Consider the following 57,671-nt stretch of genomic DNA (forward strand, 5'->3'; position numbering starts at 1 on the left):
TCCGATATCGGATTGTTGCATGGTGACAAGGGCCGTAACTGCACCCATTCTTACAGCAGCAGCAGCTGCCTCAAGCCCTGCGTGCCCCCCGCCGATGACGATCACATCATATTGTTTCACGTGAAACACCCCTATTTCCCGATGCAAAATGAGGAAAAGATCACATCCAAGTAATCTTCTGCGCCGATTTTGCCAACAAGCCTGTCAAGAGATACGGCAGCTTGGCGTATGGATTCGGCGATAAGTTCGGCGGGCATGTCTGCTGAAACGTTCACCGCGGATTTTGCCTCTGTCAGAGCATTAACTTGCCGGTCATGACTTATCACGGCTGCGTTTGCGGATCGAACAGAAAAAACGCTGTATATCGTTTCCAGAAGTTCTTCCAGCCCTTCACCGGTCAAGGAGGATACTCCCAAACCTGGTCTGAATGGTCCCTGATCCGTCTTGCTTTGAACTGCCAAATCATCCGGTTGCCACAAAGAGGTGTCGATGACGCCGGTGGGCGACAAATGAATCCGAAGATCGGCCCCAGACGCGCGTTGCCGGGCTCGTTCGATCCCGATTTCTTCAAGACTGTCCCCTGCGGTGCGCAGGCCGGCCGTATCCAAAAAGGAAACGGCCAGCCCTTTCAGATCAATGCGAAGTTCGATGATGTCGCGTGTCGTGCCAGCGATATCTGAAACAATTGCCACATCCCGCCGCGCGATCCTGTTTAAAAGGCTGGATTTTCCGGCATTCGGCGGGCCTATGATGGCGACTTCGAAGCCATTCCTGATGCGTTCGGCTGCGGCGTATCCAGAAATCTGCTTTTGAAGTTCGGTGTGGAATTGATCGAGCAAATCGAACACTTCCGCAGGCACTTCGTCTGGAACGTCCTCGTCAGCGAAATCGACGCTGCTTTCCACAAGCGCGCCAGCCCGGATCAGCAGGGATCGCCATTTTTCAGCCATGCGAGAAAGCTCGCCGCTGCTGGTTCGCAACGCCAGACGACGCTGCGATTCCGTTTCAGCGGCCAGCAAGTCGCCAAGTCCTTCGATCTCGGACAGGTCCATCCGGCCATTGATAAAGGCCCGACGTGTGAACTCTCCCGCTTCGGCAAGCCGCACTCCCTGTTCTGCGAGCATATGCCCCACTCGACGGACAATGACTGGGGCGCCATGCAGGTGCAGTTCCACGGTTTCATCGCCCGTAAAACTCTGTTCGTTTGCAAACCACAGGACTAAGGCTTGATCGACCAAACCCGAATCGTCCTGGATCATCCGTAGATAAGCGTGGCGTGCCTCTGGCATCGGACCCACAAGCCGCTCGGCAACTGCGCGGGAGCCGTTCCCGCTGATCCGAATAATGGAAACGCCACCCCGCCCGGGCGGAGTGGCTTCGGCATAGATGAGATCCATGACGTCCTCGTCAGGCGTTCATCGAATCGAAGAATTCCGCATTCGATTTGGTTTGCTTCAACTTCGAGATCAGGAATTCAATCGCATCCGTAGTGCCCATCGGGTTGAGAATGCGACGCAGCAGATAGGTCTTTTGCAGATCCTTGGCATCAACCAGCAACTCTTCCTTTCGGGTTCCGGATTTCAAGATATCCATCGCCGGGAACACGCGCTTGTCAGCCACCTTGCGATCCAGAACGATCTCGCTGTTGCCGGTGCCCTTGAATTCCTCGAAAATGACCTCGTCCATGCGCGATCCTGTATCGATCAGCGCCGTCGCGATGATGGTCAGCGAACCGCCTTCTTCGATATTGCGGGCTGCCCCAAAGAATCGTTTGGGCCGTTGCAGCGCATTCGCATCGACACCCCCGGTCAGAACCTTCCCAGAACTTGGAACGACCGTATTGAAAGCCCTACCAAGTCTTGTGATCGAGTCCAGTAGGATAACTACATCTCGTTTATGTTCGACCAGACGCTTGGCTTTTTCAATCACCATTTCAGACACGGCGACATGTCGGCTGGCCGGTTCGTCAAAGGTCGAGGATACGACCTCTCCCTTGACCGACCGCTGCATGTCGGTGACTTCCTCGGGGCGCTCGTCGATCAGCAGGACGATCAGATAGCATTCGGGATGATTGCGCGCGATCGAATGGGCGATGTTCTGCAACAGCACCGTTTTGCCGGTTCGCGGTGGTGCCACGATCAGCGATCGCTGGCCCTTGCCGATCGGGGACACCAGGTCGATGATCCTGGCCGAACGATCCTTGAGCGTCGGATCCTCGATCTCCATCTTCAACCGCTCGTCCGGATAAAGCGGGGTCAGGTTGTCGAAAGCGACCTTGTGGCGGGCTTTTTCCGGATCTTCGAAGTTGATCCTTTCCACCTTGGTCAAGGCAAAATAACGCTCGTTTTCTCCGGGCGCGCGGATTACGCCTTCAACCGTGTCACCGGTCCGCAGGCTGTGCTGGCGGATCATGTCGGGGCTGACATAGATGTCGTCCGGACCGGGCAGATAATTCGCCGCCGTGGACCGCAGAAAGCCGAAACCGTCCTGAACGACCTCCAAGACGCCGTCCCCGCCGATGTCGAAACCTTCCTCGGCATGTTCTTTCAGGATCGAGAACATCATCTCGCCCTTACGCATGGTCGAGGCGTTCTCGATTTCCCACTCCTCGGCCAGGGACAGCAGCTCGGCTGGGCTTTTCGCCTTGAGTTCGGCGAGATTGAGACGTTCTTCGGTCATGAGATCACCATGCACGCAATCTTTGCGCGGCTGGATGGAATATGGACTGGAAATTCCCATGCCGGACGGCCGGGATTTTGGGCGGCATATGCGGCGCAACGCTCGAAGTCAATCTTTTCGTCAGAATTTGACGATCACCGATACCACGATGCCGACCATCAGCAGGGTCGGAACCTCGTTCATGATGCGATAGCGCCGTCCGGAATGGCCTTGTCGGGCCTGCAACAGCCGCCGTTGGCGCGCGCACCACATGTGAAACCAGGTCATTCCCAGAACGCAGGCAGCCTTGGTCCATGGCCAGGCCATCGACCAGTCGACGATCCCTGGTGTCAGCACCAGAAACAAGCCGCTGACCCAGGTGGCGATCATGGCGGGGTTCATGATCAGGCGGAGCAACTTGTCTTCCATGACGACAAAGCTGCCGGCCGGTTCCGGGGTCTGGCCACGCTCGGCATGATAGACGAACAGACGGGGCAGATAGAACAGCCCGGCCATCCAGGAAATCACCGCCATAACGTGGAACGCCTTGGCATAGGGATAGATCAGGGCCAGCCAGTCGGTCATCAGCCATCACTTAAAATAAAGAGAAAAGAAAAGGATGTTGTCGATGTAGGGCCTGTGGACAAAAGGATAAAGGGAAAATCCCCCGCATCGTCCCCATGTTCCTTTCTTGTGGAAAGAATCGGGAAGATCCGCCAAGAAGCAAGAATTTTCTTTTAATAACAATATTCTGTAATGTGGATAACTGTGGGGATCGCCCCTTTGGGGGCGACCTGTCCACAGATCACGAATTTCAGCTTGTCCGACTTGCTCACATGTGGGTCGAACACCGTCGTTCGCTGGAGGTTCCAGGCCACTTTCAGGCGGTTGCGACAGGGTCGCCTGCTGCCCCCATGATTCGACCCGATTCCCCCCGGATCTTGTCCACAGACAGCGCGCCGATTGATCCGATCTGACGCAAAAGGCGGCTTTTTTCTTGCCGGCCGGTATGCGTAATGTGACCCAGACGCCAAGGACCGTTCGATGACAGAAGACCAGCCAGACCGCCTGTTGCATGTTCCGCTTGCCGGCCTGATCGGAATGCCTGTCGCGCATTCACGCTCTCCGCGTCTGCATGGGCACTGGCTGCGCCGCCATGCAATCGCCGGTCATTACGTCCCGATGCCCGTGATGCCAGAACATCTGGCCGAGGTGCTGCGAGTCCTGCCCCGGCTGGGATTCGTGGGCGTCAACGTCACCATCCCGCACAAAGAGGCCGTGCTGACGCTGGCCGATGCCGTGACCGATCGCGCCGCCCTGATCGGGGCGGCCAATACGCTTATCTTCCGCCCTGATGGCAAGATTCATGCAGACAATACCGACGGCTATGGTTTTATTGCCAATCTGCGTCAGAATGCCCCCGACTGGCAGCCCGATGCCGGCCCCGCGGCGGTGATCGGCGCCGGCGGGGCAGCGCGGGCCGTGGTGGCTTCGCTGCTGGACAGCGGAGTGCGCGAGTTGCGCATAAGCAACCGCACCCGCATCCGGTCCGAACAGATCAAGGCCGAATTCGGCGCCCGGTTGACGGTTTATGACTGGGCGCAGGCCGGCAACATGCTGGACGGGGCGGCCACGGTGGTGAATGCAACCTCATTGGGAATGACGGGCAAGCAGCCGTTGCGCGTTCCGCTGGACGCGCTCTCGCCCGGTGCCCTTGTGACCGATCTGGTCTATACGCCGCTCATGACGCCCTTTCTGCTGGAATCCCAGGCGCGTGGGTGCCGGGTGGTCGATGGGTTGGGAATGCTGTTGCATCAGGCCGCACCCGGATTCGAGCGTTGGTTCGGCCCCCGTCCCGAGGTTGACGAGGATCTGCGCCGGGCCGTTCTGGAATGACCTTTCGCCTGGGCCTGACCGGCGGCATCGGCATGGGCAAGTCAACGACAGCACAGATGTTTCGTGACCTTGGCCATCCGGTCTGGGATGCGGACGAAGCCGTGCACCGGCTTTACGCCCCCGGGGGGGCCGCCGTAGGTCCGGTTTCGGGGGCCTTTCCCTCCGCCCTTCGGGATGGCGCCATCGACCGGGATGCGCTGAAGGCTGTTATGGCACGCGATCCGGCCGCGCTGGACCGCCTGGGGGCCATCGTGCATCCGCTGGTGGCCGAAGACCGTGCAGCCTTTATGACATCTCATGCTTGCGCCCCCTTGGTGGTTCTGGACATTCCCCTGCTTTACGAAAATGGCTATCAGACCCAGGTGGACGGGGTGGCGGTGGTTTCGGCCCCCATGCATGTGCAGCGGCAGCGGGTGCTGGAACGGCCGGGCATGACGGAGGATCTGCTTTCCCTCATCCTGTCGCGTCAGATGCCCGATGCGGATAAGCGGGCCCGTGCAGACTGGATCATCCCCACCGACAGTCTCGAAGGTGCCCGCCAGACCGTCGACCGCATCGTGAAGGAGATCGTAGCGCGTGCGTGAAATCGTCATGGATACCGAAACCACCGGCTTCGACGCCGACAAGGATGACCGCATCGTCGAGATCGGCGGCATCGAGCTGGTAAATCACCTGCCCACGGGGCGGACCTTTCACGTCTACATCAATCCCGAACGGCCGATGCCCAAGGATGCGTTCGAGGTGCATGGCCTGGGCGACGATTTCCTGCGCGACAAGCCGAAATTCGCAGAGATCGTGCAGCAGTTCGTCGATTTCATCGGCGACGACGCCCGGCTGGTGATCCACAATGCCAGCTTCGACATGAAATTTCTCAACGCCGAATTGCGCCGTCTCGGCCGACCCGCCCTGCCCTGGTCGCGTGCTTTGGATACCTTGGCCCTTGCTCGGGAAAAGTTTCCCGGCGCGCCCGCCTCGCTTGATGCGTTGTGCCGCAGGTTCGGCGTGGACAACTCCAACCGCCAGCGGCATGGCGCGCTTCTGGACAGCGAACTGTTGGCCGAGGTGTATTTGGAACTGATCGGCGGCCGCCAGCCCGATCTGGTGCTGGACGGACCCGCCGCAGGCGGTCCTTCTTCGGGTCCACAGGCAGGTGCGACACGGCATCACGCCCGGCGCCCGGTGCCTCTGCCCCCGCGCCTGACCGAGGCCGAGGCGGCGGCTCATGCCGAATTTGTCGCACGACTGGGCGAAAGTGCGGTCTGGTCGCGTTACACCGGTTGACAGACCTAGCGGGGCGATGGCGCGATGACCGATGAACACCCCAGGAAACGGATGGACCGATGCTGACCATGCTGCGCGAGATCTGGGCCTTTTGGGGCGCGATCTTCGAACGCATGGACAAGATCCACATGGGTCTGATCGCGGCGGGTGTCGCCTTCTATGCCATGTTCGCGGTTTTTCCCGGGCTGGCCGCCATCATCGCGTTGTGGAGTCTGTGGTTCGATCCCGGGGTCATCACCACCTATCTGGATGTAGCGCATGAATTCCTGCCCAACGACGCGGCCGATCTGATCGATGGGCAGATCCTGTCGCTGACCTCTCCGGAACGCAATTCGGTTGGCTGGGCCTCATTCGTGTCCTTCATGGTCGCCACCATCGCGGCCCGCGCCGGTGTGGATGCCCTGGTGCGGGGCCTGAACGCGGCCTATGGGGTGCGTGCCCATTCGACGATCTTCGGCTTCATGCTGGCCTATGCGCTGACGCTGGCCATTGTCGGCATTTCGCTGGCAGGACTGGCAACCATCGTGCTTGTCCCGGTCCTGCTCAACTACTCGGTCTTTGCCGAAGTACGGGCCTGGGTGGTTGCCGGTCTGCCGTGGGGGGCCATGTTCCTGCTGGTGATCCTGGCCATCGGCATCCTGTACCGCTATGGCCCGAACGTGAAGACGCCCCGCACCCCCGTCTTTACCTGGGGCGCCTTTTTCGCTGCCGCGCTGTGGGCCGTGGCCTCGGTCGCGTTCTCGGCCTATCTCAGCAGTTTCAACAGCTACAACCGCATCTATGGGTCTATCGGCACCGTCGTGGCGCTGCTGATGTGGTTCTATCTGGCGGGATTTTCCGTGCTGCTGGGCGCGCTCATTAATGTCGAACTGGCCCGCCGCCGCCGCGTCCGCGCCGCGCGCGAGGCGCGGGCATCGGTGGTGGCCGACATTCGAAAGGCGGCGGAATGACCCGCCGCCCGCCGGCCCGGATCAGGCCGCGTCAAGCCCCTCGGTCGAGGCGAAGAACATTGCCTGGCTGACGGCAGAACGGACCTGTTCCTCGTTATAGGGCTTCGAGATCAGAAAGGCCGGTTCGGGCCTTTCGCCGGTCAGCAGCCGTTCGGGGAAAGCGGTGATGAAGATCACCGGAATGTCGCCCAGTTCGCGCAAAAGTTCGTTCACAGCGTCGATGCCCGACGATCCGTCCGCCAACTGGATATCGGCCAGGATCAGGTCCGGGCGGCTCTGACCCGCCAGTTCGATCGCGGCGGCATGGGTGCGCGCCACGCCTGTCACCTCGTGGCCCATGGTCTGCACGATGCCCTTCAGATCCATGGCGATGATCATTTCGTCCTCGATCACCATCACCTTGCCGCGCAACGAGGCGCTCATCTCGGACAGGGCGATGCCCACCAGCTCCTCGGCTTCGGCGGCGTCGATCTGCATGACCCGGCCGATCTGGTCAAAGTGCAGTTCCTCGATGGTGCGCAGCAGCAGCGCCTCGCGCGAATTGGCGGTCAGGCCGCGCAGGTGATCCTGGGCACGCCGTTCCCGGGCGGTGCGGTCGGTTTCGTCGATTGGCTGGCCCGAACTTTGCCAGATCGCGTGAAAGGTGCGGAACAGCCCGATGCGGGTGTCCTCTTTGTCTTGAAGGATCGACCGGTCCGACAGGATCGCTTCAAGGGTTGCGGCGGCATAGTTGTCACCGGCGCGCTGACTGCCCGTCAGGGCACGCGCGTAGCGCCGCAGATAGGGCAGCTCTCGTGCGACGGCCTGGGCAAGATCGGCTGACGACATATCTTCACATCCTTAATTCGCATGTTGCGCGGAACCTGTGGTAACCCCTACAGGTTGGTGGATGTGCGCACAAGATTTCCGGGACTACCAAAATAATGACTTCGAAGCGAGATGATCGTCGCAAGGCGGCAGTCGAAAAGCAGATCGACGAGAATCTGCGGCGTGCCTATGAACAGGACGCGACCGAACAGATTCCCGATCGTTTTCTTGCCCTTCTCGAACAACTGCGTGAGCAGAAGTGAGTGCCTTTGCAAACGCGATCTCGCACGACGTCGGACGGTGACAGAATGAAGAATACCGCAGCAACCGATCCCCGCGATCAGCTGGTGGATCACCTTCCGGCCCTGCGTGCCTTTGCTCTGTCGCTGACGCGCGAAGGTGCTTCTGCCGACGATCTGGTTCAGGACACGATCGTCAAGGCATGGACCAACATGGACAAGTTCCAGGCGGGCACGAACCTGCGCGCCTGGCTGTTCACCATTCTGCGAAACACCTTCTATTCCGCCCGCCGCAAGACCAAGCGCGAGGTCAGCGACAGCGACGGCATCCATGCCGCCCGTCAGGCGACACGGCCCGACCATGATGGCCGCCTGGCGCTCAAGGATTTCCGGGTTGCCTTCGCCCAACTGCCCGACGAACAGCGCGAGGCCCTGATCCTGGTAGGCGCCTCGGGGTTTTCCTACGAAGAGGCGGCGGACATGACGGGGGTGGCCATCGGAACGGTCAAGTCGCGGGCCAATCGCGGACGCCGCAAGCTGGCCGAGCTGCTGCATCTGGAAAAAGGTGAGGAAATGGACATGACCGATCAGGCCACGCTGGCCGTCATGGCCTCCAGCCACACCATCGCCCGCTAGGTCCGCCGGTGTTCCGGCGGCTGGGCGACCGTCTCGACTTCACCCGACGGCTGGGATTCCGGCTGGGTGCGCTCTTGTCGGTGGCGATCCTGCCCCTGGGACTGATCTCACTGATCCAGAACTTCAACATGGTCAAAGAGGCCGAACAGGGCGTGCGCATCGCCCTGCTGGGCCGCACCGCCTCGACGGCGGCAGGGGAACGCGCGCTTTTGCAAAGCGCCTTGGGATCGGCCGATGCGCTTGGGCCTGCGGTTCTGGAATCCATGGACCGCCCCACCGTCTGTTCGGATCTGATGCGCAACTTCATCGAACGCAGCGCCACCTATGTCTTTGCCGGCTTTATCCCGGTTGACGGCATCAGTTCGTGCAATTCCTCGGGCTCGGATCAACCGGTGGATTTTCGGGGCGCCGAGGGATACGAGACATTCATGGAACGGCCCGGAACGATCGTGACCTCGGTTGCGATGGGTACCGTTACCCGCCAGCCGGTGGTCATGGTGATTCAGCCCCTGTACCGCGACAGGGACATGCTGGGCTTTGTCAGTCTGTCGCTGACCAGCGAACTGCTGCGGTCCACGCACAACATCGGCCTTGGCAGGGACGGCGCCCGGATCGTCACCTTCAACCAGTGGGGCGAAGTCCTGACATTCGATGCCGATGTCCAGACAAGCGTCAGGGATATCCTGCCCCGCAATGTCGATCTGGTCAGCCTGATCGGACAGCCTGAAACCACTTTCCGCGCCCGCGCCGGCAATGGCGAGACGCGCCTGTTCACCGTTGTGCCTGCGGTGCCCGGGCTGGTCTATGCCATCGGCAGTTGGTCGCCGCGCAGCGCGGGGGTAGGGCTGTTCCAGATTTCGCGGCTGGGGGCGATCACGATCCCCCTGGCCCTGTGGCTGGTATCGCTGGCGGTGGCCTATTTCGCCGTGTTCCGCATGGTGCTGCGCCACATCACCGTTCTGCGCGGACAGATGCGCCGCTTTGCCATCGGCAACCGATCCGAACCGCCCCCGGTCCTGTCCGATGCCCCGACCGAGATCGCCGATGTCAGCCAGACATTCCACAACATGGCCCGCATCCTGATCCGCGACGAAGAGGCGATGGAGGCTGCCGTTGCCGAAAAAACCGTGCTTCTGAAAGAGGTTCATCACCGCGTCAAGAACAATCTGCAACTGATCGCCTCGATCATCAACATGCAGAGCCGGATGATCGACGATCCCGACGCCCGCCGCGTGCTGCGCTCGGTCCAGGACCGGGTGGCGGCGCTGGCCACGATCTATCGCAATCTGTACCAGGCCGAACATCTGGACGCGGTCGAGGCGGGACGTCTGATCCGCGACATCATCAGGCAGATGGTCAGCGCCTCGACCCTGCCGGACAATTCCCTGCGGATCGAGATGCAGATCGACAGCCTGATCCTGCTGCCCGATCAGGCGGTGCCCTTGTCGCTTCTGGCGACCGAGGCTTTCACCAACGCCCTGAAATACGCAGGCACGCTGTCTCGAAACGAATCACCCTGGATACGCGTCACGCTGACCACCGATGCCGAAGGCCAGGCCATTCTGGAGATCGCCAATTCCATCGGCGAGGATGGCGGGCAAGAGGGGGCCACCGGGCTTGGCAGCCAGTTGATCGAAGCCTTTACCACCCAGCTTGACGGCCATGCGGCCATGGGGGTCGAAAACGGCAGCTTCGTGCTGCGGCTGCATTTTTCGATCGACCATGCCACGGCTCAGGCCGAACAGCGGGCCGTCGTGCTGACCTCGGCCGCGCGGCCCGGTGCCCGGCATTGATGCGTGACGGCGCTTGCGCGGGTCCGCAGGCGGATTATCTTGCAGGGATGGACACACCCGAACCCTATGATCTGACGACCGGCCGGGGGCTGATGGCCTGCCCCCGCTGCGACGCCCTGCATGTCGAGGAGGAACTGGAAACGGGCGAAACCGCGCGGTGCATCCGCTGCGGGGGCGTTCTGGCAAAGCCGCGCGGGGGCGCCTTTACCCAGTTGATCGCCCTGTCCTTCACGACGGTCGTGCTGATGATGGGGGCGATCTTCTTTCCCTTCCTGGAAATCTCGCGCATGGGGTTCGGCAATGCCACGTCGCTGTTCGGGGTGGGCATGGCCTTTGCCGACGGGGTTTTGCTGCCCCTGGTGCTGGCGGTCATGGCGATGATCGTGGGCCTGCCGCTGCTGCGGGCCTTTCTGCTGGTCTATACGCTGGCGCCGCTGGCACAAGGACAGGCGCCCTACCGCCATGCCGCGCGCGCCTTTCGCTGGTCGGAACTGATGCGCCCCTGGTCCATGGCCGAGATTTTCGTGATCGGCACCGCTGTTGCCCTGGTCAAGGTCGCGGGCCTTGCGACGGTTCATCTGGGTCCGGCATTCTGGGCGTTCTGCGCGCTGATCCTGGTCAACCTCGCCTCGCGCGGGTTCATGTGCCAGACCACCATCTGGGACGCGATCGAGGATGCGGGCCTGCATACCGACGGGCGCGAGATGGCCCGACGCCCCGCGCCATGACCCCAGGCGTGCCCGATGCCCCCGTGCTGACCGCCCATCGCGCGGGACTGGTCGGATGCCGGTCCTGCGGCCGGGTCTGGCCCGAGGATCAGGCCGACTGCAAACGATGCGGCGCGGCTCTGGTGCCGCCCGACCGTCGGGGCCTGCAAAAGGTCTGGGCCTGGTGGTTCGCGGGCCTCATCATGTATGTGCCCGCCAATCTCTTCCCGATGATGCGGACCCAGACCTTTGCCGGTCTGCAGGGCAGCTCCGAGGCGACCATCCTGGAAGGCGTGGTCGAGCTGATGCATTACGGCAACTACGACATCGCCATCATCGTCTTTGTGGCTTCGATCATCGTGCCGATGGCCAAGTTCGTGTCGATCGCCTGGCTGGCGATGGTGGCGGGCAAGCCCGCGACCATCGAACAGGCCCATACGCGGCTGAAGATTTACGAAGTCGTGGAGTTCATCGGCCGCTGGTCGATGATCGACGTGTTCGTGGTGGCGATCCTGTCGGCTCTGGTGCAACTGGGGTTCGTGGCCTCGATCCATCCCGGTCCTGCGGCGGTGTCGTTCGCGCTCTCTGTTGCCTTTACCATGCTTTCCGCGCAAAGCTTTGATCCAAGACTGATCTGGCGCGGGCTGCCGCTGCGAAGCCGGACGGACGACATGGGGCAGGACTGACCGCAGGATGACCGATACGCCGCCGCCGAAACCGGCAAGTCCCGTGCGCAAGTCCGCCGCGCGTGCGGCACAGGCGGGTCTCAATGTCATCTGGCTGGTCCCGATCCTGGCTTTGCTTGTGACGCTGGCGATCGCCTGGAACGCCTATTCCACACGGGGCGACATCATCGAGGTCGAGTTCATGGACGCGACCGGCGTGACCCCGGGCGAAACCGCCCTGCGCTTCCGCGAGATCACCGTGGGCCAGGTCGAATCCGTCCGCTTCACGTCTGATCTGTCGCGGGTGCTGGTGTCCATCCGCGTGGACAAGGACGTGGCCCCCTATATCGACAGCGACGCTGCATTCTGGATCGTCCGCCCCCAGGTTACGGCCCAGGGGGTTTCGCGGCTGGACACGGTGCTGACCGGATCCTTCATCGAAGGATATTGGGACGCCGAAATCTCGGGCGAGCGAAGCCGTTTCGATGGCCAGGACCGCCCGCCCCTGGTGCGTACCGACACGCCCGGCACCTGGGTCACGCTGACGATGGAGAATGCCGATGGCATCACCGACGGCGCGCCGGTGCTGTATCGCGGCGTTCAGGTCGGGAGGATGGAAAACCTGCGCCTGTCCGAAGCCGAGGATCAGGTGATCGCCGATGCCTTTATCGAATCGCCTCATGACCAACGGCTGACCAGTTCCACCGTGTTCTGGGACACGTCGGGCTTTTCGCTGTCGCTGGGTGCCTCGGGCGTGTCGTTCAACGTCAATTCCCTGTCCTCGCTGTTGCAGGGGGGCGTGTCCTTCGACACCCTCATCAGCGGCGGCCAGCCGATCCAGCCGGGCCACACCTTCGTGTTGCAGCCCGACGAGGATACGGCCCGCAACGACATCCTGGCCAGCGACAACGCCGCACCCCTGCGCATCAGCATGTTGATCGACGATTCGCTGCGCGGCCTGTCCAAGGGGGCCGAGGTGCAGTTCCAGGGCCTGCGCGTGGGGCAGGTCACCGATCTGGCGGTGACAGTCGACAACGGCACCGACCGCGCCCGGCAGATCGTGACCCTGGCCATATCCCCCTTCCGTCTGGGTCTTGCCGACGACGCCACGCCCGAGGAGGGCCTGGCCTTCCTGCAAGAGGCCGTGGCCCAGGGCCTGCGCGCCCGCGTGGCCAGTGCGGGGTTCCTGGGCACGTCGCTGATGGTGGAACTCGTGGATATCCCGAACGCGGCGCCCGCGCAGATCAACATGGATGCCGATCCCCATCCGATCATTCCCTCGGTCCCCGGCGATCTGGACGATTTCTCGGCCAGCGCCCAGGATTTCCTGACCCGCATCGGAGACCTGCCCTTCGAGGCGGTTCTTGATTCGGCCACCAACATGATGAACAGCATCACCACCCTTGCCAGTTCCGAGGATACCCGCGCGATTCCCGAAAGCCTGCGCCAGACGCTGGATCAGGCGCGGGGGGCGGCCACCGACATCGGCGGCATGGCCCGCGATTTGCGCGATGCCGGAACCTCGGAAAACCTCGCCCGTCTGATCGACGAGGCTGCCGCCGCGGCCGAAGCGGTCCGTCTGGCCGCCGCTGCAGCACCCGCAATGGTGGAACAGATCGATGCGGCCGCCGCGGCAGTAGGGGAATTCGACTTTGCCGCTGTCAGTACCCAGGTCGAAACCCTCCTTGCCGACCTGCGCACCATCCTGGGCAGCGAAGAGGCCGCACAACTGCCCCGCACCCTGTCCGAGACGCTTCAGGCCGCCCTGGCGCTGTTGAACGGCCTGCGCGAGGGTGGGGCCGCCGAAAACCTCGCCCGTCTGATCGACGAGGCCGCCGCCGCCGCCCAGGCGGTCCGCCTGGCCGCCGTCGATGCCCCGGCGATGGTCGATCAGATCGACGCCGCCGCAGCGGCGGTCGAGCAATTCAACTTTGCGGACATCAGCGCCCAGGCCGAGGGCATTCTGGCCGATCTGCGCGCCATGCTGGGCAGCGAGGATGCCGAACAACTGCCCCGCAACCTGTCCGACACGCTCGAGGCCGCCTCGGGTCTGCTGAACGATCTGCGCGAGGGTGGCGCGGCGGGCAATCTGAACGACGCGCTGGACAGCGCCAGCACCGCCGCCGACCAGGTGGCTGCCTCGGTCGAACGCCTGCCGCAACTGATCGCACGGCTGGAAGCCACGGCGGCGCGGGCCGATTCGGTGCTGGCCTCCTATGGCGACCGTTCGGCCTTCAACACCGAAGCCGTAAACATGCTGCGCGAATTGCGCCGGGCGACCGAGGCATTCGGTTCGCTGGCCCGGATGATCGAACGCAACCCCCGTGCCTTTATCCTGGGACGATGACATGAAGCCTGTTCTGCGCCCTGCCCTTGTCTGCCTTGGCCTTTTGGGGCTGGCTGGTTGCTCCAATCCGGAAAAGACCGCGCGCTATCCGATCGACCCGCCGGTCATGGGCGAACAGGTGCCCGACCGGCTGGGCAGCGCCGAATTGAAGGACGTGTCCCTGCCCGAATACGCATCAAGCCAGGAGGTCGCCTTCCAGACCGGGGACGGCGCCATCCGGTCCACCCCCGACAACCTGTGGGCCGACAACCCGCAGCGCGCCTTTACCCTGACCTTGGCGCGGGCGATCTCGGATGCTTCGGGCGCGACCGTTATCGGCGAGCCCTGGCCCCTGGCCGAGCCTCCCCGCCGCGCCCTCGAGGTGCGGGTGGAACGCGCACTGGCCCAAGCCGACGGGGTCTATCGCCTGTCAGGCCGCTATTTCGTGTCCGATGAAGGCAGCGGGGGCGCAAATCACGCCCGCAGCTTTGACATCGCCGTGCCCATGGGCGGAACCGGGCCTGCCGTGTCTGCTGCTGCGGCCTCGCAGGCGATCGCCCAGCTTGCGCGGCAGATCGCCACCCTGTCCGGGCCGGGCCGCACCATCGCCACGACCGCCCCCGCCGATCCCTTCGATGTCGATCCCTTGTTCTGAAAAAGAAATTCTGGCGGATGGGGAAAACCATCCGCCAGATACCCGCAAACACTGAAAACCGGTTACATCTCACCGCGCGGGTCGCTTCCATCGCGGTCTGGAAAGGTATCGCCGCAGGGATCGGTCCGGCCCATCACGCGAACGATGACGGGCAGAACGAACCGGTCGAAACAGCGACGATCCGGGGCAAAGGCGCCGGGACGTCCGACGCCTCCGCAGTCTTCGCAGTCCTCGATGCCGCCCCAGCAATTTGAACAGGCACCCAGGGCGCAGGCCAGCATCTCGAGCTGATCGACAAGAAGCTGGTTCTCCTGCTCGAGCCGCTGGAACGCGGTCCAGCTTGGACGGGCGGGTTCGGCGAGAGGAGCACCGCCCCCTGCCCGTCCGGTTATTGCCGCCATCAGATCCCGCTGCATTTCGCGGTCCGGCGCATTCCGCGCACCCCCCGGCCCGCTGCCCAGAAACTGAAGCGCGGCAATCACGTTGTTGAAATTCGGAATGGTGTCGCCCGGCATGTCCGTTTCCCCCTTTGCTGCCTGTCTGTGGGTCGTCATCCCAGGCGACCGATGATCGCGTTCAATGGAATCACCCTGCGCCCCTGCCGTGAAACCGGCGTGAATCGGCACGGCCCATGCCTGTGAAAAAGACAGGAACGGGGAATCAATCGGTCAGTATTCGGGAAATCGCGTGTCCCGCCCTGCGACAGGGCCGTCCTGCCCGGGTCCAAAGACTGTGTTCGCTCTGGTGACGATGGCCGCGCGGTCCAGGGGGCTTGCATTGCCCGCAAGCACTTCGGCCAGCCACCGCGCCAGTTGCGGGCCGGCAAGCGAAGTGCCGGAGGCCAGGCCGAAACTGCCGCTGTCGCGGCCCCGCACAATCATGCCACCGTCGGTCGGGCTGCGATCCACCGCGGCCAGGCAGTCGCCCGGCAAACCGGTCTTCAGCAACCCGACATAGGGCGTTGTCCGCCCGGACCGGCCATAAGCCGCCCCCGCCCGCAGCGGCCTTTCGCCCGTCGCATAGGCGTTGACCGTATCGGTGCGGATCACCTTGGGACGGCCGCCATTCTCGGCATCGGTCAGGATCGGCCACCCGGCCGGATCATGGCTGCGATAGGCGGGATCATAAAACCAGCTCTGCCGCGCGCCGCCGCGATAGCCCCGGATCACCTCGTCGCGCTGGGCGGACAGGTCATAGATGCCCGCCGGGGCATTGCGGGGGATGGCGATCTTCCATTCGCCGGGCGGGGCGAACGGCTCGCCCAGCCGCTCGGGACAGGTGGGCAGGGCGATCACGACGATGCCGTCGCGCCACTGTCCGTCGCGCGTCAGGTGCGGCTGGTAATAGGCGCGGGCTACTGCCTTGCCGCCGGGATCCGACAGGATCGAATATTGCCAGGGCACGGTGAAGGCCGTGGTTGCCGGCGCCATGCCGGGGGGCTTCAGCGTGACCTGAAGGACGGGCCCCGGGCCCGAGGCACCGGGCGTGCGGGGCGGGCCCCAGATCTCGACGGCATTGATGGTCGGATCGTCGGGCGGCAGGCGCCAGGCGATCGTCTCGCCAGGTCGCAGCCTGGCCCGCAGCCGCGCCTGGCGGTGGTTTCCGACCGGAAACACGAAATGCACCGGCCCGAGGCCCGGCACCCCGTGTTCGGACACGGCATCCATGAACCGTTCCAGCGGCGTCGATCCGTCGCGCGGCCCGGCAGTCAGGCCCAGGCTGATGTTGATGACCACCGGCAGCCGAACCACCGCCGCGTTGGGCTTTCGCCTTGTTTCGATAAACCGGCACAGGCGCCGCGCGCGGTTGAGAATGAACAGGATGCCTTCCAGGATCGGGACGGTTGCGACCACCCCCGTGGAATCGGCGATGATCCGGGGCGGCAGGCTGACGGCGATCAGCGGATGGTTCCGGGCTGCCGGATCGTCGGGCGGAAATCCCGCCGCCAGCGTCGTCACGCTGGCACCATGGCCATGCTGGAACGCACCCGAGGGGATGCCGGGGCGCGTCATGTCCACGGCCCCGGTCCGGCGATAGATCGCATCGTCGTCCAGCCCGCTGTTCAACAAGCCCGACAGCTCTACCCCGCGCCATTCCGCACCGGTCGGCAGGTCGATCCCCACATCCTTCCGGAATTTCGCGTCCTGCATCCAGACGGCCGCCACGCGGGACAGCTTGCCCGTCACCGTCAGGGACTGGTGGACAAAGGGAATCGCATCGTCGATCACGCCGATGATGCAGCCGCTTTCCGGGCTGGGCAGGGCGTCCTCTGGCAGATACGCGAGCCTGGCGTCGTCGGGGTCGTCGGTCAAATCACGCTGCCGGGGATTGGGGGCGTCTTGCGACAGGATGCCCGCCGGATCCTCCAGAAACTCGGAAAACGCCGTCACGATGGCATGGGCCAGCGCCATCAGCCCAGACTTTCCTCGATCATTTTCCGCAGCGCCTTTTCCAGTTGCCAAGGCAGTTCGGCGCCCGCTTCGGAGTCAAGATCGGGCCGTTGCAGCTTGTCGTCGCGGCTGGTCCGCAGGTCATAGAAATAATGCAGATAGGCCGACTGGCCGGGCCGGTATTCGGCAAAGGCTGCCTCCGGGTCGGACCAGCGCGGAGCGGGAGGGGATGTCATGGCGATCTCAGCTCCATCGGCTGTCCCATTCTTCGGCCCCGCGCTTGCACAGAGACTGCCACAGCGGCGCGGGCCGGACGTTGGATTCGCCCTGGGGAATCTTCGTTGCTTCGTCGTCGTCCTTCATCATCTTGTCCAGGACGGCGTAATGGAAATCGCGGGGTTTTCCGTCAGTGCGAAACTTCGTCCCGTCGAATCCGGCCGATCCCACCTTTCCGTCCGCCTTCCCCCGCGCCATCAGATAGCGGCCCAACTGGATGCCCAGGATCGCGCCGGCGGCGCTGTCCACGGGATAATGCATTCCCGCCACCGTCCGGTTGATCGCGATCCGGCAGGCCAGCCGATATACCTGGCTGTCGCTGACCACTGCCGTGCCCGGTTTGTCCAGCAGCGACAGCATGGTCGCCAGCGTAAAGACCTGCGTCGCATGGCCGCTGGGAAAGCTCGGATGCGGCGGCTCGGCGATCATCGGCTGGATGCGGTCGCTGAACTGGCTGGGGCGGGGACAGCCCAGCGCGATCTTGACGCGCATCACAACGGGCGCGACGATATCCAGCGCGCATTCCAGCATCTCGGTCACGGCGGGGCAGCGGACCGGGGTCACCGGCAGGATGCTGACAAAGAAGGGGATCAGATCCCTGACCTGCACCAGAATCTCGGCGGCGCGGTCGGCCCGCAACTCGGCATAGGTCGCGACCATCGGCGCGGCATCGTGGAAATCGCCGATGCCGGGCCGGACCAGTTCGGCCAGGGGGGTGTAGTCTACGCTTGTCGCGCTGCCCCCCGCCTTGCGGCGCAGAACCGTGAAGGCCTTTGCGGTCGGCTTGACCGGATCGTATTCGGCGCAGTCAAAGCCGATATCCTCCATCAGTTCGGCGATCAGCGCCTGGTGGCGATATTGCCGGCCCATCCGTTCCAGCCGCTTGTCTTGACCAAGCGTGACATCCTGGCTCGTCCCTGGGCGCACGATCTCGGTTCCGACGATGGCGTCGCGACACTGCATGAGGGCGGCGGCCATCAGGCTTTCCGCCGATCCGCCCGATCCCCCATAGCCCTGGCCTTGTTGTCCTTGCTGACCCTGCTGACCTTGTAACAAGGACATGGTCCGACCTCATTAACCAGGATGAATCGAAAACATGGTATCTTTGCCGTAAGGGAAAGGTTAACAAGGACTCGGAAAATCGCCTAGACATTTCTGTGCATGCAGCCGCTGACGCTTCGACTGATGGGGCCGGTCGAATTGATCGGGCCAGGCAGCCTGTGCCTGACGCCGCGCGGGATGCGAGCGCGTGGCGCGCTGGCGGTGATGGGCAGCGCGGCCTCCATGCGGGTCTTGCGCGCCAGGTTGCAGGATCTGCTGTTCAGCACGCGCGACCCCGATCATGCCAATGCCAGCCTGCGCCAGGTGCTGCGTGAAATCAGGATCAGCCTGGGGGATGCGCGCGACGCGCTGATCAGCGGGCCGGGATGGGTGGGCCTCGATCCGGCCATGGTGCGTGTGGACATGACCGCGCGACCCGGACCCGATGGGCATATGCCGGACTTTGCCGCCGACCTCGACATCGACGACCCGGAATTCGAGGACTGGCTGCGCGACGCCCGGATGCACGCCGAACAGGTCGTGACCCCCGCCGAGCCCCAGGCCTTGCTGCTGCCGGTTCTGCTGACGACCGAGCCGGTGGCGAGCGACCTGGACAGCGGCGTGATCGCGGCAATGGTGATGGGCGAGGCCGCGGGCCGGGTCTGCGATCTGGTGCCGATGGTCCTGGTCGCTGAAATGGCCGATCCGGGGCAGGCGGCGATCGTGCTTTCCGCGGTGGCCAACCGCCATGCCGACGGCACCCACCTGCTGATCAGGCTGAGTTATCGCCCCGGTTTCCGGACGCTCTGGTCGCATAAATTCGTGCTGCGCACCGACGACCTGACCAACGCCATGAGCGATTGCACCGGCCAGATCTGCACCGGCATCCTGCGCGTACTGGAAGCCCTGCGCACCGTCGATGCCGCGCTGGCCGTCTCTATCGCGGATGTGTTCAGCTACAACGCGGCGCGGCTGCAGCGGGCCGAACAGGCGCTGGCACGGATGAACGACGGGGCAAACGCATCGCTGACCATGGCCCTGCGATCCTGGGTGATGACCACGCAGGTCTTTGAACGCCTGGTTCCCGATCCGCAGGGCAGCATCGAGGAGGCACGCGATCTTGCCATAAGGGCGCGCGAGGCCGATCCCTACAGCGCGACCGCCCTGGCGGTCGGTTCGCTGGTCGAGGGTTATCTGAAGCGTGGACCCGTCAGCTTCTGGCTCGCGCAGCAGGCTGTCCAGATGAACGCGCGCAATTTCGTGGCGCGCTATGCCTATTCCCAGGCCCTGACCGATCTCGGGCGCCACCGGGAGGCCCATCGCGAAGCCAAGGCAAGCCTGGCCGAGGCGCTGCCGGTGCTGAATCCGGCCACCTTGCAGATGCGCATGGGCATTGCCCTTACCCGGCTTGGCCGCCTGGACGAGGCCGAGGCGCGGTTCGAAGCCGTCCAGCACTTCGCCCCCGACAACCGCCCCTCGCTGCGGTTCCTGGCGGCGCTTCGGTATCGGCGCCACGACGAGGCAGGGGCCTTGCAGGCCCTGAGGGCCCTGAAGACCATCGAGCCGGGATTTTCGCTCGATCAGATGCGCAGCGACGGCTATCCGGTCGCCACCCTGCGCGAAGGCGGGCTTCTGGGGGTGACGCGGTCGGGCCTGATCTAGGCGGACGGCCCTTCCTCCTCGAGGATCCGTTCGGCCTCCTCGACCATCGGGTTCCAGTCAAAGCGGGCCACGATGATGCCATGGTCGTTATAGCCCAGTCGCTTGCGCTGGGCCTCGGAGGCGGTCAGGTGGTCGTTCAGCACGCGCATCTCGCGAAAGGACCATTTGCGGATCGACGAATGGTCGTAAAACGAATCCGACACCATGATGTGGTCCAGCGACTCCATCTGGTTCTTGTGGATATAGGTGTAATAGACATGCCGGAAAGACCGCAGTTGTTGCAGCTTTTCGACCGTGTACAGCCCCAGGTCCGATTTCCGCCCCGCCGTGCTTTTGGCAAAGAAGCGATAGCCGGGATTGCCGGTCAGCAGTTCGGTCGAAACCGCGGTCGTTGCATCGTTGAGATCCCCCAGCACCACGACCGGACGGTCGTTTCCGTCCATCTCGTCGTTCAGGATGGCGCGAAAGGCCCCGGCCTCGACCATCCGGCGCACATGGGACACCACGCTGCGCGCGATGAAGCTGTGGCGCTGCAAGACCGGGTTGTCGCCGTCGCGGCGCAGGGATGTCGGCCCCTTGGACTTCAGATGCGCCACATAGACCAGGACGTCGGGGGCGCCGCGCGCGTTGTTCACCAGCACCCGCAGCAACGGGCGGGAAAAGCGGCTGATGGACACGCTGACCGTTTCACGGGCATCGCGCGATTCCTTGAGGTCGACGAACCGCGCGTCAGGGGGCAGATCCTCGATCCATTCCGGTTCGGATTGCAGCATCCCCTTGCGCAGCGCCAGGGCCACTTGGATCGAGGGCGGATCGGTGGTCCGCGCCACAAGGTCATAGCGGTCCTTCAGTGCGGGCCGGTCCAGCACCTCGGCCAGGGCATCGGCATTCCAGCATTCCTGAAAGCCAATGATGTCGGCGTCGATGGCATCCAGCATGCGTTCCGAAAAGGCGATCTTGGCGTCGTATTCCGCCTGGGACCAGCCGTCGCGATCATAGATCGGCCGGTCCGGCAGGTTCAGGTTCAAAAGGTTGAAATTGGCAAAGCTGATGTCCCGGCGTGCCATTGCCTTGGCCCCGATATCCTGTGATCGCCCAAGAATAGCACCAAACCGCGCAGAAACACCGGGCAAATGACGGGTGTCACCGGGGCGTCATCCCGATGTCACGGCGGGGTCGGCCGCTCCATCGCCGCCAGCATGTCGCCGTGCAGGGCCGGGCCTGCGACGATCATGCCGTCCACCGTGGCGCGCGGGCTGTTGAACCGCATGGGCCGTCCATGCCGATCCGTGGCAACGGCGCCGGCCCGTTCGGCGATCAGGCTGCCGGCGGCGATGTCCCATTCCCAGACATGGCGCACCGACAGAGCCGCGTCGAACCGCCCTTCGGCCACCAGACACAGCCGCCAGGCCAGCGAGGGACGGAATTCGCGGCGGAATGGCGGGGTTCGGCCACCTTTCCAGTGTTCGGGATCGGTGGCGGACTTGTAGGTCAGCACTCGTGCGCCTGCCATCCTTGCCCCGCTGGGCCGGATCGGCTGGCCGTTCAGCAGCGCCGGGCCGTCTGCAAAGGCCGAAAAGGTCAGTTCCATGGCGGGCAGATGCACGGCGGCGGCGATGATCCGGTCGCCTTCGGCCACTGCCAGCGAATGGGCAAAGCCCTCTTGGCCGGCGATAAAGGCGCGGGTGCCGTCGATGGGGTCGATGATGAAGCAGCGCCGCGCGTCCAGCCGGGCCGCATCCGCCTCGCTTTCCTCGGACAGCCAGCCATAGTCGGGCCGCGCAGAGGTCAGCATGTCCTGCAGGGCCTCGTTGACGGCCAGGTCCGCCTCGGTCACGGGGCCGGCATCGCCGGGCTTGTCCCAGGCTTTGGGATCGGCGCGCCAGAATGACATCGCGATCGGTCCCGCCGTCCGCGCGGCGCGCAGCAGCAGATCCAGATCCGCCTCAGGCGCCGGCAACGGTCATTCCCCGGACCAGAAGGCTGGGCACCTCGGTCCCCCGCCATGGCAGGGCGTCGCCGGCCGCCACCAGGGTCAACAGCATGTCGCGCAGGTTGCCGGCGATGGTGCATTCGTTGACCGGGTGGGCGATCTGTCCGTTTTCGACCCAGAATCCCGCCGCGCCGCGTGAATAATCGCCCGTGGTGCCGTTGATGGACGCCCCCAGCATCGAGGTCACGATCAGCCCCCGGCCCATGTCGGCGATCAGGTCATCCTGCGTGGCCGTGCCCGGCGTCAGGATCACGTTGCTGGTCATGGGCGAGGGGGCCGAGGCCATGCCGCGTGCCGCCGATGCGGTGCTGTCCATCCCCAGCTTGCGCGCGGTCGCCAGATCCAGCGTCCAGCCTTGCAGGACACCGTTTTCCACGATCCGGCGGCTGCGGGTGGGCAGACCTTCGGCATCGAAAGGCCGAGAGGAGGGATAGCGCGGGCGCAGCGGGTCTTCGACCAGGTCGAACCCTTCGGGCAGGACCGGCTGGCCCAGATCCTTGCGCAGCCAGCTTGCGCCGCGAGCAACCGCGCTGCCGTTCACCGCCGACAGCAGATGCCCGATCAGAGACCCGGCAACGCGGCGGTCATACAGGATCGGAAAGGCCCCGGTGGGCGGCTTTCGCGATCCGGCGCGGGCCAGCGCGCGTTCGGCGGCCAGCCGCCCGATCTCCTCGGGTTCGGGCAGATCCTCGGCCCAGGCCCGCGACTCTCCTGCATAGTCCCGTTCCATGCCCAAGCCTTCGCCGGTGATGGCCACGGCCGAGACGGCATGGGTCGTGCGTTCATAGCCGCCCGAAAACCCGTTCGAGGCCGCGAGCCAGAAAAACTGACGGCTGAATCCCGCATTGGCCGTTTCGACCTGCGATATGCCGGGGGTGTCGCGCGCCGCCGCCTCGGCCCGCAAGGCCGTGTCCTGCAACCGGTCGGGCAGGGGGTCGGCGCCCTGATCGGCGATCTGCAAGCCCGCCGCGTCGCGCCCGCGGGCAAGCTGATCGGGATGGGCCAGTCCCACCGTATCGTCCTCGGGCGCCTCGCGGGCCATGGCGACGGCGCGTTCGGCCATGGCCCTGATCGCGTCAGGGCTGTGATCCGTGGACGACACGCTGGCCTGCCGCCCGCCGATCAGCACGCGCAGGCCGATCTGGCGCCCCTCGTCCCGGTCGGCCTGTTCCAGAACCCCGCTGCGCACGTCGATGCTGACCGAATGTCCGGACTGGGCCAGAACATCGGCCTCCTGCGCGCCCGCGCGCCGCGCCGCATCCACCACCGCTTCTGCCAGCGACTGCAAATCCACGGGTGCCATCGCCTCTCCTGTCATGCGTCTGTCTGCCTTTGCCATGCAAAAGGCCGGGACCGTCGCCCCGGCCCCGATCCTGATTGTCCGTGCCTAGCGAACCTGTTGGCCATTGGCAAAGACCGCCCCGCCTTCGCGGAACTCGATTTCCGAGGTCAGGCGGTCGGGATCGTCCTCGGCTGGCCGCGCGAACATGGTCAGGGCCATGCGAATTCCCATGATCTGTTCCTGCGGCACAAGGCCCATGGTCACCAGCGTGTCCAGAAGGCCGTTCACCCCTTCGAAGGTGCCGTTCAGGCGGCCGACAGGTTGGGCCGGATTGTCGCCAAAATCCAGAGACCCGGTGATTTCGGCGCTGGCACCCGCCGCGTCAAGGGCGACGCGGTTCACCGTCACGTCCTGCGGTGCAAAGGGTGGGGCCGGGGGAACGGCCGCGCCGGCACTGTCGGTTTCGGGCTGGCCCGCCGCGGGATCGAACAGATTGTCCGTCAGGGTCACATTGCCGTCCACGTCCACGACCAGGCTGGCCGGATCGCGCGGCAACTGGCCCGTCGGGTCGAACAGGGCCCAGATGCCGTCGGCAAAGGTCACGGCTTCCAGCGCATAGGCCAGACGGAAGGGCTGCGCGCTGTCCGCCCCCATGACCGGAATCATCATGTCTGCGGATGTGCGGTCGGCAGCAAGGCTGAGGGGGAACGGCAATTCGCTCAGCGTCATCTCGATCCGGGTGTCGGCGGTGTTCCCGGCATAGTTCAAGCCGTTTGCCGAAAGCTGCATTCGTAAATCCGAAAGCCCGGTTGCGAAGGTGCCGTTGCCGGTCTGGTCCGCGCCCTCCTCGTTCTGGCCTGTCATGGCAAAGCTGCCTTCCAGCGCCTGATAGGCCACGGCGGCATCGACGGTCATTCCGGCCGCCAGGGCCTCGGTCAACTGGGCCCCGTTCTCAAGGGGCTGGTTGGGCATGGCGTTGCTGCCCTTGACCGTCAGATCGGTCAAACGCGCCCGAAAGTCGATGCTGCCGCCTCCGGTGGCTTCTGCCGTGCCGCTGCCTTCGGTGGCGCTGCCGGCAGGATCGCGGGCAGGATCGCGGGCAGGGGCGGGGGGCACGGTTCCCGCGATCTGCATGGCGGCCTCGGCGACCGCCATGTCAAAGGTCGCTTCCACATCCTCGCCCGTTCCGTTGCGCTGCGATCCGGCCAGATCGGTCAGGCTCGCCGTGAAGGGCAGGGTGGCGTCGCCCTCTGGCCCGACCGGAATATCCAGGCTGACCGACACCGTCGGATAGGCATATTCGTAGAGCATGTCCTCGGGCGTGCCGGATACCAGAATTTCGTTTCCCGGGGCGCTGATGGTGCCGTTCACCGCAAGATCGGCCGGCTCTGCGTCAGTGCTGGTGCCGGCTCCTTCGGCTGTGCCCGTATCCTGCGGGGCAGGGGCCGGAAAGGTGCTGTTGATGGCCACGTCCCCGTCGATGACCAGACGCACCCGCGCATCGCCCGTCTGCGAGAGTGTCATCTGCGGAACGGTCAGGCGGGTGCTGCCGTCGCTGTTGGTCGTCGCAAAAACGGCATCGCGCACGGTCAGGGTGTTTCCGGCATCCTCGACGCTGGCCGTCACCTCGTAGCCGCGATCGGCGCCATAGCGCTGCACGTTTTCCCAGACCTGCGCGGGGGTCACCTGGGCCAGGACCGGTGCGGCACCCAGCCCGAGCGCCAGAACGGAGGTTGCAGTCAAGCGGAACATGCCGGAAACCTTTCGGGGACATATGAACCCGGATTTTGTCGCACAGTGTTCCGCAAAGGCCAAGGACGCAATCGCGTGACCGGCCCAGCCGCCCGAGGTGTCCCCTTCAAGACATCGCCTGCCGGGATGCGGATGATCGACGCACCCGTGCATCAGGGGCCAGCGGGTCTTTCACCGGGCTTCGCCCTCTGCATCCGGGGCTTTGATCCTTTCCAGCAGGTCGATGACATGCCGGGGGCCTGCGGGCACGATGCCGGCGGGGTTCAGCGCCTTGATCGAATAATATCCGGCCTTGATGTGATCGAGGTTTACGGTATCGGCCACGCCCGGCAGGCGCAGGATGCGATCCTGATAGGCCGAAAGGCGCGGGTAATCGGCAAGGCGACGGATATTGGTCTTGAAAAGGCCGTGATAGGCCGCGTCGAATCGGATGAGGGTCACGAACAGGCGGATGTCGGCCTCGGTCAGGCGGCCGCCAAACAGGAAATCGCCGGTCAGCCTTTGTTCCAGCCGGTCGAGCATCGCAAAGACCCCGGTCACCGCCTCGTCATAGGCCGCCTGCGTCGAGGCGAAACCGGCCTTGTAGACGCCGTTGTTCAGGCTGTCATAGATCTCTGCATTCAGGGCGTCGATCGCGGCTGTCAGGTCGGCGGGACAGAGGTCGGGCCTGCCGGGCGCCAGATCGGCAAAGGCGGTGTCGAACATCCGCAGGATTTCGGCGCTCTCGTTGCTGACGGCCGTGTCGGTCCGCTCGTCCCACAGCAGGGGCACCGTCGCCCGCCCGCTATAGCTGGCGTCGGCTCGGGTATAAAGTTCATGCAGATGCGCGGCGCCATGCAGCGGGTCGGCATCGGCGCCCGGATAGCCCCCGAAGCCCCAGCCCTGTTCGGTCAGCACCGGGTTCACGACCGTCACCGCCACCAGGTCCTCCAGCCCCTTCAGCTTGCGCGCGATCAGCGTGCGCGAGGCCCAGGGACAGATCAGCGCCACATACAGGCGATAGCGCCCGGCCTCGGCGCGAAAGCCGCCGGTGCCGGTGGGGCCGGGGCTGCCGTCGGGGGTGATCCAGTTGCGAAAGGACGACACCTGCCGCACGAAACGGCCCTGATCGTCCTTGGCCTGCACCGGGTGCCAGTCCGTCGTCCATCTGCCGTTCACAAGCATGGCTTGCTCCTTTCCGGGGGGTGGGGCCGCGCCGGGGCGCGGCAGATGCCGTCAGGCGGTCAGGCGTTTCGTGGGCGCCAGCGCATAGGGACCGTCGCCCAGGGCCGCCAGGGCCGCCTGTACGATGGCCCACATCACCGGATATTCCCAGCCGCCGCCGGCGTTCGACCAGTTGAAGCCTGCGCTGCCATGGCCAAAGACCGCCGCGCCCAGAAGAACGGGAACAAAGGCCAGGGAAACGAGCCGCACCTTGATCCCCAGGATTAGCGCGAGTCCGCCGCCGATCTCGAACAGCATGGTCAGCCAGCCCAGCGCACCGGGCAGTCCGATGGATTCGAAAAAGCCCGCCGTCCCCGCCGGTGTAAAGACGAACAGCTTGATAAGGCCATGAACCAGAAACAGGGCGCCGGTCGTCACGCGCAGCGCCAGGATGCCCAAGGGGGCGGTTTTGGGGTCGATCATGTCGGTTCTCCTGATAAAGGGCCAGCGGGCCATATGCCCAGTTTCCGGCCCGTTGCTTCATGGCCTGAATATGCCCATCAGGTCACATGGCGGAAATGGCGGTATTGTGGTATCATTACCTTCGGGACGTTCTGAATGGAGGGGGCATGGATCTGGTCGACGGGATGCGGGTCTTTGTGGCGGCCGTCGAGACCGGATCGTTCGCCGGGGCGGCCGGTCGGGTGGGCATTTCGCCCAAGCTGGCATCCAAATACATGGCCGAGCTGGAAGCCCGGATGGGCACGCCGCTGTTGTATCGCACCACCCGGCGCCTTGGCCTGACCACGGCGGGACAGCGGCTGATGGCCCAAGCCCCCGACTGGCTGGATCAGCTTGACGAGATGGCCAGCGGCCTGCGCGACGAACAGCGCGGCCTGTCGGGCACCATCCGCATCTCGGCTGCGGTCACGCATGGCGAAATGGTGATCGCCCCCCTGCTGCGCCGGTTCAGGACGGCCCATCCCGACCTGGTGATCGACCTGCGTCTGTCGGACCGTTTCGTCGATCTGGTGGCCGATGGAATCGACCTTGCCGTTCGCATCGGAAAGCTGGACGATTCAGCCCTGATGGCGCGGCGGCTGGGCCGCATGAGCCTCGTTCTGGTCGCCTCGCCCGGCTATCTGCGCAATCGCGGGCATCCTGCCACCCCCGACGATCTGCCGGGCCATTCCTGCATCCGCGACACAAACATGCGGGGCGACGGCAGTTGGCCCCTGATCGACGGGGGGCAGGAACGGCGCGTCAGGGTCACGGGGCATTTTCTGGTGAACAGTGCCCGATCCGCCCGGGATCTCGCGCTTGCGGACGAAGGCATCGCCTTTTGCCCCGATCATGTCGTCCGCGACGATCTTGAGCGGAACCGGCTGGTGCAGGTGCTGCCGCATATCCGTGGCCCGCGACTGGACATCCATGCCGTCTATCTGCGCCAGCGCCGCATGACGCGCCGCAGCCGGGATCTGCTGGCATTCCTGGTCGAGGCCCTTGGCGGGAATACGGCGCAGGATCAAGGCGGGCCGGACGCGGGCTGACCGCAGCCTCGTCCCGCTGACCGCAACCGGGCCGGTGCCTGCCATAGCCACTTTGCACAGCTTTCTGCTGGCCGGGCGGCTGGGTCCGGTCTGGCTTGACGGACCATCCGAGTGGGGACGGCCCGATGCAGGGGCGGAACCGGCCCAGGCCGGTCAGCGCAGTCCCGCTGTGTGGAAATACACCTCTACATCTCTTCCCGCGTCATAGCCGATGCCCGAGGCGATGATGCAACTGGTGCCGTCGGCGCGCGGCGCCACCAGCGTCCAGGTGCCCATCTGATCGGACGCCCACAATTCGGTCGCGTCCTGCCCGATCGCGGCAGGACCGGTCCCGGCCACGGGGGCTTCGGCAAAGTCATGTTCCAGGGTCTGGTGAATCTCGGCGTCCGCGGCACAATAGGGCTGATCGCCTGCGGCCATCTCGGATAGGGGCAGGGTCTGCGCCCGTTCAAGCAGAACCTCGACGGGAACGCCCGCCATGGCGGGCCATGCCTGCACGGGCTGGTCGGGGCGGGTTGCCGAAACGGCGGGCATGGCCATCGACAGCATGACGCTGCCGGCCAGTCCAAGGCGGGCGATGCGGGATGCGATGCGGGTCATGGGTCGGCCTTTCGTCCTTTGTCTGTGCCTTGAAAACGATCCCTGACGGCAAGGGGTTCCGAAATCCGCCGCGGTGCGGCGTTGCGCCGCCTGCCGAAACCGGGCAAGTCTGGAACGGGCGAAGGACCGGGACGACAGAAAGGGACCAGACGGCGATGGCAATACTTCTGGCCGATGTGGGGGGCACCAATGCCCGTTTGGCAATGGCGCGCAACGGCGGCATCGACCGGGACACAGTGACCCGCTTTCGCGGCGACGATTACGCGACCTTTGACGACGTGGTGCGCCAGTTCCTGCAGGAACAGGACCAGCCGCGCATCAGCGCCGTTTGCGTCGCCGTGGCCGGGCCGGTCAGCGGCGGCAGGGCCCGGCTGACCAATCGCGACTGGGATTTCGACGAAGACCGGCTGGCGCGGCTGGCCGATGCCGATCGGGTGCGTCTCATCAACGATCTGACGGCGCTGGGCTATGCCACGCCCGTTCTGGGGGGCGACGGTTTGGCCACCCTGCGCCCCGCGCCCGCCGGCCGGGCGCGCAACGGGCAGGGCCTTGTGGTGAACCTGGGCACCGGCTTCAACGTCTGCGCCGTTCGAAGCCTGCCCGGCGGCGGCGTCGCCGCGCTCGAGGCCGAGGAAGGCCATACCCGGCTGCCCGTACACATCCACCAGCGCCTGCTGGAGGCCGTGGGGCAGGGGGCCATCACGGGCTTTTCCTCGACCGAGGAGCTTTTCGCGGGCCGCGGGCTGTCGCGCCTGCACGCGGCTTTGACGGGCACCCCCCCCATGCGCAGCGAAGGGATAGACGCCGCCGCAGCCGCGGGCGAGGCGGCGGCAGGCGCGACCTATGACCTGTTCGTCGAACTGGTGGGTCTTTTGTGCCGGGAACTGGCGCTGCGGTTCATGCCGCTGGACGGGATGTTCCTGGCGGGCAGCGTCGCGCGCAGCATCGCCGTCCGGATGGAGCGGTTCGAGGCCGCCTTTCTGTCCGAGCCCTACATGCGCCACATCCCTGAAAACACGCCGGTCTTTCTGATCCGCGACGACATGGCGGCGCTGCACGGCTGTCTGGCCGCCCTGTCCTGAGGATCACAGCTTTCGGAAAGCTGAGCGCCCGCCGCGTTTTTGCCGATGAATCGCTGGATTCGGCGGCGCGATCCTGTTCAAATGGCCACAAAGCAAGAACGGGCAGGGCGGAAACGATGCGGGCATATCTGCGGGCAGTGCTGATAGCCGCGGCCACGGCGGGCCTGGCCAATGCCGTCTGGGCGCAATCCTCCAATCCTTTTTCTGGCCTGTTCGGCGGCACGCGGGACGAAGGCCCCGTATCGTTGCGGTTCCAGGTCCAGGGCGGCGACGACCTGGATCAAAGGCTGCGCAATGCCTCGCTGATCGCCGGGGCGCTGGCCGAAGGGCGCGTCACGGGCCAGGACGTTCTGGCAGCGGCCCGCGCCGATTATGCCCGCATCCTGGGCAACCTGTATGACCTGGGCTATTACTCTGCGATCATCAACATCACCCTGGACGGGATCGAGGCGGCCGAGATTGCGCCCCTGGACGCGCCCGAGGCCGTGCGGTCGGTGGTTGTCGGCGTCCAGACCGGCCCTCGCTTCCGGTTCTCGCGCGCGGCCATCGCGCCGGTTGCGCCGGGAACCGATCTGCCGGACGAATACCGCCAGGGCGAGGTGGCGGGCAGCGGCACGATCCGGGGGGCCGCCCGCGCCGGAATCGAGGGATGGCGTAATGTGGGCCATGCCAAGGCCGAAGTCGCGGGCCAGGACATCACGGCCGATCACGTCAACGCCGCCGTGGACAGCCGGATCGGCCTTGCCCCCGGCCCCGCCGTCCGGTTCGGGCGGCTGAACATGCGCGGCTATGACCGCATGAATCCGCGCCGCCTGGCCAAGATCGCGGGGCTGCCCGAGGGCGAACGCTTCGATCCCGAGGCGGTCGAGGACGTCCGCAAGCGCCTGCGCCGGTCGGGCGTCTTTTCGGCGATCACGCTGGAGGAAGCCGAAACCCTGAACCCAGACGGCAGCATGGACATCGACCTGACGGTGGTCGAACAGAAACCCCGCCGCATCGGCGCGGGGTTCGAGATCTCGTCCACCGATGGGGCCATGGTGTCGGCCTACTGGATGCACCGCAACCTGCTGGGGGGTGGTGAACGCCTGCGCATCGACGGCCAGGTCAAGGACATCGGGTCAGACACCAGCGGCAAGGACGAGGAGATCACCCTGCGCATCGATCGTCCGGCCACGCTTACGCCCGACACCACGGCCTATGTGCTGACCGGCCTCGCCCGGATGCGCGAGGAGGATTACGACGAGGATACCGGCACGATCGGCCTGGGCTTCAACCATATCTTCAGCGACCGGTTCACCTTCGATACGGCCATCCAGTACCAGTTCTCGCGCGTGTACGACGACCTGGGCGAAACCGACTTCAAGGTTCTGGCCCTGCCCACGGCGGTGATGTGGGATGCCCGGGACGACGAGAACAACGCCAGGCGCGGCTATTACCTGCAAGGCGAGGCCACGCCCTTCAAGGGCTTCGACGGCACCGATTCGGGGGTCCGCCTGCTGGGCGAGGGCCGCGCCTTCTATTCGCCGGGCGCCGAGGATCGCTTCACGCTGGCGGGCCGTGCCCGCATCGGCAGCGTGCTGGGCAGCGAAATCGGCAACACCCCGCGCAGCTATCTGTTCTTCTCGGGCGGCGGCGGCACCGTGCGCGGCCAGCCCTATCAGTCGCTGGGGGTCGAGGAAATCCAAGGACCGAACGGGCCGATCAAGACCGGCGGCGCCAGCCTGGCCACCCTGTCGGCCGAGATCCGCTGGCAGGTCCGCGAACGGATCGGCGTCGTGGCCTTTGCCGACTATGGCGAGGTCTGGGCAGAGGATGGCTGGACCGGGGGCAGCGACGCCCATTCGGGCGCCGGGATCGGCGTGCGCTACAACACGCCCATCGGGCCCTTGCGCTTTGATGTGGCGGGGCCGACCGGGGGCGACACCGGCGAGGGCGTGCAACTCTATCTGGGACTGGGGCAGGCATTCTGATGCAGATCCGGCTGATGCGCAAACTCTGGCTGGTCCTGTTCGCGATCCTGTTGCCGTTTTCGGCAATGTCGCAGAGCGCGGCCGAAATCTCGCAGCAGGAAAGCGACGACAGGGGCTTTCTGACCCGGCTTCTGGAACGCAACCTGTCCAGTGCGGGCCGCGAGGTCGTGATCGACGGCTTTCAGGGCGCGCTGTCCTCGCGCGCGACCTTTCGCCGGATCACCATTGCCGATGGCGAGGGCGTCTGGCTGACGCTGAACGACGGCGCGATCCAGTGGAACCGGTCGGCCCTGCTGCGCGGCCGGATCGAGATCGCGGAACTGGCGGCCCGTGAAGTCCTGCTGCCACGCTTGCCGCTGGGCGAGAAGCAGGCCCCCACCGCCGAGGCGCGCGAGTTCGAATTTGCCCTGCCTGAATTGCCGGTGGCGATCAATATCGACCAGATCCGGACCGACCGGGTCGACCTGGGCGAGCCCGTGATCGGCCTGGCGGCCGCGATCTCTCTGACCGGCGGCATGAGCCTTGAGGGCGGCGAAGGCCAGGCCCGCCTGGCCATTCAGCGGCTGGACGGCCCGCGCGGCAACTTCGATCTGGACACGGCCTATTCGAACACCTCGCAGATCCTGCGCGTGAACCTGACCCTGGACGAGGCCGCCGACGGCCTGCTGGTCAACCTGATCGACCTTTATGACAAGCCGTCGGTCGTCGCAGAAATCAGCGGCGAAGGCCAGATCAAGGATTTCGGGGTCGATATCCGGCTGGCGACCGACGGGCTGCCGCGCGTGACGGGCCGGGTGTCCGGGGCGGGCGGGCCGGATGCGGCGGGCAATCCCGGCACCGATTTCCGCCTGCAACTGGGCGGCGATGTGGCCTCGCTGCTGCCGCCCCAGGACCGGACCTTCTTTGGCGATCAGGTGCAGCTTCGGGCCGAAGGCTGGCGCGGCGACGACGGGCGCCTGCAAATTCCCACCCTGAACCTTGTGACCGAGGCCCTGTCCCTGGACGGGTCGTTGGCTGTGAATGCTCAGGGCGCGCCGCAGAATGCGGAATTGCGGATTGCCCTGGGATCGGACGCCGGCGCGGTGCAGGTGCCCGTCCCGCTGCCCTTTGCCGGAGAGAACGCAACCGTCGAATCCGGCCGTCTGGACCTGAACTATGATGCGGCCCAGGGCCAGGGCTGGACGCTGCAGGGCCGCGTCGGCGACCTGGATCTGGGCGATGTGTCGCTGGGCGACCTGCGGCTGGAGGGGTCGGGCGCGGTTGTGCTGGACGCCGGGCGCCTGTCATCGGTCAATGGAGGGGTCCGCTTCGGATCGCGGCAGATGACCTTTGCCGATGCCGGGTTGGCCCAGGCCGTCGGGCCGGACATCGACGGCAGCACGACCTTTGATTTCACCCCCGGCAATGCCGTGGAATTCAGCGACCTGTCCGTCACGGGCACGGATTACGGCCTTGATGGTCTGCTGCTGCTGTCGGGGTTGGGCAGCGGCTTTGTCCTGTCCCTGGATGCCGATACCCGCTACGAGGATCTGGCCCGCCTGTCGGGTCTGGCCGGACGGGACATGCGGGGTCGCGCCGATGCCAGCCTCAGCGGTTATTACAGCTTTCTAAGCCGCGGTTTTGACATCGACGCCACCGTTTCGGGTTCCGGCATCGCCGTGGATCAGCCGCAACTGGATCGGTTGCTGGAAGGGCGGTCCACCATCAGACTGGACGCCCGTCGCGACGAGACCGGCATCGAGATCGAGAATCTGGCCGTCAATGCCCAGGGCCTGACCGCCCAGGCCCAGGGTTACGTGAACAGCCTCTCCAGCGACGTGACGGCCACCATTTCCCTGCCGTCGCTTCAGGATGCGGACCCGAATTTCTTGGGCGCGTTGCAGGCGGATGCGAAACTGTCCGGGCCGTCCGGCGCGCGCCAACTGACCCTCAGCGGCGAGGCCGAGGATCTGCGCATCGGCATCGAGGCGCTGGACAACGCCCTGGGCGGCACCACGACCCTGACCGTCCTGGCCGGAGAACGGGACAGCGGCTACGAGGTCGAGGTGTTCCGGCTGGCCAACCCGCAATTGCGTGCCGAAGGGCGGGGCCGCTTTGTGCAGGGGGGGCTGGACGGAACCGTGGATCTGGCCGTGCCCGACCTGTCGGCCATCCGCGCGGGCTGGGCGGGCGGACTTGATGTGATGGCGCGGCTGACCGAACGGGACGGCACCCGCCTGGTCGATGTGACGGGATCGGGACAAAACCTGTCCCTGGGTGTCCAGAATGCGGATGCCGCGCTGACGGGCACCACCCGGCTGCGCCTCTCGGCCGAGGAGCGGGACGGGATCGTCACCGTGCGCGACATGCGCCTGACCAACGATCAGATCGACGCCACGGTGCAGGGAACCTATGGTCCGGGCGTCACCGATATCGCGGCCGAGGTGGGCGTCAGGTCGCTGGCTCCCTTTGGTCCCGGCTGGCGCGGGGCGCTGGATCTGACCGGCAGTTTCCGCGAGGCGGGCGACGGGGCGCGGCGGCTGGAAATCGAGGGCACCGGGCAGGATCTGGCCTTTGGCCAGGCCCAGGTCGATGGCGCTCTTGCCGGCGAAACGCGGCTGGCCGTCACTGGCACCGAACGGGACGGCGTGTTCACCATCGAACAGGCTCGGATCGACAACCCCCGCCTGACGGTGGATGCCGCCGGAACCCTGGGCGGCGATCAGACCGATCTGGCGGCACAGGCCAGTGCCCAGGATCTGCGGTTTCTGGGCAATGGCATCGGCGGCGCCCTGACTGCCGACGCCCGGCTGGTCCAGCAGAACGGCAACCGCCAGGTGACGGCCAGCGGAACCGCTGACGGACTGTCGATCGGCCAGCCACGGATCGACCCGCTGCTGGGCGGCCAGACCCGTTTCGACATCGCCGCCACGCAGGGTCCGGACGGGCTGTCGTTCCAGCGTCTGGACGTGGAGAATCCCCAGATCCGGGTCGAGGCCAGTGGCGACACGGCCAGCGGCATGGCCGTGTCGGCCCGGCTGGCTGACCTGGGCCTGATCCAGCCGGAATTTCCCGGCCCCGTTCAGGCCAGCGGCACGATCCGCGAGCAGGGGGCGGATTTTGCCCTGGACGTGAACGCGACCGCGCCGGGCAGCACCACCCTGCGGATCGCCGGCACGGCGGCGCGGGACTTTTCGTCCCTGAACCTGTCGGTTGCGGGGGGCGCCGACGCCTCGATCGTCAACAGCATTCTCCGCACCCGCAGCATCGAGGGACCGCTGTCCTTCGACCTGACGGTCAATGGCCCACCCGCGCTGCAATCGGTGTCGGGCCAGGTGCGGTTGACGGATGGCCGGATCGCCGATCCCGGCGCGGGCATCCGGCTGGAAGGGGTGACCGCCACCGTCGATCTGTCGGGGGGCCGGATCGCCCTGGATGCTGCCGCGGCCGTTGCGGCCGGGGGGCGGATCCAGGTCAGCGGGCCGGTGGACGTGCAGAACGGCACCTTGGACCTGACGATTGTCCTGGACGGGGTGGTCGCCCGCGATCCGAACCTGTACGAAACCGTCGTCAATGGCCGGTTGCGCATGTCTGGCCGCAACGCCGAAGGGCCGCTGATTTCGGGGGTGATCGATCTGGGTCCGACGGAAATCCGCATCCCCTCGACCGGGCTCGGGGGGGCGCGGGCGATTCTCCAGATCGAGCATGTGGGCGACACCCGGCCGGTTCGGGCCACCCGCGCCAAGGCTGGGCTGGAAGGCTATCCCAGCGACGCCGCGCGCGATGCGGGAATGGCGGGGCCGCCATCGACTCCGCCATCCGCCCCACCACGGCTGGATCTGCGTATCAACGCCCCCAATCAGGTCTTTGTTCGCGGCCGGGGGGTGGACGCCGAACTGGGCGGGTCGCTTCAGGTTCAGGGCACGACGCGAAACGCCATTCCCATCGGGTTTCTGGAACTGATCCGTGGCCGCGTCGATCTGTTGGGACGGCGATTCACCCTGACCGAGGGGCTGGTCGAACTGCAAGGCAGCCTGATCCCGGTGATCCGCCTGGTGGCCGAAACCGAACAGAACGGAATCACCACCCGCATCATCTTCGACGGCGAGGTGCGCGACCCCGAGATTACCTTCGAATCCTCGCCCGACCTGCCCGAGGAGGAGGTTCTGTCCCAACTGCTGTTCGGGCGTGGCCTGGACAGTATCAGCCCGCTTCAGGCAGCCCAGCTTGCCAATGCCATTGCGGTTCTGGCGGGGCGCGGCGGCGCGGGAATCATCGGCAACCTGCGCGATCAGGTGGGCCTGGACGATCTGGATCTTGCAACCGACGACCAAGGGAATGTGCAGGTCCGGGCCGGCAAGTATCTGTCCGAAAACCTGTACACCGACGTTGCGGTCGGCGCGGACGGTCGCAGCACCCTGAACCTGAACCTTGACGTGACCGATTCGCTGACCGCGCGGGGCTCGGTCGGGACCGACGGCGACAGTACGCTGGGGATCTATTTCGAACGGGATTATTGAACAGGGCAGTGCCGGCCCGCGGCCGGTTCTCTTGGTCGCAGGGCAGACCGCAAGCCCGCAAAATGGATGAGAGACTGACGGTGAAGGGGTGGCCTGTAGGGCATCTGAAGACCTCGCCTTGCTGCCGCAACGTCAAGGCGGTTTTGGGCAAAAATTCCCGTTCCGGCCGGAACCCAGCGTTCCTGAAATCGTTAAAAGCGCGTAGTGAAATTGCCCCACCGCAATACCTTAACGAGTAGACCCGCCATTTCTGGCGGGTTTTTCTTTTCCGACAATCAGATGGTCAAAATCCGAAGATGTCGTCGGCCAGCCCCAGGACGGTCAGCCCGGACCCCGTCACCGTCAGGCGATCCCCCGCACCAAAGTCGATGGCGACGCCCATGGCCGTTCTTGACATGTGATCGCGCACAAAGGCGGCGGGATCGCTATCCAGAAGGCCGGCACCGACGGTCAGCCGGTCGATGCCAAGCTGATAGTCGCGGATGATGTCGGCCCCGCCCCCTTTCACAAAGACAAAGCTGTCGGCGCCTGCGCCCCCGATCAGAAGATCGTTGCCCGCGCCGCCGTTCAGCGTATCGGCGCCCTCCGCCCCTGCCAGCGTGTCGCGGCCCGCTTCGCCCGCCAGCCAGTCGTTTCCTGCCTGACCGGACAGAACATCGTCGCCCAGGCCCCCCGGCAGGCGGTCCGCGCCGGTGCCGCCCCACAGGCTGTCATGGCCGGCATTGCCCCACAGCAGGTCGTTTCCATCCCCGCCGGCCAGGCGGTCACGGCCGTTACCCCCCTGCAAGCTGTCCTGACCACCGTCGCCGTGCAGCAGATCGTCATCGTCCCCGCCGATCAGGCGGTCGTCGCCGGCATTGCCGCGCAGGGTGTCATTGCCGCGTCCGCCCGCGATCCAGTCATGGCCGTTTCCAGCCTGGACGAGGTCGTTTCGCGCGCCCAGGCGGTAATCGTCGTTGCGCGCGGTTCCGGGGGCCGCCGTGGTAAAGATGCGGCCATCGAGCCCTTGCAGCCAGTCGGGGCGTGCAGGCATGGACAGGTTCGTCCCCGGCGGCGCAGCCTTGGAAAAGGTGCCGCCGTCAAGGCGCACCGGCGCATCGGTATCGGCAAAGTTCTGGGTGGCCATCAGCACCTTGTAGTCTCGGCCCGCGACCCTGAAATGGCCCACCTGCAACCCGATGCCGACAAGGGATGCACCCCCCATGATGTTGGCATAATGGCCGGGACTGTTCATCAGGTTGGCATGAAGCTGCGCGATCTCGTCACGCAGGCTGCCTGCGCCCTGGATGCTGACATAGGCGATGTTTTCCGCCGTCAGCCAGGACCCCGACAGGTCGAACCCCTCTGCCTCGATCCGCTGGCGCGACGTCGATGCATTCCGCCCGACATGGGCAAAGACATCGGCGTCCAGCATCCAGCGGCTATGCGCGTCGGCTGCATCGTTCAGCCGCTTTTCCAATGCCAGCGGCGCCAACCCCTCGGCCCGCCGGGCCTGGTTCACGAGCGAGGCGAAATAGCGTTCGTCGGCGGTTGCAAAGGACATCGGTCCGGCCCTGGCTGTCGGATGCGGAACAGCCTAGGGGAACGGCCCGCAGGGCGCGCGCCGAAAATCGGTAAAACTGACGGCACCGGCGATCTTGTGCCGAGAGGATCGCCGTGACTGTCCGCTCAGCCCTGCGACAGGATCGCCGCGATCACCCGGTCGGCGGCCTCCTCGGCGGACAGGGCGACGGTGTTGACCACCAGGTCTGCCCGTTCGGGAACCTCGTAGGGGCTGTCGATTCCCGTGAAGTTCCTGAGCTGGCCCGACCGCGCCTTCTTGTACAGCCCTTTCACATCGCGCTGTTCGGCGACCTCCAGGGGCGTGTCCACATACACCTCGATGAATTCGCCCGGCGCCATCATGTCGCGAACCATCCGCCGTTCCGACCGGAACGGAGAGATGAAGGCGGTCAGCACGATCAGCCCGGCATCGGTCATCAGTTTCGCCACCTCGCCCACGCGGCGGACGTTTTCCACCCGGTCGGCGTCGGTAAAGCCCAGGTCGCGGTTCAGCCCGTGGCGCACGTTGTCGCCGTCCAGCAGAAAGGTGTGCTTGCCCATCGCGTGCAGCTTGCGTTCGACGATATTGGCGATGGTCGATTTGCCCGATCCCGACAGGCCCGTGAACCACACCACCCGCGCCCGCTGGTTCTTTTGCGCGGCATGGGCCTCGCGGTTCACATCGGTCGCCTGCCAGTGGATGTTCTGCGACCGGCGCAGCGCGAAATGCAGCATCCCGGCGGCGATGGTGGCATTGGTCATCCGGTCGATCAGGATAAAGCCGCCCAGGTCGGGGTTGTCGCCATAAGCCTCGAACGGGACGGGCCGGTCGGTCGAGATGTTGACCACGCCGATGGCGTTCAGGCCCAGCGTCCTGCTGGCCAGATGTTCCATCGTGTTGACGTTCACCTCGTATTTGGGCTCGGTGATGGTGGCGCTGACGGTCTGGGTGCCCAGTTTCAGCAGATAGGGACGGCCGGGCAGCATCTCGGCCTCGTCCATCCAGACCAGGGTGGCCTCGAACTGGTCGGCCACCTCGCAGGGGGCATCGGCCTGCACGATCACGTCGCCGCGCGAACAGTCGATCTCGTCGGCAAAGGTCAGGGTCACCGACTGACCCGCAACCGCCCGATCCAGATCGCCGTCGAATGTGGTGACGGACTTGACGGTGGTGGTCTTGCCCGAGGGCAGGACGCGGATGGGATCGCCCGGATGAATGGCCCCGGCGCTGATCTGGCCCGCGAATCCGCGGAAATCCAGATGCGGGCGGTTCACCCATTGCACCGCCATGCGGAACGGACGATCCGCCATCCGCATGTCGCTGATCGGCGCGTCCTCCAGATGGCCCAGCAGGGTCGGACCCTGATACCAGGGCGTCTCGGGGCTTTTGGAGACGATGTTGTCGCCCTTCAGGCCCGAGATCGGGATCGGCAGAAAGCTGTCCATGCCGATCTGCTTGGCGAAATGCGAATAGTCGCTGACGATCTCGTAGAACCGTTCGGCCGAATAATCGACCAGATCCATCTTGTTGACGGCCAGCACGATGTTTCTGATGCCCAGCAGGTTCACCAGATAGCTGTGGCGCCGGGTCTGGGTCAGCACGCCCTGGCGCGCGTCGATCAGGATCACCGCCAGATCGGCGGTCGAGGCGCCGGTGACCATGTTGCGGGTGTATTGTTCGTGCCCCGGCGTGTCGGCCACGATGAACTTGCGCTTATCGGTCGCAAAAAAGCGATAGGCCACGTCGATGGTGATGCCCTGTTCGCGTTCCGCCGCCAGACCGTCCACCAGCAGGGCAAAGTCGATCTCGCCCCCCTGGGTTCCCGACACCTTGCTGTCGTATTCCAGCGAGGCCAACTGATCCTCGAAGATCATCTTGCTGTCATACAGCAGCCGTCCGATCAGCGTCGATTTCCCGTCATCGACCGATCCGCAGGTGATGAAGCGCAGCATGGTCTTGTGCTGGTGCTTAAGCAGATAGGCGTCGATGTCCTGGGCGATCAGGGCGTCGGTCAGATAGACGGGATCTTGCGCGGTCATCAGAAATACCCTTCCTGCTTCTTCTTCTCCATCGACGCGGCCTGATCCTTGTCGATGGCGCGTCCCTGGCGCTCGGACGTAGTGGTCAGCAGCATTTCCTGGATCACCTCGGGCAGGGTCCGGGCGTTGGATTCAACGGCGCCGGTCAGCGGATAGCAGCCCAGCGTGCGGAACCGGACCGACCGCATCTGCGCCCGTTCTCCGTCGCGCAGCGGAAAGCGGTCGTCATCGACCATGATCAGCAGCCCGTCGCGTTCCACCACCGGGCGCGGTTCGGAAAAATACAGCGGCACGATTTCGATGTTTTCCAGGTGGATGTACTGCCAGATGTCCAGCTCCGTCCAGTTCGACAGCGGAAAGACCCGGATCGATTCGCCCTTGGCCTTGCGGGTGTTATAAAGCTTCCACAGCTCGGGGCGCTGGTTCTTGGGATCCCAGCGGTGGTTGGCGGACCGAAAGGAAAAGATGCGCTCCTTGGCGCGGGACTTTTCCTCGTCACGGCGCGCACCGCCGAAGGCCACATCGAAATTATAGTGGGTCAGCGCCTGTTTCAGCCCTTCGGTCTTCCACATGTCCGTGTGCAGGCTGCCGTGGTCAAAGGGGTTGATGCCGCGGGCCTTGGCCTCGGGGTTCTGGTGAACGATCAGGTCCATGCCCGCCGCCCTGGCCGCCCGGTCGCGCAGGTCGTACATCGCCCGGAACTTCCAGGTAGTGTCCACATGCAGCAGCGGAAAGGGCGGGGGGGCCGGATAGAACGCCTTGCGCGCCAGATGCAGCATGCAGGCCGAATCTTTGCCCACCGAATACAGCATCACCGGGTTTTCGGCATTCGCCACCACCTCGCGCATGATGTGGATGCTTTCCGATTCCAGCCGCTGCAAATGCGTCAGCGTCTGGGACGGGATGGCGGTCTGGGCAAGGCTGTTCATGGGCAGGGCTTTCGCTCGTCTGGCATCCGGCGGTTCGGGACACCCTGCTATCCTTCAGCACGCCCCGGGATTCAAGCCGGTTCATCACGGAAAGGCCCAGCTTTCCGCCGATGCGGGGCGGGCCGGAACGCTGTTCCGCGGCTGTGGCGAAAGCCGGATCGTTGACCGCAGGGCTGCACGATCCCAGCGGGCGGGGCCGTTTTCGGGCCGGGAATCGGGCGGCCTTCGCCGTTGGCGCGCGCGCGACGCGCCGCGGGCTTTCCGAAAGACGGGTTGACGCGGCGATCCACCGTGCAACAGTCGTGCGACACAGGCGGCATACCACAAGGGCAAGCAGACCGGCATGATCGACCCCCCCCACGCGACGCCGCGGCGCGACCCCCCCGACCCCGACGACCCGGCGCAACCCTTTCCGCTGATCAGCGACATCTCGGCCGCGCGCTGGCTTTTGGTGTTCATCATCGCCGCGGCGGCCTACTTCTTTCATGGCTTTCTGGTGCCGGTCCTGGCCGCCACGATCATCGCCTTTGCCAGTTGGCCCCTGTCGCGGCGGGTGCAGCGCGGCCTGGGTCTGGACCGGACGCTGACGGCGGCGCTGTTTGTCCTGGTGATCGTGCTGTTTCTGGTGGTGCCGATCGCCATGGCCCTGCTTTATGCGTTCCGCGAGCTGCAAAGCTGGATTTCCTGGGTGTTCGAGGTGAATGCCCTGGGCGCCCCCACGCCCGTCTGGATGACGGAACTGCCCCGGATCGGGGAATGGGTGGACGAACTCTGGCTTCGTCATATCGGCAGGCCCGGCGCCATTGCCGAATGGGTGCAACTGACCAGCGGCAACACCATCGCCTCGATCTATCGCAGCGTGCTTGCGGCGGGGAACATCGCCTTTCATCTGGCGCTGAACCTGCTGTTCATGCTGATCGCGCTGTTCGTGTTCTATCGCGACGGCGACAGGATCGCGGCGCAGATCGACGTGGTGGGCGCGCGCATCCTGCCGGTCCGCTGGGAACGTCTGTCGCGGGTGGTGCCGCTGACCATCAGCGCCACCGTCACCGGCATGACCCTGATCGCCATCGGCGAAGGGGTGATTCTGGGCCTTGCCTACTGGATCGCGGGGGTGCCCTCGCCGGTGACGCTGGGCGTCATCACCGGCGTCATGGCGCTGATCCCCGGAGGCGCGCCACTGTCCTTTACCCTGGTGTCGATCTATCTGGTGGCCAGCGGATCGCCCCTGAACGGGATCTTGCTGTTCGTCTGGGGTTCGGTCGAACTGTTCGTCGTGGACAAGACCATCCGGCCCGTTCTGATCGGCGGCCCGGTCAAGATGCCCTTTCTGCCGACGTTCTTCGGCCTGGTGGGCGGGGTCAAGACCATGGGCATCGTGGGCCTGTTCGTTGGCCCGGTCCTGATGGCCCTGCTGGTCGCCATCTGGCGCGAATGGCTGCGCGAGATCCGCGCCCACCCCAGGAAACCCGCGCCCAAGCCGAGGCAAAGGTCTTGAACGCCCCCGGTCGTTGAATAATATGGCCGGAACGGCGTGTGCTGCGTGCGCCCAGGGACCATCCCTGATTACGGAGACTGGGTAAGAAACCGTTTCTGGCAAAGGGGGGCTTCATGGCGGGGCGCATACAGAACACCATCCGCAAGTTTCTGGACAACGGCTCGGCGGGGGGGCTGCTGCTGATCCTGGCCGCGGTCCTGGCGCTGATCGTCGCCAATTCGCCGCTGTCCGAGGCCTATTTCGCCGCGCTTCACGCCTATATCGGACCGATGTCGCTGAGCCACTGGATCAACGACGCGCTGATGGCGGCGTTCTTTCTGATGGTGGGGCTCGAGATCAAGCGCGAACTGGTGGACGGCCACCTGTCGTCCTGGCCCCGCCGCATCCTGCCGGGTGTCGCGGCAGCAGCCGGGATGACCGTTCCGGCGCTGTTCTATCTGGCCTTCACCTCTGGCACCGGGGCCGAACACGGCTGGGCCATCCCGGCGGCCACCGACATCGCCTTCGCGCTGGGCGTACTGTCGCTGCTGGGCCCGCGGGTGCCGACCTCGCTCAAGGTCTTTCTGGCGGCGCTGGCGATTCTTGACGACATGGGCGCGGTGATCGTGATCGGGTTGTTCTATACGGCGGATGTGTCCACCGTCGATCTTGCGGTCGCCGCCGCGATCGTGGCCGCGCTGTTTGGCCTGAACAAGGGCGGCGTGCGCCAGCTTTGGCCCTACATCGCTCTGGGCATCGTGCTGTGGTTCTTTGTCTGGCGGTCGGGCATCCATGCCACCATCGCGGGTGTGCTGCTGGCGCTGACCGTTCCGCTCAAGCGCACCCCCGCCACCCCCGAGGCGCGAGGCGCGGAAAGCCCGCTGCACCGGCTGGAACACATGCTGATCGCGCCGGTGTCGTTCGTCATCATCCCCATCTTCGGCTTTGCCAATGCCGGGGTGAGCTTTCTGGGCCTGGGCTCCGAGGCGTTCTTTGCCCCGGTCACCATGGGGGTGGCGGCGGGCCTGTTCCTGGGCAAGCTGATCGGAATCTTTGGCGCGGTGGTGGTCCTGGTGCGGCTGAATCTGGCCGACCTGCCGCCGGGCGCAAGCTGGCTGCAGATGCTGGGAACCGCGCTTCTGTGCGGCATCGGTTTTACCATGAGCCTGTTCATCTCGATCCTGGCCTTCACCGAGCCGCTGCTTCAGGACGAGGCCAAGATCGGCATCCTGATGGGGTCGCTGACGGCGGGCACGGCCGGCTATGTCGTCCTGCGCTTTGCCAAGCGCGAGGCGCGGCGACCGCTGGAACAGCCCGTTCGCTGATCAGACCGGCCACACCGCCAGGATAAGGGGCACCCCTGTCGTCACCACCAGGATCGACAGGGGCAGACCCAGCCGGGGATAGTCGCTGAACCTGTATCCGCCCGGTCCCATGACCAGCGTGTTGCACTGATGCCCGATGGGGGTCAAGAAATCGCATCCCGCGCCCACCGCGACCGCCATCAGGAACGCCTCGGGCGCATATCCCAGGCTGTCGGCAAAGGTCGCGGCGATGGGTGCCATCACCAGAACGGTCGCGGCGTTGTTCAGAAACGGCGTGACCGCCATCGCCGCCACCATGATCAGCGCCACCGCCCCCCAGACCGGCAATCCGGTCGCGATATCTGACAGCCAGACGCTGATCAGGTCGGTGCCTCCGGTCTTTTGCAATGCCTCGCTGACCGGGATCAGGGCGCCCAGCATGACCAGCAGCGGCCATTCGATCGCCTCATAGGCGCGTTCCGGGCTGATCGCCCCGGTCAGGATCATCAGCACCGCCGCGCCGAAAAAGGCGATGGCAACCGGCACGATGCCCATGGCCGTCAGCGCCATGGCCGCTCCTAGGATCAGGATCGGCATCAGTTCCTTGCGCACGCTGCCGATCTGCAGGCTGCGTTCGGCCAGGGGCAGCAGGCCCAGCCCGCGGATCCGTTCGGGCAGCATATCCACCGGACCCTGCAACAGCAGCACATCGCCCGCCTGAAGCGCGGTCTTGCTCAGCCGTTCGGTCATGCGGTGGCCCGACCGCGACACGGCCAGCAGGCTGACCCCCTGCTGGTCGAAAAGCTGCATTCCCCCCGCGCTTTGCCCGATCAGGGTCGAATTGGCGGTCGTCACCGCCTCGATCACGCCCACCTTGCTTTGCGGCAGTTCCAGCTTTTCGGCGGTGTCGTGCCCGGCCAGCACCAGGCCGCCGCTTGTCACCGCCCGTTCCAGCGCATCGGGTTCGCCCCGCAGCAGCAGAATGTCGTTTTCCTTGATCGTCGTGTCGAACAGCACAACCTTGCGCCGTTCGCCGTCGCGGATCATGCCCGTCACGGTGATTTCACCGTCGGTCAGACCGATCAGCCCGCCGATGGTCATGCCTGCGGCCTTGGCCCCTTCGGGGACCGTCGCCTCGGAATTGTAGTCGCTGATGTTCACTGCCTCGCCCAGCGACGCGGTGGCGCGGCGATCGGCCGGCAGCAGCCGCCAGGCGAACATGAGAAACACCATCCCCACCAGCGACAGGCCCAGCCCCACCGGGGCGAAATCGAACATGCCGAAGGGCTGGCCGGTCAACTGTTCGCGCACCCCCGACACGATGATGTTGGGCGATGTGCCCACCAGCGTGATCAGCCCGCCCAGCAGCGAGCCGAAGGCCATGGGCATCAGATAGAGCGATGGCGACTGCCCCGACTTGCGCGCCATCTTCAGGGCGGCGGGCATCATCATGGCCAGGGCGCCGATGTTCTTGATCAGCGCCGACATCAGCGTCACCGACCCGACCAGCACCAGAAGCTGCACCCGCATGGTGGTCAGCTTGCGAACCAGCCAGCGCAGAAGCGCCTCGATCAGGCCCGATCGGGACATGGCCGCGCTGACCACCAGGGCGCTGCCGACGATGATGACGATGTTGTCGCTGAAGCCGGTAAAGGCATCGTCGGGCGATACGGTGCCCGCCAGCAGCGATGCCAGCAGGGCCAGCATCGCCACCACGTCGTATCGAAGCCTGCCCCAGATGAACAGGACCATCATCACGCCGATGATGGCAAAGGCAAGCATTTGCTGTGTTGTCATGATGAAACCCGTTCCGCGCCGGGGGCCTCGGGCGCGTTCAGGGCAGAACCGTTCGAAGCGGGAAATGGTTGCCCGTCCGCCCTGCCGGACGGAGGATTAATTTTTTCCAAAGGGCTGGAACCCGCAGCCGTCGCCTTTGCATCGGCAGGGCAGGCACCGGGGCGTCAGGCGACCAGGGGCTGGCGGTCGCGGCAATGACGCAGGGCCAGTTCGCGCGCCTGCCGGCCCGGCACCAGATGGCGGGCGCTGGGCGGCTGGCGGTTGTCGCGCAATTCGGGAAACAGCGCCCAGATTTCCTGGCACGCGTCGGCACCCACGGCCCTGAGCGCCTCGGCCCCCGCATAGAGGGATTCGGTCTCGGCCCCGTTGGCGATTACGATCTGGTGGCTGTCCAGCAGGAAATGGACATAAACGATACTGTCCAGATCGTCGGCCACCTCGATCCCCTGGACGGCCAGCAGTTGGCGTGCCGCCACCAGAACCTCGTCTGTGCCGAACATGGTGCGGGCGATCCCCGACCGGACCAGAAGGCGGTGCTGGGGCGAAACCACCAGATCGGCCGACGGCACGTCCCGGCCCAAGGCGCCCTGGCGGATTCGGATCGGGCGCAGATGCGGGGCGGCGGCCAGATCGGCGGTCCCCAGCCGGCAGCTTCCGATCCAGCGGACGGGCCGGATGCCGGCGTCGCGCGTGACCACCATCGTGCCGGGCGCCAGTTGGCCCGCCGCCACCGGCCCGTCCGCCGTCAGGATCATCGCGTCGGAAGCGAAGCAGACGACATTGGTGTTGTCGTTCGTCAGATCCTGCGGTGCCACGGCGCTGCCGTTGCTGCGGATCGACAGGGTGAAGCTGCGGTCAAAGCCGTTGGCGGGGCTGATGTCGCCCAGCACCCCATCGGCCTGATCCTCGCGCAGCCAGGCCAGCGGATTTTCATAGGGTGTCTGGCCCGATGCGGTCCGCGCGGCATTGATGATCGCCAGATTGCTGGGGTTGTAATGGGCCGACAGGTCCAGGACATCATTGTTGGTCTGGTTGCCGTCATTCAGAACCGCGCCCGCGGCGGTGCCGAAATCGGTGACCGTATCGCCGCTGGTGACAAGAAAGCGGTCGAAACCCTGTCCGCCGGTCAGCGTGTCGGACCCCTGGCCGCCCACCAGCAGATCGTTGCCGTCGTCGCCCGCGAGGCTGTCGTTACCGCCGCCGCCGTAAAGACTGTCATTTCCTGCCCCGCCCGACAGGGTGTCGCTGGCGCCATCGTCGAGGACGGCGGCGCCATGGCCATACAGAAGATCGTCGCCGGTATCCCCCGACAGGCTGTCCGCGCCCGCGCCGCCGTGGACCGTGTCGTTGCCCGCGCCCGCCCGGATCACGTCCTGATGGCCCGTCTGGCCGGGCAGAACGGCATCGCCGGCATCCACCCGGTCCCGGGTCGCGTCCACATAGCCCTCGCCGATCAGGTCGTTTCCGTCGGTTCCGTCCACATAACCGTCCCGAAACGGCAAGACGTCGCGCTGCGCGTCCAGCCCGTCCACGGGTCCGGTACTGAACTTGGCACGCAGGGGCACCGAAACGCTGAGGATCGGATAGCTGGCCAGGTCCGCCTCGCCCGCCATTTGCCCGCTGGCCGAGGGCGGCATCACAAAGGTATCGCCATTCGTCGTCTGGAACATCCGCAGCGGAACGTTCGTCAGAACCCGCGTGGCGCCGCCCCCAAGGGACTGGACAACGGTGGCGTTCTTCAAGATGAAGCCGGTATCGGGCATCTGCGTGTGATCGGTGCCGCCCACCTGATAGGAAACCGTGTCGGTGCGCAGTCCGTGATGGTCAAAGGCCACCATGCCGTCGCTGCCCGCGTCGTTCAGCGTTACCCGCACGCTGCCGGCGAACAGGGGGTCTGCTGATGAACCAAAGACCCTGCCGTCCATCACCTTGCCGGGATTGTCGGCGATACGGTTGTTTTCGTTCAAATCGATGACGGGCAGATTGCCCAGATAGAGCATGGCATAGGTCGAAGTCGTCATGGTGCGTCCTGACAGCGGAAACCGGGAAGAACTGGGTGGAAGGGGGCGTGCCGCACGCTATGACAGGCCACCCCGTCTTGACAACTGCGGGTTGCGGAATGTTTTAGCGACTTCCACCAAAAGTATTGCCGCGGCCGAATGACGCATCCTTGCGGGCTGCCCCTCAGCGCCCGCTTGTTCTTTCGGCCGCAGCCCTTACCATGCGCCGCCATATCGGCCGGTCCTTGCCGCACCCCCCAAAGGCCCGGCCGTCACCGCGGATCAAGGAGACATGACATGGACGACAAGACCCCCAGCGCAGGCGCGATGTGCCCCATCCAGCACGCCGGCAACCGCAACACGCGGGCCAAGGCACGGTCGAACCGCGAATGGTGGCCCGAACAACTGAACCTGAAGATCCTGCACCAGAACAATGAACAGTCGAACCCGCTGGGCGGGGATTTCAACTATGCCGAGGCGTTCCGCAAGCTGGATCTGGAAGCCGTCAAGGCCGACCTGCGGGCGCTGATGACCGACAGCCAGGACTGGTGGCCCGCCGACTGGGGCCATTACGGGCCGCTGTTCGTGCGCATGGCCTGGCACAGCGCCGGAACCTATCGCACCGCCGACGGGCGCGGGGGCGCGCGGTCGGGGGCGCAGCGCTTTGCGCCGCTGAATTCCTGGCCCGACAACGTGAACCTGGACAAGGCCCGGCGCCTGCTGTGGCCGGTCAAGCGCAAATACGGAAACAGCTTGTCCTGGGCGGACCTGCTGATCCTGACGGGCAATGTCGCGCTGGAATCCATGGGCTTCAAGACCTTTGGCTTTGGCGGCGGACGCCCTGACGTCTGGGAACCGGCCGAGGATATCTATTGGGGGTCCGAAACCGAATGGCTGGCCACCAGCGACAAGGAAAACAGCCGCTATTCGGGGGACCGCGAACTGGCCAGCCCGCTGGCCGCCGTGCAGATGGGCCTGATCTATGTGAACCCCGAAGGTCCTGACGGCAGGCCCGATCCCCTGGCCGCCGCGCGCGACATCCGCGACACCTTCAAGCGCATGGCCATGAACGACGAGGAAACCGTGGCCCTGATCGCCGGCGGCCACACCTTCGGCAAATGCCACGGTGCCGGCGAGGCCAGCCATGTCGATGTCGATCCCGAAGGGTCGGCCATCGAATTGCAGGGTCTCGGTTGGACCAGCAAGCATGGCAAGGGCCACGGCGCCGACGCGATTTCATCCGGGCTGGAGGTGGTCTGGACCCAAAGGCCGACCGAATGGAGCATGGGCTATTTCAAGAACCTATTCGAATACGAATGGGAATTGACGAAATCCCCCGCCGGTGCCTGGCAGTGGCAGCCCAGGGACGGCGCGGGCGCGGGCACGGTGCCGGACGCGCATGACCCCGACAAGCGCATCGCGCCGGGGATGCTGACCACCGACCTGTCGCTGCGCGTCGATCCGATCTATCGCGAGATCTCGCTGCGCTTCCTGAACGATCCCGACCAGTTCGCCGACGCCTTTGCCCGCGCCTGGTTCAAGCTGACCCACCGCGACATGGGACCAAAGGTACTGTACGAAGGCCCCGAGGTGCCGTCCGAGGATCTGATCTGGCAGGATCCGGTCCCGGCCCCCGATCACCCGCTGATCGACGCGGCGGATGTGGCAGACCTGAAACGGCAGATCCTCGCCTCGGGCCTGACCGGTCCGGAACTGGTGGCGACGGCCTGGGCCTCGGCCTCGACCTTTCGGGGGTCGGACTATCGCGGCGGCGCCAACGGCGCGCGCATCCGGCTGGCACCGCAAAAGGATTGGGAGGCGAACCAGCCCCGGCAGCTGGCCAAGGTTCTGGAAGTGCTGGAGGGCATCAAGGTCGGTTTCGACGCCAAGGGCGCGAAAAAGGTGTCCCTGGCCGACCTGATCGTTCTGGGCGGCGACGCCGCGGTCGAGGCCGCGGCCAGGGCTGCGGGCCATGACCTGAAGCTGGACTTCATCCCCGGACGGGGCGACGCCACGCCGGACCAGACCGATGTGGAAAGCTTCGACTGGATGGAGCCGTTGGCCGACGGATTCCGCAACTATCAACGGCAGAAGTTCAACGTCCCGGCCGAAGAACTGCTGATCGACCGGGCGCAACTGCTGACCCTGACGGCGCCGGAAATGACCGTGCTGGTCGGTGGGATGCGCGCCCTGGATGCCAACTGGGACCACACCGATCACGGTGTGCTGACCAACCGGCCCGGCCAGTTGACAAACGATTTCTTTGTCAACCTGCTGGCGATGGACACGGTCTGGAAGGCGCGGGACGACGACCAGATGGTGTTCGACGGCACCGACCGCAGAACCGGCGCGCCGCGCTGGACCGCGACGCGGGTGGACCTGATCTTTGGGTCCAATTCGCAATTGCGCGCCATCGCCGAGGTCTATGCCCAGGACGATTGCAAGACCAAGTTCGTGCAGGACTTCGGCAAGGCGTGGTCCAAGGTGATGAACGCAGACCGTTTCGACGCGCGCCGGCAACTGGACCCTGTCTAGGATCCGGCTTGGCGCCGGCCCGTCCCTGCAGGGGCGGGCTGTCGTCCGGGAAATGCCGCTGGTCGCGAAACGCACAGGCGGTGAGCCGGTTGGTCTGGGGCTGTAAGCTGCGGCTTTTGTACCATCGCGACGACCGGAGCGTCGCATTGTTGCCCCGGATCGGCGCAGGTCGGGCAGGCCCCCGGTCGCCGCGCAGGCATCTGCTGACCCGGAACTGGTCCGCAAGGCCGTCATCATCGCCGGATAGGGGAGCCGGGGTGGGGGCTGAACCCCGCCCGCGTCCCGTGTCGTGTCAGCCGTTCCGGCGGCGTCCCACCAGACCGGCCGCCCCGATCGCCGCGGCCAGCAGCGGCAGCGTGGCGGGCAGCGGAATGGGCGCGGGAGCGTCATCGACCCGGTTCAGGCTCATCCGGACGTTGCCCAGGGATGCGAGTCCGGCCGCGAAATCGACACCGCTGGCCAGAAAGCCCAGATCGACCGACGTGCCGTCGAAGGCGCTGAGGCCGATGCCGCCCGCAAGGGTTTCGATCAGTTCGTCCAGCCCGCCATCCACTTCGGCATAGATATAGGCGGCAAACCCGAGATATTCCGGGAACCCCTGAATCGACCCGGTTCCCGAAAAATCCAGCGTATAGCTGCCGGCCTGCTCGATTTCGTAGATGATTCCCCCGAACTGGAGAAACGGCACGTCAACGCTGGCCACGGTCGCGGCGCTGGCAGACGTGCCCGCCCCCAGCGTCGCGAAAAGGGCCACGGTTGCGGCCTGAATGATCGTTCTCACGTAAACCTCCATACACATAATGCCACAGATCGCCTGAGGCCGGGAAAGGCCCGGCCTATGCCTGGCAGCGGGCGATGGCGGCACTATGAACGAAAACAACTGAAATATTAAGGCTTTTTTTAACAGGGCGTTATGCAACCTCGGCGTGTCGCGGCGGCAGTTCAGGCCACGGCGCGCAGGGCCCGCGGGCGGGGCCCGCCGGTGGCCCAGTCGAGCAGTTCGGCGGTATGGACGACCGGAACGCCGGTTCCGGATCCGATCTGCATCATGCAGCCGATATTGCCGGCGCTGATGACCTGGGGGCTGGTGGCCTCCAGCGTGGCGACCTTGCGGGCCTTGAGCTCGGCGCTGATGGCAGGCTGCATCAAGTTGTAGGTGCCAGCCGATCCGCAGCAGATATGGCTGTCCTTCGGTTCCAGCACCGTGAACCCGGCACTGGCGAGCAATTCCTTGGGCGTGGCCTTGATCTGCTGGCCGTGCTGCAGCGAGCAGGCCGCGTGATAGCCGACGCGCAAAGGGGCGGCATGGGTCGGGTCGGTCAGGCCCAGATCCGCCATCACCTCGGTGATGTCCTTTGCCAGCGCGGCCACGCGGGCGGCGTCCGCTTCCAGCGGATCGCCCGCGAACATGTGGCCGTAATCCTTGACGGTGGTGCCGCAGCCCGACGTGTTGATGACCAGGGCGTCCAGCCCCTCGCCGTCGATTTCGGCGGCCACCGCGCGGATGTTGGCGGCGGCGAAGCCGTGGCTTTCGTCCGTCCGGCCCATGTGGTGGGTCAGCGCGCCGCAGCAGCCCATGCCGCGCGGGATCACCACCTCGCAGCCGTGGCGGCGCAGCAGGCGGATGGTGGCGTCGTTGATGTCGGTGTTCAGCGCCCGCTGCGCGCAGCCCACCAGCAGGGCGACCCGCTTGCGGCGGATACCCTGGGCCGCAAAGACCTGCGGGCTGTCGTTCAGGCTGGGCGTCGGAATGTCGCGCGGCGTCATGTCCAGCATCGCGCGCAGACGCGCATCGGGGATCAGGCGGCGGAACGGGCGGCCCAGTTTCGCCCCCAGCAGCGCCAGCCGGAAGCGGCCCGGATAGGGCAGGACCTTTGCCAGCACCCAGCGCAGGGCGCGGTCGGGCAGGGGGCGGCGATAGTTTTCCTCGATATATTCGCGGGCGTGATCGACCAGATGCATGTAATGGACGCCCGACGGGCAGGTGGTCATGCAGGACAGGCAGGACAGGCACCGGTCGATGTGCTTGACCGTCTTTTCGTCCGGCACGCGGGAATTTTCCAGCATGTCCTTGATCAGGTAGATCCGCCCGCGCGGGCTGTCCAGTTCGTCGCCCAGCACCTTGTAGGTCGGGCAGGTGGCGGTGCAGAAACCGCAATGGACGCAGGTGCGCAGGATCTCGTTGGATCGCGCGGTCAGCGGATCGGCAAGCTGCTGGGCGGTAAAGGTTGTCTGCATGTCAGCCGTTCATCGGGTCGGGGCCATCAGGCCGGGGTTCAGGATGCCTGCCGGATCAAAGCTGCGGCGCAGCCCGTCCTGCAGGCGGGCGACCGGCCCGTCCAGCGGCGGAAAGGCCGGGCCATCGGCGCCCGCGCGGCGGATCAGGGTTGCATGGCGGGCAAGCCCGCGCGGATTGCCGGGGCCGCGATACCAGATCAGCCCGCCGCCCCAATCCAGCGAACAATCCCCGCCCATCGCCCGCAGCCCCGCGCAGATGCCCGGCGCGTCGGTGGGTTTGCACAGGATCCGCCACAGCGGATCGCCGCCCGCGAAATGCGCCACGTCGCGGATCGCGTCCCAGGCGGCGTCCTCGATCACCTCGGGATGCCATGCGGCCAGCAGCGCCAGCAGCCGGTCGCGACGATAGACAAGCTGGCGCTCCAGCCCCTCGACCCGCAGAAAGACCGTGCCGCCGACATGGGCCGCGCCCGAAACCTCGAAGGGGGTGGACAGGGCGGCGGTGAAGATGCGCAGGGCGGTTTCCTCGGTCACGCCGGGAAAGGCCAGCGTGGTGCGGGCGGGGGCCAGGGGCAGGGTCTTGAGCACCACCTCGGTCAGGACGGCCAGGGTGCCATAGGAGCCGGCCAGCAGCTTGGACAGATCGAGGCCGGTGACGTTCTTCATCACCCGTCCGCCGTTCTTCATGACGCGGCCCTGCCCGTCGACAAAACGCACCCCCAGCAGGTGATCGCGGCAGGCCCCGACCAACATCCGGCGCGGACCGCTGGCGTTGGCGGCGACCATGCCGCCCAGCGTGGGCGTGCCGTTCTGGCCCAGGATGGCGCGCATGTCGGGCGGCTCGAACGCCAGGGCCTGGCCTTCGGCCGCCAGCATCGCCCGGATATCGGGCAGGGGCGTTCCGGGGCGGGCGATCAGGGTCATTTCCGCGGGGGAATAGGTGACGACGCCCGACAGGCGGGCCAGCGACAACGGGTCCCCAAGGCTGCGGTTTTCGACCCGCGTGCCGCCGCCCGCGATGCGCAGCGGCCTGCCGCGCGCCTGGCATTCGGCCAGGATTTCGGCGGCTTCGGCCTCGGTCGCGGGGGCCAGATCAAGGGCGACGGTCATTCGGCGGCCGCCATGGAAACGGTGCGGGCACGGTGGGCGGCGCTGGCCTCCAAGGGAAAGACCTTGGCCGGGTTCAAAAGCCAGGCGGGGTCGAACACGTCCTTGACCTGCATCTGGATCGTCAGGTCGTCGGGATCGTACTGGTCGGACATCAGGTCGCGTTTTTCCACACCGACGCCATGTTCGCCAGTCAGGCAGCCGCCGACCTCGACGCAGACGCGCAGGATGTCGGCGCCGAACGCCTCGGCCCGGGCCAGATCGCCGGGCTTGTTGGCATCGAACAGGATCAGCGGATGCATGTTGCCGTCGCCCGCGTGAAAGACGTTCGCGACCTCCAGCCCATGCTGGCGCGACAGTTCGCCGATGCGGCGCAGGGTATAGGGCAGTTGGCCCACCGGCACCGTGCCGTCCAGGCAGATGTAGTCGCCCAGCCGTCCCATCGCGCCAAAGGCCGACTTGCGGCCCTTCCAGATTGCCAATGCCTCGTCGGCATTGCGGCTTTCGCGGAATTCGACGGGGTTCAGCGCGGCGGCGATTTCGCGGATCCGGGCGATCTGGTCGTCGATCTCGGCCTTCGACCCCTCGACCTCGACGATCAGGACGGCGGGGCAGTCGGGGTATCCGGCCTTGGCAAAGGCCTCGACCGCGCGCAGGCAGGGCTCGTCCATGTATTCGATGGCGACCGGCAGCACGCCGGACCGGATGATATTGGCCACGCATTCGCCCGCGACCTCGGGGCTGTCGAAGCCGATCAGCACCGGGCGCGCGCCCTCGGGCCGGGGCAGGATGCGCAGCGTGGCCTCGGTCACGACGCCAAGCTGCCCTTCGGATCCGCACAGCACGCCCAGCAGGTCCAGCCCCGCCGGTCCCAGTTCCGGCCCGCCCAGGTCCAATATCTCGCCCGTGGTCAGCACGACGGTCGCGCCCAGCAGGTTGTTGGTGGTGACGCCGTATTTCAGGCAATGCGCGCCGCCCGAATTCATCGCGATGTTGCCCGCGATGGTGCAGGCCAGTTGCGACGACGGGTCGGGCGCATAGAAAAAGCCCAGCGGTTCCAGTTCGGCGCTGACCGACAGGTTGGTCACCCCCGTCTGCACGCGGACGAATCGGTTCGCCGTGTCGATTTCCAGCATGGCATTCAGCCGCATGGTGCCCAGGATCACGCAATCGGCCGTGGGCAGGGCGCCCCCTGCCAGCGATGTGCCCGCGCCGCGCGGCACCACCGGCACGCCCAGGTCGCTGCAAACGCGCATGACCGCCGCCACTTCGGCCGTGGTGCGGGGCAGGACCACGGCCAGCGGCGGGCAGCGATAGGCCGTCAGCGCGTCGCATTCATAGGCGCGGGTTTCCTGGGGATCGTCGATCACCGCGTCGGCGGGCAGAACGGCACGCAGGGCCGCGACGATCCGGCCGCCCTGTGCGATCACACGCGAATCGGGCGCCGGCATGGCGATGGACATGGCCTGATCCTCCTGTTCCCATCTATCTGGTAAAATGATTTGACCAAATCTGTCAATTGCGATGAGGTGGGTGCGACGATAAAGGCCATGGTCCATGAGCGACACCCCCATCCGCCCCGAACGCACCGCCGAGGCCGTGGCGCGGCACATCGAAACCCTGATCCTGGAAGGATCGCTGGCCCCGGCCGAGGGGCTGTTGCCCGAACGCGACCTGGCGCAGCGGCTGAACGTATCGCGGCCGACCCTGCGCCACGGGCTGAAGCTGTTGCAGGACCGGGGGCTTCTGGTCGGGGAAAAGGGCCGTGGCCTGCGGGTCGCTCCGCTGGGGCAGACTGCGATTGCGGACCCGCTTTTGGCGCTGCTGTCCGACCACCCCGAGATCGAGGACGATTACTTCGATTTCCGCGATGTCGTCGAAAGCCACGCGGCCGCCCTGGCCGCGGACCGTGCCACCGGGCTGGACCGGGACGCCATCCGCGCGGCGATGGACCGGATCGAGGATGCCCACGCCGAAGCCCGTCCCAAGGCCGAGGCCGAGGCCGACGCCGCTCTGCACCAGGTCATCTATGAGGCCAGCCACAACCTGGTGCTGTTGCAGATCATGCGCGCCCTGTCGGGCACGCTGCGCAGCAATGTCGCGGCCAACCGGTCGCGCATGTTCGCCCTGCCGCAGATGCGCGAACGCCTCCGGGACCAGCACCGTGCCATCGCGGCGGCCATTCTGGACGGCGAGGCCGACAGGGCGCGCGATGCGGCCCATGCCCATCTGTGCTATGTCCGCAAGGCCGCCCGCGATCTGGCCGAGGCCGAGGCCCATGCCGAGACGGCCCGCCGCAGGCAGTCGGGCGGCGGGCTTGGCCAGCGGCGCTGATCCGGCATTGACCGGGCCGGGCCGGCAGGGCAGCGTGGCGTGATGACCGATGTTCCCCCCGATCCGTGCCGCGATGCCCCGGCCTTTCTGCGCCGCCTGTTCGACCGCGCGGTCGAGGCAGCCGATCCGATGCGGTCGCTGGCCGCGCATCTGCCGCCGCGTCCGGCGGGGCGGGTGGTGGTGGTCGGCGCGGGCAAGGCCAGCGCCCGCATGGCCGAGGCCGTCCTTGCCGCCTGGGGCCCCTGCGAGGGGCTGGTGATCACGCGATACGGCCACGCCCGCCCGTGCCCGGGCATCGAGATCGTCGAGGCCGCCCATCCGGTGCCCGACCGCGCCGGGGTCGAGGCAACGGCGCGGATGCTGGACCTGCTGGCCGGTCTGGGATCCGGGGATTTCGTGCTGGCCCTGATCTCGGGCGGGGCTTCGGCGCTGCTCTGTGCCCCCGCGGCTGGCATGACGCTGGCGGACAAGCAGGCGGTGAACGCGGCGCTTCTGGCCTCTGGCGCGCCGATCGGGGCGATGAACACGGTGCGCAAGCACCTGAGCCGCGTAAAGGGCGGGCAACTGGCCGGGACGGCCTGGCCCGCGCGGATGCTGTGCCTGATGATTTCCGACGTGCCGGGCGACGATCCGGCCTTTATCGGGTCCGGTCCGACCGTGGGCGACGGATCGACCCCCGCCGATGCGCGGGCGATTCTGGACCGATGGGGAATCGCTGTGCCCACCAGCGCCCTCTGCGCGTTGCAAGGGGGCAGCGGGGTGATCGCGCCGGGCGATCCGCGCCTGTCGCAGACGGAAAACCGCATCATGGCCGCCCCGGCGCAGTCGCTGGCCGCCGCAGCGGATCTGGCACGGTCCTGGGGCTGCGCCGTTGAGATCCTGGGGGACGCGCTGGAAGGCGAGGCCCGCGAGGTCGCCGCCGATCATGCCCGGCTGGCATTGGACCGGCAGGCCGCGCGGCGTCCCGGCGATCCGCCGCTGGTGATCCTGTCGGGGGGCGAGTTGACCGTGACCCGTCAAGGCGACGGGATCGGCGGGCCGAATGCCGAATATGCCCTGGCCTTGGCTTTGGGGCTGAAGGGGGCGGACCGGATCCATGCCCTGGCCTGCGACACCGACGGTATCGACGGCGCGGCCGAGGTCGCGGGGGCGGTGATCGGCCCCGACACGCTGGCCCGCGCCACGCCCGCCGCGGCCCGTAGCGCCTTGGCCACGAACGGATCACACGATCTGTTCGGACGAATCGGCGCGCAGGTCGTGACCGGTCCCACCCTGACCAATGTGAACGATTTCAGGGCAATCCTGATCGCCTGAGAACCCGGCAGCCGGATATCAGGCATTTTTCTTTTTTCGCCCGGCCCAAATGTCGTCTTGCCGACAGTTCGGCTTGCGGCATGGGCTTATGCTGGTTTTGCGCAGTCGTGGTGCGCAGCTTGGGTCATGTGTGAGTTTCGGCTATCCCGTCGCATCCCCCTGATGCGGTGCCCCGCCGCGGGGTCGGGGTAGCCATTTTCACTTTCCTGTTGGCTCGTTTCCTGCTTTACTGACCGCCATCGACAGTCGGCGGATATCGCGATGACCGACCCTTGCGAATATGCCCCTTTGTTCGATGCCCCGCTTCTGAACGGCCTGTCGCGCGACGACAAGCGGGCCTTCTTCTCGGCCTGCGCCGTGCGGGCCTACAAGTCCCCGACCCCGATCCTGCGGCAGGGCGAACTGACCCCCGGCAGCTTTCTGGTGGTCGTGGGCCAGGTCGAGGTGGATTACGTCGATGCCTCGGGTAATCCGGTGATCGTCCACACCGCGCTTCCGGGCGAGATGCTGGGCGATGTCGAGGCGCTGTCGGGCCGGCCCTGTGCGTGCAGTTGCGTCACGGCGCCGGATACGACGGTGCTGTTCTGCCCCACGCCGGTTCTGCATACCTTTATTCCGCCCCGCCTGCTGGTCCGCAACCTGTGCGACGCGCTGTATAGCCGGATGGTGCGTGAAAGCCGCAACAAGGCCGCCGATCATTATTACAATGCCGAACAGCGCCTGCGCCTGCATCTGCACAATCTGACCGACAACGGAACCGACGCGATCCGCATCAGCCAGTCGCAACTGGGCATCGTGATCGGTTGCTCGCGCCAGACGGTCAACCCGATGCTGGGCCGGCTGCGCGACCAGGGCATCATCGAACTGGGACGCGGCATGATCCGGGTCCGGGATCGCGCGCGTCTGGCCGATGGAGCCCCCGCCGCCGAATGATCGCCGAATGATCAGCGCAGATCGGCGATGACGCGACCGTCGTTGGGCAGGCTGCCGGGCGCCACCACCTCGACCGATCCTTTCAGCCGCGTGATCTCGGCCAGCTTGTCGGCCAGCGCGGCGGCGGCACTGGGGTCGGGATGTTCGGCCAGAAGATGCATCCGGTCCTGTTCGCCGCTGCGGCTGATTTCCAGCCGCAGCCGCTGGCAGCCGGGCACGGCGCGGCCGATGGCGGCCACCTGTTCGGGGCGTACGAACATGCCCTTGA

At 65.8% G+C, this 57,671-nt stretch carries 48 protein-coding genes (2 of these 48 running past the window's edge); 22 read left to right on the forward strand and 26 right to left on the reverse strand.

All coding sequences use genetic code 11. The features are described 5' to 3' along the window. The 4 genes from mnmG to hemJ all read right to left on the reverse strand — a co-directional run. On the reverse strand, positions 1-120 hold the 5' portion of the coding sequence (gene mnmG / locus EYE42_RS08260; protein WP_130990845.1) for a tRNA uridine-5-carboxymethylaminomethyl(34) synthesis enzyme MnmG. 1,737 nt of this gene lie to the left of the window's left edge; the window shows 120 of its 1,857 coding nt (coding positions 1-120); the start codon lies at positions 118-120; the stop codon falls past the left edge of the window. 11 nt (positions 121-131) lie between these two features. Further along, positions 132-1,397: a tRNA uridine-5-carboxymethylaminomethyl(34) synthesis GTPase MnmE gene (gene mnmE / locus EYE42_RS08265; protein ID WP_130990846.1), complete on the reverse strand. Its 1,266-nt coding sequence runs from the start codon at positions 1,395-1,397 to the stop codon at positions 132-134. A 10-nt stretch (positions 1,398-1,407) separates the two neighbouring features. Continuing rightward, entirely contained in the window at positions 1,408-2,679 is a 1,272-nt protein-coding gene (gene rho / locus EYE42_RS08270; protein ID WP_130991000.1) for a transcription termination factor Rho, read from the reverse strand. 120 nt (positions 2,680-2,799) lie between these two features. Next, complete coding sequence (gene hemJ, locus EYE42_RS08275; protein ID WP_130990847.1) at positions 2,800-3,243, reverse strand: protoporphyrinogen oxidase HemJ; 444 nt, start codon at positions 3,241-3,243, stop codon at positions 2,800-2,802. A gap of 459 nt (positions 3,244-3,702) precedes the next feature. Here hemJ and EYE42_RS08280 point away from each other — a divergent pair, with 459 nt between their 5' ends. The 4 genes from EYE42_RS08280 to EYE42_RS08295 are packed head-to-tail and all read left to right on the forward strand — an operon-like array spanning position 3,703 to position 6,785. Next, entirely contained in the window at positions 3,703-4,554 is an 852-nt protein-coding gene (locus tag EYE42_RS08280) for a shikimate dehydrogenase (RefSeq protein WP_130990848.1), read from the forward strand. Continuing rightward, a complete protein-coding gene (coaE, locus tag EYE42_RS08285) occupies positions 4,551-5,138 on the forward strand; it encodes a dephospho-CoA kinase (protein ID WP_130990849.1) in 588 nt (195 codons plus the stop codon). The genes EYE42_RS08280 and coaE overlap by 4 nt, the downstream gene beginning before the upstream one ends. Further along, complete coding sequence (gene dnaQ, locus EYE42_RS08290; RefSeq protein WP_130990850.1) at positions 5,131-5,835, forward strand: DNA polymerase III subunit epsilon; 705 nt, start codon at positions 5,131-5,133, stop codon at positions 5,833-5,835. The genes coaE and dnaQ overlap by 8 nt, the downstream gene beginning before the upstream one ends. A 59-nt stretch (positions 5,836-5,894) precedes the next feature. Then, complete coding sequence (locus EYE42_RS08295; protein ID WP_246020663.1) at positions 5,895-6,785, forward strand: YihY/virulence factor BrkB family protein; 891 nt, start codon at positions 5,895-5,897, stop codon at positions 6,783-6,785. Positions 6,786-6,806: 21 nt separating this feature from the next. Here EYE42_RS08295 and EYE42_RS08300 read toward each other — a convergent pair whose 3' ends face one another. Further along, complete coding sequence (locus EYE42_RS08300) at positions 6,807-7,613, reverse strand: response regulator (RefSeq protein WP_130990851.1); 807 nt, start codon at positions 7,611-7,613, stop codon at positions 6,807-6,809. Positions 7,614-7,708: 95 nt separating this feature from the next. Here EYE42_RS08300 and EYE42_RS08305 point away from each other — a divergent pair, with 95 nt between their 5' ends. From EYE42_RS08305 to EYE42_RS08335, 7 genes are read left to right on the forward strand one after another with little or no spacing between them, the layout of a single operon-like run. Next, on the forward strand, positions 7,709-7,855 hold the full coding sequence (locus tag EYE42_RS08305; protein ID WP_130990852.1) for a NepR family anti-sigma factor: 147 nt from the start codon (positions 7,709-7,711) through the stop codon (positions 7,853-7,855). A 45-nt stretch (positions 7,856-7,900) separates the two neighbouring features. Beyond that, positions 7,901-8,467 carry an RNA polymerase sigma factor gene (locus EYE42_RS08310; protein WP_130990853.1) on the forward strand — a complete coding sequence of 189 codons (567 nt, stop codon included), beginning with the start codon at positions 7,901-7,903 and terminating at the stop codon, positions 8,465-8,467. Between the two features lie 8 nt (positions 8,468-8,475). Next, positions 8,476-10,260 (forward strand): sensor histidine kinase, encoded by a 1,785-nt coding sequence (locus EYE42_RS08315; protein WP_130990854.1) that lies wholly within the window; start codon positions 8,476-8,478, stop codon positions 10,258-10,260. 47 nt (positions 10,261-10,307) lie between these two features. Further along, on the forward strand, positions 10,308-10,988 hold the full coding sequence (locus EYE42_RS08320; RefSeq protein WP_130990855.1) for a paraquat-inducible protein A: 681 nt from the start codon (positions 10,308-10,310) through the stop codon (positions 10,986-10,988). Then, positions 10,985-11,653 carry a paraquat-inducible protein A gene (locus EYE42_RS08325; RefSeq protein ID WP_130990856.1) on the forward strand — a complete coding sequence of 223 codons (669 nt, stop codon included), beginning with the start codon at positions 10,985-10,987 and terminating at the stop codon, positions 11,651-11,653. Before EYE42_RS08320 ends, EYE42_RS08325 begins: the two co-directional genes overlap by 4 nt. A gap of 7 nt (positions 11,654-11,660) precedes the next feature. Further along, on the forward strand, positions 11,661-13,979 hold the full coding sequence (locus EYE42_RS08330; protein WP_130990857.1) for an MlaD family protein: 2,319 nt from the start codon (positions 11,661-11,663) through the stop codon (positions 13,977-13,979). Between the two features lies 1 nt (position 13,980). Continuing rightward, on the forward strand, positions 13,981-14,613 hold the full coding sequence (locus EYE42_RS08335; protein WP_130990858.1) for a PqiC family protein: 633 nt from the start codon (positions 13,981-13,983) through the stop codon (positions 14,611-14,613). Positions 14,614-14,675: 62 nt separating this feature from the next. On the opposite strand, the gene EYE42_RS08340 is transcribed toward EYE42_RS08335, so the two are convergent. The 4 genes from EYE42_RS08340 to EYE42_RS08355 all read right to left on the reverse strand — a co-directional run bounded on the left by EYE42_RS08340 (position 14,676) and on the right by EYE42_RS08355 (position 18,257). Beyond that, complete coding sequence (locus EYE42_RS08340) at positions 14,676-15,128, reverse strand: hypothetical protein (protein WP_130990859.1); 453 nt, start codon at positions 15,126-15,128, stop codon at positions 14,676-14,678. 153 nt (positions 15,129-15,281) lie between these two features. Beyond that, positions 15,282-17,024 (reverse strand): S8/S53 family peptidase, encoded by a 1,743-nt coding sequence (locus EYE42_RS08345; RefSeq protein ID WP_130990860.1) that lies wholly within the window; start codon positions 17,022-17,024, stop codon positions 15,282-15,284. After that, positions 17,024-17,239 (reverse strand): hypothetical protein, encoded by a 216-nt coding sequence (locus tag EYE42_RS08350; protein WP_130990861.1) that lies wholly within the window; start codon positions 17,237-17,239, stop codon positions 17,024-17,026. Before EYE42_RS08350 ends, EYE42_RS08345 begins: the two co-directional genes overlap by 1 nt. Positions 17,240-17,246: 7 nt before the next feature. Next, on the reverse strand, positions 17,247-18,257 hold the full coding sequence (locus tag EYE42_RS08355) for a phosphatase PAP2 family protein (RefSeq protein ID WP_165455745.1): 1,011 nt from the start codon (positions 18,255-18,257) through the stop codon (positions 17,247-17,249). A gap of 183 nt (positions 18,258-18,440) precedes the next feature. On the opposite strand from EYE42_RS08355, the gene EYE42_RS08360 reads away from it, so the two are divergent. Then, positions 18,441-19,982: an SARP family transcriptional regulator gene (locus EYE42_RS08360; RefSeq protein WP_130990863.1), complete on the forward strand. Its 1,542-nt coding sequence runs from the start codon at positions 18,441-18,443 to the stop codon at positions 19,980-19,982. On the opposite strand, the gene EYE42_RS08365 is transcribed toward EYE42_RS08360, so the two are convergent. The 6 genes from EYE42_RS08365 to EYE42_RS08390 form a co-directional block, all read right to left on the reverse strand. Next, positions 19,979-21,049, reverse strand: coding sequence for an endonuclease/exonuclease/phosphatase family protein (locus tag EYE42_RS08365; RefSeq protein ID WP_130990864.1), 1,071 nt, complete (start codon positions 21,047-21,049; stop codon positions 19,979-19,981). The two genes, EYE42_RS08360 and EYE42_RS08365, sit on opposite strands and share 4 nt — an antisense overlap. A 98-nt stretch (positions 21,050-21,147) precedes the next feature. Beyond that, positions 21,148-21,942 (reverse strand): inositol monophosphatase family protein, encoded by a 795-nt coding sequence (locus tag EYE42_RS08370; RefSeq protein WP_130990865.1) that lies wholly within the window; start codon positions 21,940-21,942, stop codon positions 21,148-21,150. Continuing rightward, positions 21,929-23,278 carry a TldD/PmbA family protein gene (locus EYE42_RS08375; RefSeq protein WP_130990866.1) on the reverse strand — a complete coding sequence of 450 codons (1,350 nt, stop codon included), beginning with the start codon at positions 23,276-23,278 and terminating at the stop codon, positions 21,929-21,931. Before EYE42_RS08375 ends, EYE42_RS08370 begins: the two co-directional genes overlap by 14 nt. 84 nt (positions 23,279-23,362) lie before the next feature. After that, entirely contained in the window at positions 23,363-25,009 is a 1,647-nt protein-coding gene (locus tag EYE42_RS08380; RefSeq protein ID WP_130990867.1) for a DUF2125 domain-containing protein, read from the reverse strand. 171 nt (positions 25,010-25,180) lie between these two features. After that, positions 25,181-26,173, reverse strand: coding sequence for a glutathione S-transferase family protein (locus tag EYE42_RS08385; RefSeq protein WP_130990868.1), 993 nt, complete (start codon positions 26,171-26,173; stop codon positions 25,181-25,183). A 51-nt stretch (positions 26,174-26,224) separates the two neighbouring features. After that, a complete protein-coding gene (locus EYE42_RS08390) occupies positions 26,225-26,635 on the reverse strand; it encodes a DoxX family protein (protein WP_130990869.1) in 411 nt (136 codons plus the stop codon). Positions 26,636-26,781: 146 nt separating this feature from the next. Here EYE42_RS08390 and EYE42_RS08395 point away from each other — a divergent pair, with 146 nt between their 5' ends. Beyond that, a complete protein-coding gene (locus tag EYE42_RS08395) occupies positions 26,782-27,702 on the forward strand; it encodes a LysR family transcriptional regulator (RefSeq protein ID WP_130990870.1) in 921 nt (306 codons plus the stop codon). 153 nt (positions 27,703-27,855) lie between these two features. Here the strand turns inward: EYE42_RS08395 and EYE42_RS08400 are convergent, their stop codons facing one another. Next, entirely contained in the window at positions 27,856-28,302 is a 447-nt protein-coding gene (locus EYE42_RS08400; RefSeq protein WP_130990871.1) for a hypothetical protein, read from the reverse strand. 155 nt (positions 28,303-28,457) lie between these two features. Here EYE42_RS08400 and EYE42_RS08405 point away from each other — a divergent pair, with 155 nt between their 5' ends. The 3 genes from EYE42_RS08405 to EYE42_RS08415 all read left to right on the forward strand — a co-directional run bounded on the left by EYE42_RS08405 (position 28,458) and on the right by EYE42_RS08415 (position 35,853). Then, positions 28,458-29,384: a glucokinase gene (locus EYE42_RS08405; protein WP_130990872.1), complete on the forward strand. Its 927-nt coding sequence runs from the start codon at positions 28,458-28,460 to the stop codon at positions 29,382-29,384. Positions 29,385-29,500: 116 nt separating this feature from the next. Beyond that, positions 29,501-31,354, forward strand: a complete 1,854-nt coding sequence (locus EYE42_RS08410; RefSeq protein ID WP_130990873.1) for an autotransporter assembly complex protein TamA — start codon at positions 29,501-29,503, stop codon at positions 31,352-31,354. Next, complete coding sequence (locus EYE42_RS08415; protein WP_130990874.1) at positions 31,354-35,853, forward strand: translocation/assembly module TamB domain-containing protein; 4,500 nt, start codon at positions 31,354-31,356, stop codon at positions 35,851-35,853. Before EYE42_RS08410 ends, EYE42_RS08415 begins: the two co-directional genes overlap by 1 nt. A 283-nt stretch (positions 35,854-36,136) precedes the next feature. On the opposite strand, the gene EYE42_RS08420 is transcribed toward EYE42_RS08415, so the two are convergent. The 3 genes from EYE42_RS08420 to cysD form a co-directional block, all read right to left on the reverse strand. Further along, a complete protein-coding gene (locus tag EYE42_RS08420; protein WP_130990875.1) occupies positions 36,137-37,396 on the reverse strand; it encodes a CAP domain-containing protein in 1,260 nt (419 codons plus the stop codon). Positions 37,397-37,521: 125 nt separating this feature from the next. Next, the gene (gene cysN, locus EYE42_RS08425) at positions 37,522-39,435 is read right to left on the reverse strand and encodes a sulfate adenylyltransferase subunit CysN (protein WP_130990876.1); all 1,914 of its coding nucleotides are present in this window, start codon (positions 39,433-39,435) and stop codon (positions 37,522-37,524) included. Further along, positions 39,435-40,364 (reverse strand): sulfate adenylyltransferase subunit CysD, encoded by a 930-nt coding sequence (cysD, locus tag EYE42_RS08430; RefSeq protein ID WP_130990877.1) that lies wholly within the window; start codon positions 40,362-40,364, stop codon positions 39,435-39,437. Before cysD ends, cysN begins: the two co-directional genes overlap by 1 nt. A gap of 343 nt (positions 40,365-40,707) precedes the next feature. Here cysD and EYE42_RS08435 point away from each other — a divergent pair, with 343 nt between their 5' ends. Together EYE42_RS08435 and nhaA are read left to right on the forward strand one after the other, a co-directional pair. Next, positions 40,708-41,862 carry an AI-2E family transporter gene (locus tag EYE42_RS08435; RefSeq protein WP_130990878.1) on the forward strand — a complete coding sequence of 385 codons (1,155 nt, stop codon included), beginning with the start codon at positions 40,708-40,710 and terminating at the stop codon, positions 41,860-41,862. A 113-nt stretch (positions 41,863-41,975) separates the two neighbouring features. Continuing rightward, positions 41,976-43,166 carry a Na+/H+ antiporter NhaA gene (gene nhaA / locus EYE42_RS08440; RefSeq protein WP_130990879.1) on the forward strand — a complete coding sequence of 397 codons (1,191 nt, stop codon included), beginning with the start codon at positions 41,976-41,978 and terminating at the stop codon, positions 43,164-43,166. Here the strand turns inward: nhaA and EYE42_RS08445 are convergent, their stop codons facing one another. Together EYE42_RS08445 and EYE42_RS16490 are read right to left on the reverse strand one after the other, a co-directional pair. Further along, positions 43,167-44,942, reverse strand: coding sequence for an SLC13 family permease (locus EYE42_RS08445; protein ID WP_130990880.1), 1,776 nt, complete (start codon positions 44,940-44,942; stop codon positions 43,167-43,169). Positions 44,943-45,106: 164 nt separating this feature from the next. Further along, on the reverse strand, positions 45,107-46,963 hold the full coding sequence (locus EYE42_RS16490) for a Hint domain-containing protein (protein ID WP_130990881.1): 1,857 nt from the start codon (positions 46,961-46,963) through the stop codon (positions 45,107-45,109). A 276-nt stretch (positions 46,964-47,239) separates the two neighbouring features. Here EYE42_RS16490 and katG point away from each other — a divergent pair, with 276 nt between their 5' ends. After that, positions 47,240-49,477 (forward strand): catalase/peroxidase HPI, encoded by a 2,238-nt coding sequence (gene katG, locus EYE42_RS08455; protein WP_130990882.1) that lies wholly within the window; start codon positions 47,240-47,242, stop codon positions 49,475-49,477. Positions 49,478-49,769: 292 nt separating this feature from the next. Here the strand turns inward: katG and EYE42_RS08460 are convergent, their stop codons facing one another. The 4 genes from EYE42_RS08460 to EYE42_RS08475 form a co-directional block, all read right to left on the reverse strand. After that, on the reverse strand, positions 49,770-50,258 hold the full coding sequence (locus EYE42_RS08460) for a hypothetical protein (RefSeq protein ID WP_130990883.1): 489 nt from the start codon (positions 50,256-50,258) through the stop codon (positions 49,770-49,772). 161 nt (positions 50,259-50,419) lie between these two features. Further along, the gene (glcF, locus tag EYE42_RS08465) at positions 50,420-51,715 is read right to left on the reverse strand and encodes a glycolate oxidase subunit GlcF (protein WP_130990884.1); all 1,296 of its coding nucleotides are present in this window, start codon (positions 51,713-51,715) and stop codon (positions 50,420-50,422) included. A 9-nt stretch (positions 51,716-51,724) separates the two neighbouring features. After that, complete coding sequence (locus EYE42_RS08470; RefSeq protein WP_425466560.1) at positions 51,725-52,825, reverse strand: FAD-binding protein; 1,101 nt, start codon at positions 52,823-52,825, stop codon at positions 51,725-51,727. Further along, the gene (locus EYE42_RS08475) at positions 52,822-54,279 is read right to left on the reverse strand and encodes an FAD-linked oxidase C-terminal domain-containing protein (protein ID WP_211657914.1); all 1,458 of its coding nucleotides are present in this window, start codon (positions 54,277-54,279) and stop codon (positions 52,822-52,824) included. The genes EYE42_RS08470 and EYE42_RS08475 overlap by 4 nt, the downstream gene beginning before the upstream one ends. A 100-nt stretch (positions 54,280-54,379) precedes the next feature. Here EYE42_RS08475 and EYE42_RS08480 point away from each other — a divergent pair, with 100 nt between their 5' ends. The 3 genes from EYE42_RS08480 to EYE42_RS08490 all read left to right on the forward strand — a co-directional run bounded on the left by EYE42_RS08480 (position 54,380) and on the right by EYE42_RS08490 (position 57,403). Continuing rightward, entirely contained in the window at positions 54,380-55,156 is a 777-nt protein-coding gene (locus EYE42_RS08480; protein WP_130990886.1) for an FCD domain-containing protein, read from the forward strand. A 42-nt stretch (positions 55,157-55,198) separates the two neighbouring features. Then, positions 55,199-56,470 (forward strand): glycerate kinase type-2 family protein, encoded by a 1,272-nt coding sequence (locus tag EYE42_RS08485; RefSeq protein WP_130990887.1) that lies wholly within the window; start codon positions 55,199-55,201, stop codon positions 56,468-56,470. A 261-nt stretch (positions 56,471-56,731) separates the two neighbouring features. Then, positions 56,732-57,403 (forward strand): Crp/Fnr family transcriptional regulator, encoded by a 672-nt coding sequence (locus EYE42_RS08490; protein WP_130990888.1) that lies wholly within the window; start codon positions 56,732-56,734, stop codon positions 57,401-57,403. A gap of 11 nt (positions 57,404-57,414) precedes the next feature. On the opposite strand, the gene EYE42_RS08495 is transcribed toward EYE42_RS08490, so the two are convergent. Then, positions 57,415-57,671, reverse strand: the final stretch of a protein-coding gene (locus EYE42_RS08495; protein WP_130990889.1) for a phenylacetate--CoA ligase family protein. It continues 913 nt past the right edge of the window; the window shows 257 of its 1,170 coding nt (coding positions 914-1,170); its start codon lies off the right edge, out of view; the stop codon is at positions 57,415-57,417.

Source organism: Paracoccus subflavus (assembly GCF_004310345.1).
GTDB lineage: Bacteria > Pseudomonadota > Alphaproteobacteria > Rhodobacterales > Rhodobacteraceae > Paracoccus > Paracoccus subflavus.

Coding starts and splice junctions, on each gene's coding strand:
- mnmE (WP_130990846.1), bottom strand. CDS start 1,397: ATGGATCTCATCTATGCCGAAGCCACTCCGCCCGGGCGGGGTGGCGTT.
- rho (WP_130991000.1), bottom strand. CDS start 2,679: ATGACCGAAGAACGTCTCAATCTCGCCGAACTCAAGGCGAAAAGCCCA.
- hemJ (WP_130990847.1), bottom strand. CDS start 3,243: ATGACCGACTGGCTGGCCCTGATCTATCCCTATGCCAAGGCGTTCCAC.
- EYE42_RS08280 (WP_130990848.1), top strand. CDS start 3,703: ATGACAGAAGACCAGCCAGACCGCCTGTTGCATGTTCCGCTTGCCGGC.
- coaE (WP_130990849.1), top strand. CDS start 4,551: ATGACCTTTCGCCTGGGCCTGACCGGCGGCATCGGCATGGGCAAGTCA.
- EYE42_RS08295 (WP_246020663.1), top strand. CDS start 5,895: ATGCTGACCATGCTGCGCGAGATCTGGGCCTTTTGGGGCGCGATCTTC.
- EYE42_RS08300 (WP_130990851.1), bottom strand. CDS start 7,613: ATGTCGTCAGCCGATCTTGCCCAGGCCGTCGCACGAGAGCTGCCCTAT.
- EYE42_RS08305 (WP_130990852.1), top strand. CDS start 7,709: ATGACTTCGAAGCGAGATGATCGTCGCAAGGCGGCAGTCGAAAAGCAG.
- EYE42_RS08310 (WP_130990853.1), top strand. CDS start 7,901: ATGAAGAATACCGCAGCAACCGATCCCCGCGATCAGCTGGTGGATCAC.
- EYE42_RS08320 (WP_130990855.1), top strand. CDS start 10,308: ATGGACACACCCGAACCCTATGATCTGACGACCGGCCGGGGGCTGATG.
- EYE42_RS08325 (WP_130990856.1), top strand. CDS start 10,985: ATGACCCCAGGCGTGCCCGATGCCCCCGTGCTGACCGCCCATCGCGCG.
- EYE42_RS08330 (WP_130990857.1), top strand. CDS start 11,661: ATGACCGATACGCCGCCGCCGAAACCGGCAAGTCCCGTGCGCAAGTCC.
- EYE42_RS08335 (WP_130990858.1), top strand. CDS start 13,981: ATGAAGCCTGTTCTGCGCCCTGCCCTTGTCTGCCTTGGCCTTTTGGGG.
- EYE42_RS08340 (WP_130990859.1), bottom strand. CDS start 15,128: ATGCCGGGCGACACCATTCCGAATTTCAACAACGTGATTGCCGCGCTT.
- EYE42_RS08345 (WP_130990860.1), bottom strand. CDS start 17,024: ATGGCGCTGGCCCATGCCATCGTGACGGCGTTTTCCGAGTTTCTGGAG.
- EYE42_RS08350 (WP_130990861.1), bottom strand. CDS start 17,239: ATGACATCCCCTCCCGCTCCGCGCTGGTCCGACCCGGAGGCAGCCTTT.
- EYE42_RS08355 (WP_165455745.1), bottom strand. CDS start 18,257: ATGGCCGCCGCCCTCATGCAGTGTCGCGACGCCATCGTCGGAACCGAG.
- EYE42_RS08360 (WP_130990863.1), top strand. CDS start 18,441: ATGCAGCCGCTGACGCTTCGACTGATGGGGCCGGTCGAATTGATCGGG.
- EYE42_RS08365 (WP_130990864.1), bottom strand. CDS start 21,049: ATGGCACGCCGGGACATCAGCTTTGCCAATTTCAACCTTTTGAACCTG.
- EYE42_RS08375 (WP_130990866.1), bottom strand. CDS start 23,278: ATGGCACCCGTGGATTTGCAGTCGCTGGCAGAAGCGGTGGTGGATGCG.
- EYE42_RS08380 (WP_130990867.1), bottom strand. CDS start 25,009: ATGTTCCGCTTGACTGCAACCTCCGTTCTGGCGCTCGGGCTGGGTGCC.
- EYE42_RS08385 (WP_130990868.1), bottom strand. CDS start 26,173: ATGCTTGTGAACGGCAGATGGACGACGGACTGGCACCCGGTGCAGGCC.
- EYE42_RS08390 (WP_130990869.1), bottom strand. CDS start 26,635: ATGATCGACCCCAAAACCGCCCCCTTGGGCATCCTGGCGCTGCGCGTG.
- EYE42_RS08395 (WP_130990870.1), top strand. CDS start 26,782: ATGGATCTGGTCGACGGGATGCGGGTCTTTGTGGCGGCCGTCGAGACC.
- EYE42_RS08400 (WP_130990871.1), bottom strand. CDS start 28,302: ATGACCCGCATCGCATCCCGCATCGCCCGCCTTGGACTGGCCGGCAGC.
- EYE42_RS08405 (WP_130990872.1), top strand. CDS start 28,458: ATGGCAATACTTCTGGCCGATGTGGGGGGCACCAATGCCCGTTTGGCA.
- EYE42_RS08410 (WP_130990873.1), top strand. CDS start 29,501: ATGCGGGCATATCTGCGGGCAGTGCTGATAGCCGCGGCCACGGCGGGC.
- EYE42_RS08415 (WP_130990874.1), top strand. CDS start 31,354: ATGCAGATCCGGCTGATGCGCAAACTCTGGCTGGTCCTGTTCGCGATC.
- EYE42_RS08420 (WP_130990875.1), bottom strand. CDS start 37,396: ATGTCCTTTGCAACCGCCGACGAACGCTATTTCGCCTCGCTCGTGAAC.
- cysN (WP_130990876.1), bottom strand. CDS start 39,435: ATGACCGCGCAAGATCCCGTCTATCTGACCGACGCCCTGATCGCCCAG.
- cysD (WP_130990877.1), bottom strand. CDS start 40,364: ATGAACAGCCTTGCCCAGACCGCCATCCCGTCCCAGACGCTGACGCAT.
- EYE42_RS08435 (WP_130990878.1), top strand. CDS start 40,708: ATGATCGACCCCCCCCACGCGACGCCGCGGCGCGACCCCCCCGACCCC.
- nhaA (WP_130990879.1), top strand. CDS start 41,976: ATGGCGGGGCGCATACAGAACACCATCCGCAAGTTTCTGGACAACGGC.
- EYE42_RS08445 (WP_130990880.1), bottom strand. CDS start 44,942: ATGACAACACAGCAAATGCTTGCCTTTGCCATCATCGGCGTGATGATG.
- EYE42_RS16490 (WP_130990881.1), bottom strand. CDS start 46,963: ATGACGACTTCGACCTATGCCATGCTCTATCTGGGCAATCTGCCCGTC.
- katG (WP_130990882.1), top strand. CDS start 47,240: ATGGACGACAAGACCCCCAGCGCAGGCGCGATGTGCCCCATCCAGCAC.
- glcF (WP_130990884.1), bottom strand. CDS start 51,715: ATGCAGACAACCTTTACCGCCCAGCAGCTTGCCGATCCGCTGACCGCG.
- EYE42_RS08470 (WP_425466560.1), bottom strand. CDS start 52,825: ATGACCGTCGCCCTTGATCTGGCCCCCGCGACCGAGGCCGAAGCCGCC.
- EYE42_RS08480 (WP_130990886.1), top strand. CDS start 54,380: ATGAGCGACACCCCCATCCGCCCCGAACGCACCGCCGAGGCCGTGGCG.
- EYE42_RS08485 (WP_130990887.1), top strand. CDS start 55,199: ATGACCGATGTTCCCCCCGATCCGTGCCGCGATGCCCCGGCCTTTCTG.
- EYE42_RS08490 (WP_130990888.1), top strand. CDS start 56,732: ATGACCGACCCTTGCGAATATGCCCCTTTGTTCGATGCCCCGCTTCTG.